The sequence below is a fragment of the Amycolatopsis sp. NPDC058986 genome (genome assembly GCF_042741125.1).
Classification (GTDB): Bacteria; Actinomycetota; Actinomycetes; order Mycobacteriales; family Pseudonocardiaceae; genus Amycolatopsis.
Genome location: NZ_JBHYJW010000021.1, coordinates 68,455 through 126,125, shown reverse-complemented (window position 1 = coordinate 126,125; position 57,671 = coordinate 68,455). Strand labels below are relative to the sequence as shown.

The window sequence follows — 57,671 nt, the reverse complement described above, 5'->3', positions numbered from 1 at the left end:
GGTTGACCAGCGCGAGCATGTCCTCGCCGTCGACCATGAGCGGCGCTTCGGCGTCGTGCGCGGTGCGAGCGGGAACGTCGGGGTGCAGCGGCCACCAGTGCCGGGTGGCGAGCCCGGCGGCGACGCCGATCAGTGCCCCGGCACCCACGTCGCTCGGCCAGTGCACGCCGGTGTGCACCCGGGAGTAGGCGACGGCGGCGGCCAGCGGGGCGATCGCGAGCCCGGCCTTCGGCGATTCCATGGCGACGGCCGTGGTGAACGCGGCGGCGGAGGCCGCGTGCCCGGACGGGAACGACGAAGAGGTCGGTCGCTTCGTGAGCCTCCGGTGCACCGGAACCTCTTCGGCGGCGGGTCGCCGGCGGGGAAACAGCAGCTTGCAGACGAGGTTCGCCGACGCGCTGGCACCCGCGATGGCGGCGACCCCGCGCAACGCGCCTCGGCGGGTCGCGCCCTTGCGCGCGGTGAGGACGGCGCCGACCGCCCACCACAGCCTGCCCTTGTTCGCGGCGACGCTGACCGCCGTGAGCACGTCGTCAGCCCGGGTGCGGGGGAGCGCGGCACTGAGCCGGACGAGTTCTCGATCGGTTTCGCCGACTTGCCGGAGCTGCCTTTTCACGTGGCCGAACACCTCTCGCAATCTAGCCGAAAGCGTGCCGCCGATGCCGGAAGGCCCGGAGCCGACCGCGTGATTTGTCTGGACAACTCCCCGGCCACGGTGCCTATGATCCCGGCAGGTTACCGATCTCGGCTCGACGAGGCGGCTTTCCGACGCGCCCGGCGGGAAAGGAAGGGCTCGTGGACACTCCGGTCAGGCCTTCGCGCCGGGATCTGTTCAAGGCCGGTGGCGCGGCCCTCGCGGCGGCCGCGCTCGGCGAGGGGAGTCCCGCCGTCGCGGCGGCGGCCGGACCGGGGACTGCCACCGGGCCGACGCTCAGCGCGACGCCCTTCGGCATGCCGACCGCGGCGGTCCCCGAACCCGGGATCACCGTCGCCGCCGTGCGCGGAGACCGTCCGGCGGGCTGGGGCGGGCAGACCCGGGCCGAGGTCGTCGCGCGCAACGGCGTCGTCGCCACCAGCCAGCCGGTCGCGGCCCAGGCCGGGCTGAAGATCCTCGCCGAGGGCGGCACCTCCGCCGACGCCGCGGTGGCCACCGCGGCCGTGCTCGGACTGGTCGAGGAGGGCAGCGCGAGCATCGGCGGGGACAGTTTCGCGCTGCACTATTCCGCCGCCGACCGCAGGGTGTACGGGCTCAACTCCAGCGGCTGGGCGCCCGCCGCGTGGACGCCGGAGTACTTCCGCGCGCGAGGCCGCACCGCCGCCAACGGCATGCCCTACACGGGGATCGACTCGGCGACCGTGCCAGGAGCGGTCGAGGGCTGGGACCAGCTGCTGAAACGCTTCGGCCGCAAGCGTTTCGACGTCGTGCTGCAGCCTGCGGTCGAACTGGCCACGCAGGGCTTCGGGCTCACCGAGCGCATCCACCACGACTGGGGTGGCGCGGTCGAACTGCTGCGTAAGGATCCCGATTCGGCGCGGACGTTCCTGGTCGACGGGAACGTGCCTCCGCTGTACGGGATCTTCCGCAACCCGGACCTCGCTCGCGCGTACCGCGCCTTGCAACGGCAGGGCCGGGACGCCTTCTATCGCGGCGAAATCGCCCGAGCCGTCGTCGCGAAGAGCCGACGCCTCGGCGGCGCGATGACCACGGACGATCTCGCCGCGTTCCACGCCGAATGGGTCGAACCCATCTCGGTGGATTACCACGGCTATCGGATGCATCAGCTGCCACCGGCCAACCAGGGCTTCGCCGCGCTGATCATGCTGAACGTCATCAAGCAGTTCGTCCCGGTGCTGGGCCACGACCTGGCCACGCTGGGGCCGCGGTCGCCGTTGTTCTGGCATCTGCTGATCGAGGCCAAGAAACTCGCCTACGACGATCTGAACCGCTACAACGGCGACCCGCGATTCGTCCCCGTACCACTGGACATGCTGCTCTCCGACGCGCACGCCGCCGACCTGTGCCGCCGGATCGACCCGGCCCGCGCCCACCCGCCCCAGGTCCCCGGCGCGGTCAACTCCGGCACGGTCTACGTGACCACCGCCGACCACTGGGGCAACATGACATCGTTCATCTACAGCAACTTCGACACGTTCGGCTCGGGAGTCACGGTTCCCGGCTACGGCTTCCCGCTGCAGAACCGCGGCGCGTTGTTCAACCTCGACCCCGCCTCGCCGAACATCGTCGCGCCCCGCAAACGGCCCTTCCACACCCTCATGCCCGCCTTCGTCACGCGTGACGGCAGGCCCGTGCTCTCCTTCGGCAACATGGGCGGCAGCGAACAGGCCCAGGCCCAGGCGCTCGAGATGGTCAACATGGTCAACCTCGGCATGAACCCGCAGGCCGCCACCGACGCCGCTCGTTTCCACCACGACCACTTCCACGATCGCCTTGTCCTCGAACGGGAACTGCACGAACTGGTCGGCGCCTCGCTCGCCGCGATGGGCCATCACCTCCTCCCGCCGTCGAGCAGCAGCATGGGCGGCTACCAGGCGATCGCGTTCACCCCGGAGCGCCCGGGCGACTGGCCGGCGTCGACCGGGGCGAACGGACCGGTCAACGGGATCTACCGGGCCGCGTCCGATCACCGCAAGGACGGCGCCGCCGTCGGCTGGTAGGTCCCGTGATCGAATGTGTCAGTGATCAGTGGCTGGGCTCAGCGGCGGCAGAAGAAGGCACGGCAGGGGACTCTCCGAGCCCGTCACCACTCGCGGCTCGTGGCGCCGCAAGCGGGCGATGAACTGGTGTCCGCGTCGGCCGGCCCGTCGGGCGAGGTCGTGGCGCTGTGGGCGGCACCGGAGGACCTGTCGGAACTCACGGTGCGGACGACGACGCCGGGAGGCGCCACCTTCCCCGAGCCCCGGACGTCCAGGCCCGTGACGGCACGCGTGACCGTGCACACGCCGGACATGGCCATCGCCGCGCGGATCAGGTCTCTTTCGGTGGCGTACCCCACCGTTCAGCCGCTGCCCGACGGCCAGGTGCTCGTGGTCGGCTCCCGGTGCAGGTGGCGGCCGGAAGGGCCGGACCGCAACGCGATCGTGTACGACTCCGACGGAGCGGTGGTGTTCGGGGAGACCGTCGGTGACGGCATCCAGCACGTGCAGACCACCCGCCGGGGCGAGACGTGGGTGGGATACTTCGACGAAGGGATCTACGGCAACTTCGGCTGGGGCGATTCGGAAGGCCGGCCTCCGCTGGGGGCGAGTGGGCTGACGCGCTTCTCCACCGCCCTGACCCAGGATTGGCGGTTTTCTCTGCCGGACGACAGCGCGTGGGGGTCGATCGAGGACTGCTACGCACTCAACGTCGACGGCGACACGGCGTGGGCCTGCTATTACGACGACTTTCCGATCGTCCGGGTCCACGACGGCGCCGTGACGGGATGGCACAACGACGTTCGCGGCGCCAAGGCCCTCGCGGTCGGTGGGTCCCGCGTCGCGTTGTACGGCGGTTACCGGCCCGACCACGATCGTCTGGTGGTCGGCGTCCTGGACGGCGACCGGTTCCAGGTGACCGGCAAGTACCGGCTGGCCGGGCCGGACGGGCGGCCCTTGCCCAGAACGGCACAGGTGGTCGGCCGGGGCCCCGACCTGAACGTTTTCGTGGACGACGTCTGGTTGCGGCTGAACATCGACGACATCCCCGTCGGCTCGGCGCGGTGACGGAACTGCGGCGCGGCTGTCTCAGCTTGACGAGCTTTCGGGGTGCCGGCGCTCAACGCGGGCTGCGCCGAAGGTCACCTCGGTCCACCAACGGGGTGTGATACGCATCCAGCATTGACGTGTCTCCTGATCCGACAACGCCTTGACCAGTAAGGAACCTTGCCATGTCCGCCGAGCCGTTCGAGGTCAGCATCACCGAAGCCGAGATCGCGGATCTGCGTGAACGATTGCGACGGACACGGTGGCCCGAGCGCGAGCCGGTGGACGACTGGTCACAGGGTTTGCCGCTGGCGTATGCGCAGGAGCTGTGCCGTAGCTGGGCCGAGGACTACGACTTCGGGTTCGCAGAGCGGCTGAACGTGTTCCCGCAGTACCGAGACACGATCGATGGGCTGGGCATCCACTTCCTGCACGTCCGCTCGCCGGAGCCGGACGCCTTCCCGCTCGTGCTCACGCACGGGTGGCCGGGTTCGGTGCTGGAGTTCCTGGAGATCCTCGGCCCGCTGACCGACCCGCGCGCACACGGCGGCGACCCGGCGGACGCCTTCCACGTGGTCGCGCCGTCGCTGCCCGGGTACGGCTGGAGCGACAAGCCGTCGACGACCGGATGGGGCATCACGCGCATCGCGCGCGCCTGGGACACGTTGATGGTCTCGCTGGGTTACGAACGGTACGGCGCGCAGGGTGGTGACTGGGGTTCGGCGGTGTCCGGCGCGCTGGGCGAGGTGGCGCCCGAGCGGGTCGCCGGCGTGCACCTGAACCTGGGATCGGTGGCGGCGGGCACGTTCGACGACCCGACGCCCGCGGAGCTGGCGAATCTTCAGGCCGAGAAGGAGATGCAGCGCACGGGCCGGGGTTACTCGGCGATCCAGGCGACCCGGCCGCAGACCCTCGGCTACGGTCTCACCGACTCCCCGGCGGGGCAGGCCGCCTGGATCGCCGAGAAGTTCTGGGCGTGGACGGACAACGACGGCCATCCCGAGGACGCGTTGTCGCGGCAGACGATCCTCGACGAGATCTCGGTCTATTGGTTCACCGCGTCGGCCACGTCGTCGGCGCGCCTGTACTGGGAGAGCTTCGCCCACTTCCGGGACAAGGTGACCGCGCCATCCGGACTGTCGGTCTACCCGCGCGACATAACCCGCCCGTCGAGACGGGAGGCCGAGCTGCGGTTCACCGACCTGCGCTGGTTCGAGGAGTTGCCGCATGGTGGCCACTTCGCCGCGCTGGAGCAGCCGGAGTCGCTGATCGAGCAGGTGCGCGGGTTCTTCCGCCTGATCCGCTGACTGTCCGTGCCACTCCTGGGAAACCCGCGCCCGGGGGATGGTCCTGCCCGTTCCCCGGGATACCGGCAAATCACGTTGTGGGCCGGTGCCACGGCGAACAAGTTCACGACAGGTGGGGAGGTGGACGAAGACGGCGACTGGCACATGGTGATGGTGGACGGCGCACAGCGGATCGGTGTGCAGCTGGCTCCTGACCACGTTCCACCGGAATGGCCGGACGGCCCGGCCCAGCAGCAGATGCACCTCGACCTCTGGGTCGAGGACTTCGCCGAAGCGCACGAGCAGGTCATGGCTCTCGGTGCCTCGGTGCTGAAAGCGGCTGCCGGCACCACGTCCGGGGACGACTTCCAGGTATACGCCGACCCAGCCGGTCATCCTTTCTGCCTGTGCTGGTTGGTCGCCGAGCAGCGTAAGTAGAAGGCATCCGCACCGTGTGGCGGAGAGCCGGTCACTGTCTCGCGACTCGGTAGTGCTCTCCTTGCTGAGGTAAGGCTAGACAGAACGGCGCACCCTAATTGATCATAAAAGCAGCCCTTGGTCGATGATTTCTCTTGCTGTGGAAGGAAGATTGATCCCAGGGTTGCGTGATCAGTGTGCATGACGCCGGTCGAGGTCTGGCGCTCGGAGACCTGAATCGGTTCCGGTAGGAGTTCCACGACCGCTTGGCGCGCGTGCGGCCTGACGGGCGACCTGTCCCTGGAGACGGGTCCAACCTCGTGGACAGCAGTGCTCGACGCGATCCGGTTGCTGCCCGGCGCCGCCGCAGTAACCACTAACAGATACCCGACCAGCCACCACAAAAAGGCGCCAGCAATGGCCCACGCCCACCATGGGTTCAACGGGCGATGGGTATGTGGAGGTTGTTTCTTCGGGGTGTGCGTAGCGGATCCACGTAGTCGGGCGGGGTGAATTCCGGCAATCCGTCTTCGGCGATGCGGACTGTCCAGTTGGCTTTGTGGAGGAGTCGGTGGTGGGCGCCGCAGAGTAGGACGAGATTCCGGAGGATGGTGTGTCCGCCGTGGGTCCACAGGGTTATGTGGTGGGCGTCGCAGTGTCGGGGCTTGCGGTGACAGCCGGGGAAGGCGCAGCCGCCGTCCCGGATTACCAGCGCTTTCCGTAGTGCTGGAGTGACTAGTCTCTTGGCTCTGCCGAGGTCGAGGGGTTCGCCTTTGGTTCCCAGGACGGCGGGGATGACCTGGCAGTCGCAGGCCAGCATGCGGGCTTCGGTCGCGGAGATCTGCGAGACCATGTCCAGGCACGCGGTGCCCAGCTTGGACTTCAGGTCGTCCAGCGTGACCGTGACCAGGAGTTGGGCGCGGTCGCCACCCGGCACGTCGGGCACGTTGGCGAGCATGGCGATGGCTTCGCCGAAGGCTTCTCCGTACCGCTGGGACGGCGACCGCAGATCCGGCCACCTGTCTTCCCCGGCGGGGCGTGGTGTGGCGAGAGGATCGAGAATCGTGCTCAGCCGGGTGCCGGTGATGGGGTCGAGTTGGCCGTCGATGTCGTACCAGCCGTCTTTCCGTTGCCGCAACCGTAACTCGGGCTTGCGCTCTGGTGGGTCTGGGTCTTTTGGTTCTTTTCCGTCCTGGTCCATGCGGGCCAGGATTTCGTCGGCGGCCTTGACCACTTCCTGTGGTGTGGCGTGGCGGGCGAGTTCGACGAGGATTTTCTCGGCGCTGCTTCTGTCCTCATTGGACACAAATCTGGGAACCTTCTTCAGGAACTGGAGGATCCGATCGCTGTGGTGCGGGCCGATCTCACCGTCGAGTGCGGCGGCACGCGTTGCTGGCGCGGTGGCGGGGAGTTCGGTACCGTCGATGTTGCGGCCGGGGTTCAGTCCGTGGGCTCGGTCGAGGTATTTTTTGGCTTCACCCCGCGACATTCGTGCCATGTGCGCGAACCATGCCGCTGTCGACCCATACCCGTACAGCTCGGACACATCACGCGACTCGATCTCCATGAGGAACTGGCCAAGCTCGGCGTCCAGACGCCACAGGGACTCCAGTCGGGTACGCACCTCGTCGGCGAGCGCACGACCGGATCGCCGCCACAGGTCCTGCGGCGGTTCCGGAGTGGACAGGTTCTCGGACACGACACCATCATACCGCAGCTGATAGAACATGTGTTCGACACGATCGGGTGAGTAACTATTCAGGCCCCTTTGCTTGCTGTGGAGGGGTTTGTGGGATGATCTTGTTGTGGGAGAGGGTGTCCAGCCGTCGTATGACGAGTTGGCCGCGCTGGTGGCGGCGCAGGCGGTGGAGCTTGCGCGTGCGCGTGGGGAGATCGCCGCTCTTCGTGATGAAGTTGCGGTGCTGAAGCGTCGTCTCGGGTCGAACTCGGGTAACTCGTCGATGCCTCCGTCGGCTGACCGCTTCAGCAAACCGGCACCGAAATCGTTGCGTGGCAAGACTGGACGCAGGCAGGGTAAGCAACCCGGTGCCCCTGGAGCGAACCTGTCGGTGGTCGAGAATCCCGACACGATCGTCAATCACGTGCCCTCGTCGTGCGCGGGGTGCGGTTGCCGGTTGCGGCAGGCCGGTGACGCTGGGATCGTCCGTCGTCAGGTGGTGGATCTGCCACCGGTGCGGCCGTCGGTGACCGAGCACCGGCTGCGCCGGTTGCGCTGCCGTGGGTGCGGTCATGTCACCACCGCGGCCGGACCGGCGGAGGCGACCGCAGCGGTGTGCTACGGGCCGAACGTGACGGCGTTGGCGGTCTATCTGCTGACGTATCAGCACATCCCGGTCGTACGGACCGCTCAGCTGCTGGCGGACGTGCTGGGACTGCCGGTCTCGACCGGCTGGGTCGGCGGCGTCCTCGCCCCGGTCGCGAGCAGACTGGACGAGTTCGCCGGATGCGTCGTCCGCCAGCTGCGGGCCGCGCCGGTGGCGCATTTCGACGAAACCGGTATCCGTGTCGAAGGCAAACGCTGGTGGCTGCACACCGCCTGCACCTCCACGTTGACCGCCTACCTGCCCCACCGGCTGCGCGGCGGCGAGGCGATGGACGAATTCGGAATCCTGCGCGGTTTCCGTGGCGTCATCGTGCACGACGGCTGGCTGTCCTATCAGGACTACGGACGCATCCACGCCCGCTGCAACGCCCACCACCTGCGCGAACTGGTCGCCGCCAGCGAAACCCATCCAGAACACACCTGGCCACTCATCGCGATCAAAACCCTGGAGGAACTCAACACCGCCGCGCACGCCGCACGCGACGCCGGACAGGCCGAGATCCCCGCCCGCATCCGTGACCCGCTGATCTCCAGGTTCCTCCGCACCATCAACCTCGGACTGCTCCTGCACCCACCGGAACGAGGTCGCAAACAGAGCAAGACCCGTAACCTCCTGGTACGCCTGCGCGACTACCAGGACCAAGTGCTGCGCTTCGCCCGCGACCTGCGAGTCCCCTTCACCAACAACCAGGCCGAACGCGATCTCCGCATGATCAAAGCCCAACTCAAAATCTCCGGCGGCTGGCGCACCCAACATGGCGCCCACACCTGGCTCCGCGTCCGCAGCTACATCTCCACCGTCCGCAAGAACCGCGTCCACGTCATCACCGCCATCCGCGACGCCATCACCGGAAACCCTTGGCTACCAACAAACACCACAATGACCTGAACAGTTACTCGGGTGAACTGATGGCCTCGACTTTCGCAGTTATGCGGCGGTGTTTTCCCAGGCTAGGTGTATGGTGTGGATTTGTTCGGGGGTTGGTGGTTGGGCTGGGTCGGCACGATATTGGGCTGCAATGAGGACGCGGCGGAGCTTGGTGACCATGTCGTGGTGGCTGGGGTGTTTTTCGTTGTGTACCAGGGTGCGCGGGCTCGGTGTGCTGCTGTGGCGCGGGGTGAGTGGCCTGCGAGGTGGTACCAGATGATCACGAGGCTTTGGGTGATCATGGCGAGTGGGACGGTGCGCTGGACGGCTTTTTCGGTGTGGTTGCGGGCTTCTCCGGCGTCGGTGGTGTGCTTGACGCCCGAAGAACACGGTCACGCGGCCGGGGTGAGCAGGACGCCGAAGGTGCGCCCGCCGAATCCTTTCCTTGCCACGCCGACGATCGCGCCCTTGTCGTTGATCCCGGTCGCGTTGACGATGCGGAATCCCGAGTTGGCCGGGATCAGCGTGTTCAGGTCGGTGGTGACCCCGTTCCGGTAGACGTACGCGCCGCCGTTGGGCAGCGCGCCGACGATCACGCCGCTGTCGTTGATCCCGGTGGCGGTGGCGTTGGCCAGCGTGCTCGTACCCGGGATGTTCAGGTCGGTCACCGTTTCGCCGGAGAACTTGACCGCGTGCAGGTCGACGCCGTCCCCACTCGGTGTCGTGTTGGAGACGCCGACGGCGACGCCTGCCGAGTTGACGGCGTCGGCCTCGGCGAAATCGCCGCCCGGCAACGCGCCCAGGCTCCTGACCTGACCGTTCTGCCACGCGGACGCGGACACCGCGGACGCCGAGCTGGCCGACGAGCCCACCACCAGACCGGTGTTGTTCACCGCGAGAGCCCTCGCCTGCCGTCCGCCGGGAAGGCTGGGCAGCCTGGTGATCGTGGACCCGCTCACCGTCCATGCGGTGACCTTGCTGGCCGGATCCACGGTCCTGCCCGCGATCAGGCCGGTGTCGTTGATTCCGGTGGCCTCGACGTCGAAGAAGGGCTGGTTCGGGTCCACTCCCAGGTCGACGCCGCCGGCGCCCGGCGTCGGCCACCTGGTGGCCCGGCGGATGTTCGCGCTGCCGGACGGAAAGACGTCCCCGGCCACCGCCCCGTGGGTGTTGATCGCGTGCGGGGTGGTGAACTGCCGCGTGTTGCCCGGGTCGGCCGCCGTCGACAGGAACGTCGGCGTGTTCGTGCCCGCCTTGAGGACGAAGCCTTCCCCGTTCTGCGCCCCGGCTTGCTGGCCGACGCCGATGATGTCGCCGTTGTCGTTGATCCCCGTGTACCGCTGGACCGCGTCCGGGCCGACGGTCAGCGTGTAACGCGGTGTGGCCGCCATCGCGCGTGGTGCGACGGCCAGGCTTCCGGTCACGGACAACGCCACCACGCTTGCCACGACGAAGCCGATTCTCCCTGACATGCGGCTGCTCCTTCTCGCTCGGCTGATACCTCCGCCGAGAAGGAGATACGGGAGGGGTTACACAGCCAGCGGCAACCGGCGCGTCACTCCACAGTGGACCGCTCGTCCGATCGGCCGAACGGCTGAGCTTTCCGGGCAAGAACGGCCGTAAGGTCGGGCAAAGTCGCTGGCAGAGGCTGGTCTTCCCGGTGGCGGCGCTGGACCCTCGGTGTGCTCGTGTGACGCAGGACACTACGTGAAGCGAGGTGTCATGAAGGCGAGTCAGCGGAGCTTTACCAAGAGAGGACACGGACGACGCCGGGCGGTCCTCACGACAGTGTGCGCGGTCCTCGGGGCCGGATTCTTCGGTGTTTCCCCGGCCACGGCAGCCGGACAGCGGCCGGTGTATGCGATCGCGCACCGCGTCGACACCCTGGACGGGGTGCGTGCCGCGCTCAAGCACGGTGCCAACGCCGTCGAGATCGACATGTGCTCCTGGTACAACCCGAACGAATGGCGTGCCTATCACGATTGTTCCTCGGCGGGCGAAACTCGCCACGGGCCCAGTGCCGACAGCGTCTTCGACCTGATCGTGTCCGAGGCACGCGCGGGACGGCGGCTGTCACTGGTGTGGCTGGACATCAAGGATCCCAACTACTGCGGGGAACAACCCAACCGCGCGTGCAGTGTCGCCGGTTTGCGGGACAAGGCACAGAAACTGACGGCGGCGGGAATCCAGGTGCTGTACGGATTCTACGAGTACCACGGCGGCGCCACGCCGGATGTGGGTGGGCGTGGCTGGCAGAGCCTGCAGGGCAGGCTCGGCAAGCTCGAGGGCATCACCACCACCGGGTCGCTCGCCACGGCGCAGGGCGTCTACGCCAAGCACGGCGCGGGACTGCCGAACGGCCGCCGGGCGATGGACTACGGCGATTCCGACATCAGGAAGGGATTCGGCAACTGCACGGAGCCCGGCTACTACACCTGCTCGGAGTTGAAGAAGGCCGCCAAGTACCGCGACGCCGGTTCCCTCGCGGCGACGTTCTCGTGGACGACTGACTACAACGATCCTTGGTACGTCGACAAACTGCTGGGCGAAGCGGGCGTCAACGGCATCATCGCCGGCTGGGCCAAGGATCAGGTGACCGAGTACAACGACGGCTGGCAGTGCTCCCAGTCCATCGCCGCCATCCGTACCTGGGTGAGCAGGCACGGCGCCACCCATCGGATGGCCACGCCTGGCGATCGGTTGTTCCGATAGGAGTGTCGGTCCGCCCCCGCCACGGCGTGAAAGTCGTGGCGGGGGCGGCCGAGGATGTCACCAGGTGACCGGGAGCGCGTGGACGCCGTAGATGTTCATGTCGGTCTTGAGTTTCACCTCGTCGGCGGGGATCGCGAGCTTCAGGCTCGGGAAACGCCGCAGCAGTCCGGCGAAACCCGCGCGCATTTCGATGCGGGCCAGTTGCTGGCCGAGGCACTGGTGGACGCCGTGGCCGAAGGACAGGTGACCGCGGGCCTTGCGATGGAGGTCGAGAGTGTCGGGGTTTTCAAAGCGCCGGGGATCGCGGTTGGCGGCCAGCAACGAGACGACGACGGTCGATCCCTCGGGGATGGTTTCCCCGCCGAGTTCGAGGTCTTCGGTGGCGTAGCGGTAGAAGATGTCCGCAATGGACAGATAGCGCAGGAGTTCCTCGACGGCGTCGGGCATCAGTTCCGGGTCGGCGCGCAGTTCTGCTTGCTGCTCGGGGTGTTCCAGCAGCGCGAAGGTGCCCAGCGCCAGCATGTTGGCGGTGGTTTCGTGGCCGGCGAGCAGCAGCAGGAAGGCCATGCCGGTCAGTTCCTCGACGCTGAGGTCCTCGTCGCGGGCCAGATCGGAGAGGATGTCGTCGACCGGGTCGGCACGCTTGCTCGTGACCAGCTCGGCGAGGTAGGTGTTCAGCGCGACGAGCGCGGTCATCTTCTCTTCGAGGGTCTGGTCCTTGACCAGGAACTGGGCGGAGTTGGCCTGGAAGGTCTCCCGGTCGGCGTAGGGGACACCGAGCAGCTCGCAGATCACCAGCGACGGCACCGGCAGCGCGAACTCCTTGACCAGGTCGATCGGCGGAGTGAGATTCGCGACGTGGTCCAGCTGCCGTTCGGCGATCTCGACGATCTGTGCTTCGAGCTGCTTCATGCGCCGGACGGTGAAGGCGCCGGTGAGCTTGCGCCGCAGCCGCGTGTGGTCCGGCGGGTCCATGGCGACGAACACGCCCGGCATCGTCGGCGACGGTTCGGTCGGAGCGGGCATACCGGGCGTCTCGAACGGCACGCGGACGACGCCGATGTCCTGACGGGAGCTGAACCGCGTGTCGGCCATCAGCCGGCGGACCTCGTCGTAGCCGGTGACGAGCCAGCCCTCGTGGCCGTCCGGGAAGATCAGCGGGCTGACCGGGCGGGCCTCGCGTAGCCGGGTGATCTCGCGGGGCGGGTCGAACGGGCCCGCGTCGCGCTCCATCGGGAGACCGTGCGGGATGTCGACTGTCTGGCTCATCGGATTTCCTTTCGTGGCGGTGTTGTGACCACAGTCGCCGAGCGGACTGACACCTGCCTGACACGCCCCTGACACCGGCCGAGCCGGGCCAGCGGCCGGAGACCCGGACGTCGCCCATGGCAAAATCGGCCGGGTGCAGATCGGGATACTGGGGCCATTCGAAGTACGCGCGGACGACGGCGGTGCGGCCGACGTGCCGGGCGCCCGGCTGCGCGGGCTGCTGGCCGCCCTCGCGCTCGACCCGGGCAGGGTGGTCCCGAAGGCGACGCTCGTCGACTGGATCTGGGGCGAACAGCCGCCCGCCGACGCGGCGAATGCCTTGCAGCGCTTGGTTTCCCGGCTAAGGAAAGCGCTACCGGACGGGGTCGTCGACGGGCAGCCGGACGGCTACCGGCTGCGGGTGGAGCCCGACGCCGTCGATGCCGTGCGGTTCGAACGGCTCATCGGCAGGGCCCGCAAGGACGAGGACCCCCGGCTGCTGCGCGAGGCCCTCGCCCTGTGGCGTGGTGCGGCCATGCAGGACGTCGGCCTGCAGGAGAGCGCGGCGTTCGACGCCGCGGTCACCCGGCTCGAAGGGCTGCGCCTGGCGGCCATGGAGGACCGGTTCGACGCGGAGATCGAGCTCGGCCGTGGTGCCGATCTGGTCACGGAACTGACCGATCTGGTGGCCGCGCATCCGGTGCGGGAACGGCTGGTCGCCGCGCTGATGCGGGCTCTCGTCGCGACGGGTCGCGACACCGATGCGCTGCGTGTTTACGAGCGACTGAGGGAAACCCTGGCCGACGAGCTGGGTGTCGACCCCGCACCGGAACTGTCCGCACTGCACGTCGCGCTGCTGCGGGGCGAGCTGGGGCGGCGGGAGGAGACTCCGAAGACCAACCTGCGTGCCGAGCTGACCAGCTTCGTCGGCAAGGACACCGACGTCGCCGCGGTCCGCGAACTCCTCGCCGGGCATCGGCTCGTCACCCTGATCGGGCCGGGCGGCTCGGGGAAGACCCGGCTGGCCACCGAAACCGCGCGCACGCTGCTCAGGGACCTGCCGGACGGCGCCTGGCTGGTCGAGCTCGCGCCCATCAGCGCCGAGGGAGACGTCGCATCGGCGGTACTGGCCGCGCTCAGGCTGCGGGACGCACTGCTCGGCGAGGCGCCGGACACGGAGCCGGTGGAGCGGGTCGCCGCCGCGGTGCGCGACCGGGACATGGTGCTGATCCTGGACAACTGCGAGCACGTGATCGAGTCCGCCGCGACGTTCGCCCATCGGGTGCTCGGGGAATGCCGCCGGCTGCGGATCCTCGCGACGAGCCGGGAGCCCCTCGGCATCACCGGTGAGGCATTGTGGCAGGTCGCGCCTCTGGCCCTGCCGGCGGAAGACGCCGATCCCGCCGAGATCGAGTCCGCTCCGGCCGTCCGGTTGCTGCGAGACCGGGCCGGTGCGGTACGCAAGGACGTCGCCACCGACGTCCGCATGCTGGCGCGTGTCTGCCGGGCACTGGACGGGATGCCGCTGGCGATCGAACTCGCCGCGGCCCGGCTGCGCACCATGTCCCTCGATCAGCTCGCCCACCGGCTCGACGACCGGTTCCGGCTGCTGACCGGGGGCAGCCGGACCGCGCTGCCGCGGCACCGGACGTTGCGCGCGGTGATCGACTGGAGCTGGGAGCTGCTCACCGACGCCGAACGCGTGATCCTGCGCAGGCTGTCGGTGTTCTCCGGCGGGGCGAGCCTGGAGGCGGCCGAGCGGGTCTGCGGGAAGAATGCCGACGTGCTCGAACTGCTGACCACGCTGACCGAGAAATCGCTGGTGGTCACCGAAGGCGAGGAAGCGCCGCGCTACCGGATGCTCGGCACGATCAAGGAGTACGCCGAGCAGCGGCTGGCGGAGGCGGGGGAAGCGGACGCGACGCGCCATGCGCATCTCGCGTACTTCACCGAACTCGCCGAAACCGCGGAGCCGCGGCTTCGCCGTGCCGATCAGCTGGAATGGCTCGCCGTGCTCGAGGCCGAGCACGACAACATCGCCGCCGCGATGCGGGGTGCGCTCGCCGCCGGGGAGGCGGACGGGGCGATGCGGCTCGCCGCCGCCGCGGGTTGGTACTGGTGGCTCGGCGGGCACAAGGCCGAGGGCAACGAGCTGATCATGGCGGCCGTCGCGTTGCCCGGCGAGGTGGCCGACGAGATCCGGGCCGTGGTGTACGCCTTCGTCTCCATGTTCGTGGTTTCCGGGCGGAGCGACCAGAACGAGGCGGCGGAGTGGATCCACAAGGTCTACGAAATCAGCAGGCGGATTCCGGGCGGGTATCACCCGGCGCTGGGAGTTGTGCCCGCGCTGGAACGCATGGTGCGGGCGCCGGAGGACTTCCTGTCCGCGTGGGAACCCGTGCTGGACGACGAGGACCCGTGGGTGCGTGCCCTCGCCCGGCTGCACCTCGGCAAGACGCGGATCACGCTCGGCCACGAGGGACCTGAGGCGGAGGCGTACCTCGAAACGGCGTTGGCCGAGTTCCGCGCGCTCGGTGATCGGTGGGGGATTTCGTTCGCACTGAGCGAACTGGCGCCCCGGGTCGCGATGCGGGGCGATTTCGCCGGTGCGTGCGAGTACTACGAACACGCGATCACGGTCGTCACCGAGGTCGGCGCCATCGAGGACGTCGTGCCGCTGCGCTCGCGGCAGGCGCAGTTGTCCTGGTTGCTGGGGGATCTGGAAGCGAGCGCGGCCGCCATGGCGGAGGCGCAGCGGTACGCGGAACGGGTCGCCTGGCCGGAGGCACTGGTCGAGCTGGCACTGGCGAAGGCCGAGCTCGCGCGGTGCGGCGGCGACGCCGAGCAGGCGAGGCGGCAACTCGACGTCGCGACGGCTTTACTGGGCGACAACGCCGAGCGGGCGCAGGTCCGCGCTGTGACCCAGGACCTGCTCGGCTACCTCGCCGAGGATCTCGGCAAGGCCAGGGAGCATCGGGTCGCGGCCTTCCAGGCAGCCTCGGAAGGCGGGCACGCACCGCTGATCGCCGGTGTCCTCGTCGGGATCGCGGACCTCGCACTGCGTCGCGAAGAGTACGAACAGGCGGCGCGGCTGCTCGCGGCGAGCACCGCGGTGCGGGGGCTGCCGGATCGTTCCCAGCCGGACGCGGCCCGGATCGAGCGGGCCGCGCGGGAACGCCTCGGGGACACGCGGTTCGCCGAGGTGACGCAGGAGGGTGCGAAAGCGGACTGGCACAAGCTGGCCGAGGCCGTGCTCGCTCGCTGAACCAGGGAGAACGCCGTGTCAGAGCCCGTGTCAGGGCAGGGACAGGGCGGTGTCAGGGCGGCTGGGCAAAGTCGCTGCCATGACAAGTTCAGCGATTACGACCTCGGGGCTCAAGAAGGCCTACAAGGACAAAGTCGTACTCGACGGCATCGATCTGGATGTGCGTGCGGGGACGATCTTCTCGTTGCTCGGCCCGAACGGAGCGGGCAAGACCACGACCGTGAACGTGCTGACCACGTTGCTCAAAATGGACAGTGGGACGGCGCGCGTCGCCGGCTACGACGTCGCGACCGAGACCAGGAAGGTCCGTTCGGCCATCGGCGTCACCGGTCAGTTCGCCTCGGTGGACGAGCTGCTGACCGGCCGCGAAAACCTGCGGTTGATGACGGATCTGCACCGCCTCAAGGGAAGTGAGGGCCAGAACGTCGTCGAGCACCTGCTGCGGCGGTTCGATCTGGAGGAGTCGGCCGACAAGCGCGCGTCGACGTATTCCGGTGGGATGCGCCGCAAGCTCGACCTGGCGATGACACTGGTCGGCAGGCCGCGGATCATCTTCCTCGACGAGCCGACCACCGGTCTGGACCCGCGCAGCCGCCGTACGATGTGGACGATCGTCCGTGAGCTGGCGGCCGACGGCATCACCATCTTCCTCACCACCCAGTACCTCGAAGAAGCCGACCAGCTCGCCGATCAGATCGCCGTGCTGGACCAGGGCAAGCTGGTCGCCGCGGGCACCCCGGGGCAGCTGAAGCGCCAGATCCCCGGCGGCCACGTGCAGCTGCGGTTCGCGAGCACCACGCACCTGGACGCCGCGGCCCGGGTGCTGACCGGCTCCACGCCCGACGCGGAGAGCCTCGTCCTGCGGGTGCCCAGCGACGGCGGCAACAAGTCGCTGCGCTCCCTGCTGGACCGGCTCGACGAGTACGCCATCGAGGTCGAGGAGTTCACCGTGCGGATGCCGGACCTCGACGACGTTTTCCTTTCCCTCACCGGTCATTCGAGCACCGAGACCCAGACGGAGGCCCTCCGATGAGCAGCGCTTCGGCGATCATGCTTCGCCGCAACTTCAAGCACACCCTGCGCAACCCGGTCGCGGTGTTCAACGCGATCCTGATGCCGATCATCATGATGCTGATGTTCGTGTACGTCTTCGGCGACGCGTTCAACGTCGGTGGCGGCGACTACATCGACTACGCCACGCCTGGCATGCTCATGATGGCCATCGCCTACGGCCTGTCCGCCACCGCGGTCGCGGTCAACTCCGACATGACCACCGGCATCATCAACCGCTTCAAGGTGATGGACGTCTCCCGCGGCGCCGTCCTGACCGGGCACGTGGTCGCCACCATGGTGCGCACCACGTTCGCGCTGGCCGCCATCCTCGGGGTGGCCTTCCTGTTCGGTTTCAGCCCGTCCGCGTCCTTCGCGCAGTGGCTCGCCGCCGTCGGCGTGCTCCTGCTGGTGGTCCTCGCGGTCAGCTGGCTCACCGTCGCCTCCGGCCTGGCAGCGAAGACGCAGGAGTCCGCGGGTTTCGCCACCGTGCCGCTGATCATGCTGCCGTTCTTCAGCAGCGCGATCGTCCCCGCCGACAAGATGGGCCCCGGCATCCGGGAATTCGCGAAGTACCAGCCCTTCACTTCGATCATCGAATCCCTGCGCGGGTTCTTCACCGGCGTCCCGAACATCGGCCAGACCCTGGCCGCGATCGCCTGGTCGCTCGGCATCGCCGTCGCCGGCTACCTCTGGGCCCGCTCGAAGTTCGGCAAGCGCGCCTGACCCGTACTGTGGGCGGTGGGAAAACGCTTGCCCGCCAACCGGTTCCCGGCACCCGGGGCGAGCACGGAGACACCGCCCGAGGCGGTCGAAAAGGAGTGAAGGCGCATGCGTGCGGTAAGGATCACGGACGGCCGGTTCGCCCTCGACGAGGTGGCCGAGCCGGTCGCCGCGGGGGACCGGGTGGTCGTCCGGATCCACGCGGCCGGGCTGAACGCGGCGGATCTGCAGCAGGCGCGGGGTACCTACCCGGCCCCGGCGGGCTGGCCCGCGGACATTCCCGGGCTGGAGATCGCCGGGGTGATCGAGGAGACCGGCCCGGAGGTCTCCGGCTGGGGCCAGGGGGACCGGGTGATGGCGGTGGTGGGCGGTGGCGGGCACGCCGAGCGGCTCGCGGTTCCCGCGGGTCTGCTGCTGCCCGTCCCGGACACCGTCGACGATGTCCACGCGGCCGGGTTCCCCGAGGCGTTCAGCACCGCATGGGACGGGCTGGTCGACCAGGCCGGGGTGCGGCTCGGCGAGCGGGTGCTGGTCACCGGTGCCGCGGGCGGGGTCGGCACCGCGATGGTGCAAGTCGCCGCGCTTGCCGGGGCCGAGGTCGTCGCGAGCGTGCGTCGCGCGGAGCTGCACGACGGGGTTCGCGAGCTGGCGCCGGGGGTGACGGCCGTGACTCCGGACCAGGAAGAGGAGAACGGCCCGTACGACATCGTCGCCGAACTGGTCGGCGGCCCGGACTGTCTGCGGCGCGTGGAGTGGCTCAAGCCGTACGGCCGGATCCTCGTCATCGGTGTCGGCGCGGGGGAGGAGGCGTCGTTGCGGTTGTTCGACCTGATGCGGCGTCGCGGCCGGGTGCTCGGCTCGACCATCCGTGCCAGGAGCACGAACGAGAAGACCACGCTCGCGAACCGGGTGCGCGAAGGGCTTTTCGGTGCCCTCACGGCGAAACGGCTCACGATCCCGATCGACGGCGTCTACCCGTTGGAGCGGTCGCTCGACGCCTACGACCGGCTGGGTTCGCCGGGCAAGCTCGGCAAGGTCGTCCTGCGGATGGTGTGACGCGTTCACGGTTGCTTCGGCGTGTTCGGCGGTGTCGCGCGAAAGTCCACAGTGGACGTTTCGCTAGGCGATGATGCCCTGCACCGCGTCCGGGCAGAAGGTCATCCCGACCTCGAGTGCGGTCGTCACCAGGAAGTTCGCCTTGCTGTTGCGGATCTTCGCGGCGATCTTGGCGCTCAGCCCGGTGTGGAGTGCGTCGCAGAGCTTGCCCGAGATGGCGCTCAGGACGGCGGATCGCTGGGGGTTCGGCGGGAGACGTGGTACGGACATCGCGTTGATGGCCCGCTGGTTGGTCGTCGTGTAGTGCACGAAGACCTGGTTCGTCCAGTCCAGCGCTTGCGGTATGGCGCCGGGGCAGGTCTGTGCCAGCACCCCGAGCAGCTGGTTCAGCGCGGGCAGGGTGGCCAGGCCGGCGCCGGGTATCCGGGCGAGCAGGAAGTCGGTGGAGCCCGCGACGTCCACCCGGCACCAGGCGGTGGTGAACGTCTGCAGATCGCTCGCGGTGACGGGCCAGCGCGGGTTCACCGCACGGAGCTGGGCGACCAGGGCGGCCGGTGAAGGGGCCCATTGCCGCAGTTGTGTGAGCATCATGTCGTACTGCGGGCGCGGGATGACCGTGATGTCGGCGTCCCTGCCCTGCTGGGCATCGGCGATCAGGGCGGACACCCAGGCGTCCTGTGCGGTGGGCACCGGTGGCCGTGGTGGTACGGGATCGGGCGAGGGGATGCAACCGGCGGCGAGCAGCACGGTCAGCACCGCGCTCACGATGACGTTCCTGCGCATCGATCACCAGCTCCTCGGGAGACGGGCCGCATGCCGCGCGGTCCGCCCCTAGGTCGAAGGTTCGCGATGGCTCGTTACCTCCCGCTATCGAATCGTGATTCCGTTAATCCGTTTCGACTGCGAGATTCGTTGTGTAGCAACGGCAAATGACGTCGTGTGGATTCCACTTCGGACAGTCGCGAACGAGGACGAGCTATGCGCCGGTGAGGTTGCCGATGATCAGGGCGAGCGTGAAGTCGAACCGGTCGTGTCCGGTACCGGAGGTCAGTTCGGCCGCGTGCCGTCGCGTGTGCGGGAAGTGGTCGGCGGGCAGCGCGGTGAACCGGTCGATCAGCTCGTCGCGGCTGAGGACCCAGCTGTCGTCGTGGTGTTGTCGCCGTTGCTGGAGGAGTGAGCGCTCCAAGGCGTAGGCACTGACGTAGAGGGTGAGCGCGTCGAGCGCCCATGCCGCCGTCTGCGGTTCGACACCTCCGGCGAGGAGGATCGCCAGGATTCCTTCGCCGACCCGCAGTGTTTCGAGATGGGTGGGGACCATCGCCAGCGCGGCGCGGGGGATGCCCGGGTATTTCAGGTACAGGTCGCGCAGCTGGGCGTAGACGTCGAGGAGCTGCTGCCGCCACGAATCGGGATCGGGTTCGGGTAGTTCGATCTCGGCGCAGAGCCGGGCGACGAGCAGTTCGTCGAGATCCTCCTTGTTGACGATGTGCGCGTACAACGAGGACGGCCCGGTGCCGAGCACGGCGGCGACCCGGCGGATCGTCAGCGCGTCGTAACCCTCGGTGGCGATGACCCGCAGCGCGGCGTCGGTGATCCGGTCGGCCGTGATGGGCGCCTTCCGCGGGGCTTGCGGTGTGGAACCCGCGGCGGGCTGGGCGTGGCGGGCCGCGCGCCGGGCGCGGCGCTGTCCGGGGTCGGCGGGCATGACGGTCACTCTAGCTCGACACGAACTTAGTTCGCCAGCTCATCTCGCCGAACCGATCACACCCTCGGTGTGCCGGGGGCGTGATCGGCTCGGCGGTCGCGTGTGTTCGAGACGGGATCAGTCCTTGCTCAGCAACAGGAACACGCTGGGGCCGAAGAAGGTCCTGGCGAGCATCTGCTGGCTGGCGACCTCGGCCGCCACGTGAACCCGGTGCGACAGCACCTTTTTCAGGGCAGTACTGCGCAGGTTGGACACCGAGAGCACGCGTTCGGTCCGCAGGCCCGCCCTGGTCAGCTGCTCGATGACCGTGTGTGGATTGTGGTTGACGAAGGCGATCTCGTCGGCGTGCCGGTTCTCCGGTGACCGGATGTCCACGGGCAGATGCGGGATCCGTCGCCCCTTCAGCAGATAACGCACCCGGTTGCGGGCGTGCGCCAGGTTGGCCACTTCGATCACGGCGGTGCCGCCGGGCCGCAGCACCCTGGCGATTTCGGCGAACTCGGTGCTGGGCTCGGGAAGGTGGTGCATCACCCGGATCATCGTGAGCAGGTCGAGTGAATCGTCGTCGAACGCCAGCGCGTCGGCCTGCGTCTGACGGTGCTCGATGCGGGGATGGTCTGCCAGGAAGCTCGCGGCGATGTCGAGTTGCCTGCTGCTGGGCTCGGCCAGGGTCACGCGGTCGGCGAACTCCTGCAACAGCACGCACAACCTGCCGTAGCCACCGCCGACGTCGGCGGCGTGCGCGAAACGCCTGCCGTGCAACAGCCGGCGGATCGCGGCCTGTTCGGCCGCGTTCTCGTAGTCACGGCCATCCCAGTAACGCAGATAGTCGTGCGCCGGAGCGTCGTAGAAATCGGCTCGCTTGCTCACGTTTTTCCCCCTTTTTCTTGATTTCTCTTCTCGTGGTGAGACCGTTATTTGGCGGAATGGACCGGGCCGACATAGGTCCCGGGGTGGGTCGCGCCGTCCTGCTTGGCGAGGCCCACGCTGTCGACCCAGGCCAGGGTCTGGGTGTTGGTGCTGTTGGGCGGGGTCACGGTCATGGTGGTGGCGTGCCAGCCGGAATCGGTGCTCCCTGAACCGCCGCCGGTGATGGGGGCCGCGGTGGAGTAGGTGAGGTCGGCGGTGGCGTGCTCGCCGTGGCCGAGCAGCACCGGGGTGACAGGCGCGTTGGTGCGGGCCAGGTCCCAGGTGGTGCCGTCCGCGCCGTCGAGCCGGACGCCGGGGAAGCCCCGCACGACGCAGGGTGCGCTGCCCTGGTTGGTCAGCAGGAGCTGGAACCGCATCTGCGTGGTGGTGCCGGGGACCAGGTCCGGCGTCTTGTCCGTCACCTTCAGGTTCGCGCAGTTGGGGTGACTCCCGCCGCTGCCGTCGGCGGCCGGGGTGCTCTTCGCGGCCGAGCCCTGGCCGGTCCCGGCGTTCGGCGCCGCGCCGACGCCACCGCCGTTGCCGCTCTGTGGAGCCGGAGCCGGAGCCGGAGCGGAGTTGCCCGGCTGTCCGGTCGAGCACGCCCCCAGCGCACCCACCGCCGCCACCGTGGCGACAGTCATCGTGCCGCGCCGGAGCGCCTTCGTGGTGATCCCCATTTCAGTCCCCTTGATGAGTGCTCGGGTATTCGCGGTGTCGTTGGCGAACTCGCCAGCAAAGATGTCCGAGGAGGCCATGAGGTGCTGTCGCTGTGATCTGGATCACCTCAGGGCAACGTCGTATTGTTGTTCGTCGGTCGTGGTTGATTTTTCGCACGGTGACGGCTCGTCCGCGCAGCGACTGCCCTTTCGGGTAGATCGGCCGAGCGTGGAAAGGCAGCCCGCGATCGGCGCCGGCCGAACGGTCGAGGTGGCCCCGGACGATCGAGCAAACAGTTCTGGCCGAAAGGGCCTGTCTCCGGTCCACTGCGGACGGTCCCGCACCGGCTCCGGGTAATGGTGGAACCGGCACAGTGCCCGGACCGGCGAGAAAGAGGCATAAACCATGCGCGGCAGGGAATCGGACACCGGCCATCGTCCGTCCATTGTGGATCGGCGTCGGCTGCTCTTCGGCATCCTCCCCGCCGCCGCCCTGCTGGCCGCCGGCTGTGCCCGGTCGGAGGCAGGGGAACGGGACGACGAGCCGCCACTCGCGCTGGTCTACGGTGGACCGCAGGGCTGCCCCGCCTGCGCGCCGGCGATCGCCACCCTGCTGCGCCAGGCGGCGCGGCCGTTCCGGGTCGAGTACGTGGGACCCGGCACCGAGAACCCGCTGACCGGTGCCGCTCTGGCCGAAGCGCAGCTGTACGTCCAGCCCGGCGGCGGCGCCGACCTCGACGGAACCTGGCGGCATCTGCGCGATTCCGCCGGGCTGATCCGCGACTGGGTGCGCGACGGCGGCAACTACCTGGGTCTGTGCTTCGGTGCCTATCTGGCCGGGCGCGAGCCGGGCTTCGACCTGCTGCCCGGGGACACCCGCGGGTACACCGACACTCCTGGCGCCTCGGTGCCCGACGGTCGCGACACCGTGGTCAGGGTGGACTGGCAGGGCAAGCCGCGGCACATGTACTTCCAGGACGGTCCCGCCGTCCTGCTGGACAAGGGTGCCGACGCCACCGTCCTCGCGACCTACCCCAACGGAACGGCCGCTGTCGTCGTCGCGCCGTACGGCAAGGGCCGGGTCGGGGTCAGCGGCCCCCATCCGGAAGCCGACGCATCCTGGTACGCGGAAAAGGGGCTCGGCAATCCCGACGGCGTCCAGTTCGACCTGGCCTACGAATTGATCGAGGCGACCGCCGGACGACGGTGAGCCCCGGCGAAGGCTTTCCGGCCGGATGGCGCCTGGTTGCGGAATGTCCGCTGCCCGGCCCTGTTGGTCAGTAACCATCTCGTATTGTGCGGTATCAGGTTTTCAGCGGTCGACCCCGGTTGACAGGTTCACGATCGGCGCATCGGCCACGGGTGACAAATTTGCCGGTTCGCCCTGAGCGGGCCGGGATTTTCCTTGCACAGCAAGCTCTTCGAATGTGTTAATTCCCTGTGGCATACCGGTAACGCACACGCGCCCCGCCGAGGTGAATCGGTGGAAGGGTAGCAATTCTCGTGTGGTTTTTCCCAGGTGCGTGCGATCTGTTGGAGAGTGACCTGTGAAACACAGAAAACGTAGTCGAAGACTGGCCACTGGGGGCATTGCCGTACTGAGCACGGCGGCCATGGTGGTCCTGGGCCTCGCGGTCGGTTCGGGCACCAGTAGCGCCGCCCAGGGCGAGCTCACGCAGAACTACTCCTGTCCGTTCCCCTTGATCGGCAACCAGAACGTCTCGGTGGCCGTCAAGACCACTCAGCCTTCGACGATCGAGACGGGGAAACTGACTCCCGCCATCGAGATCACCGCGGTGTCCAACGCGGGCAAGACCGCGACCGACGGCCTTCGTCTCGTCGGTGCCGAGACCATCAAGGGCACCGCGAGGGCGACCTCGACCGTGACGATGCCCGGGACCCAGGGCGCGATGACGGTGAAGGTCGACGCCGACGTGCCCAACCAGCCGATTCCGGCGAAGGGCAACGATCTCGTCGTCAACGCCACCGGCAGCGCGCCGGCGCTCCGGTTCGACCAGCCGGGCACCGCGACGCTCGCGGTGAACGGTCTCCAGCTGGAGATGACCCCGCTCAAGGCCGACGGCACCCCGACCAACCTCGGCACCTTCACCGCGGACTGCACCCCGGCGCCGGGGCAGGACACCGTCCTGCAGACCTACACGGTGACCGGGCCCGCCGTCACTCCCGAAACCGTTGTGGGCACCGGTAACCATCCACCGCTGCACCAGGTCTACAGCTGCCCGTTCCCGTTGATCGGCAACCAGGACGTCTCGATCGACATCAACGCCAAGCTGCCGGACACGATCCCGGTGGGCCAGTTCACGCCCAAGATCGACATCACGGCCGTGTCCAACGCGGGCAAGACGGCGACCGAGGGCCTGCGGCTCGTCGGCGCCGAATCCATCAAGGGCTCGGCACTGGCCACGTCGCTGGTCTCCAGCCCGCAGGGTCATCTCGCGGTCGGCGTGCCGACGGCGATCCCGCAGCAGCCCATTCCGGCCACCGGCAACGACCTCGTCGTCAACGCGAGCGGTGCCGCGCCGGCGTTGCGGTTCGACCAGCCGGGGACCGCGACGCTGTCGGTGCACGACCTGGTGCTCACCATGACTCCGTTGACCGCCTCCGGCGCGGAGACCGGCCTCGGCACGTTCGTCGCGGACTGCACGCCCGCGAACGGGCAGAACACCGTGCTGCAGACCTTCACGATCACGCCCGCGGCCGACACCACCCCGCCTTCGGCCCCGGGCGCCGTGACCGTCGGTGAAACCACCCAGAACAGCGTCGCGCTGTCCTGGGGCGCCGCCACCGACAACGTCGGCGTGACCGGCTACGACGTCTACCAGGGCGCCACTCTCGTCAAGTCCGTGACCGGAACCTCGGCCACGATCGACGGTCTCACGGCGGACACGGACTACAGCTTCACCGTCAAGGCCAAGGACGCGGCGGGGAACCTCTCGCCGGCCACCGCCCCGGTGACGGCCCACACCGCGAAAGCCCCGGACACGCAGGCGCCGACGACGCCCGCGAACGTGCACTCGACCGAGACCACCCAAACCAGCGTCGCGCTGGCCTGGGACGCCTCGAGCGACAACGTCGGTGTCACCGGGTACGACGTCTACCAAGGCGCCAATGTGGTCAAGTCGGTCACGGGAACGACCGCGACCATCGATGGGCTGACGGCGGACACGGAGTATTCGTTCACCGTGGTCGCGAAGGACGCTGCGGGGAACAAGTCCGCTGCCAGTGCCGCCGTGACCGCGCGGACCCAAGCGGCGCCCGACACGCAGGCTCCCAGCGTTCCGGGCAACCTGCACTCGACCGGGACCTCGGCGACCAGTGCCGGGCTGGCCTGGGACGCCTCGACCGACAATGTCGGTGTCACCGGGTACGACGTCTTCCAGGGCACCAACCTGGTCAAGTCGGTGACGGGAACTTCGGTCACCATCGACGGTCTGACCGCCGACACGGAGTATTCGTTCACCGTGGTGGCCAAGGACGCCGCCGGGAACAAATCGGCGTCCAGCGCGCCGGTGACCGTGCGCACGGCGACCGCGCCCGACACCGAAGCGCCCACCGTTCCGGCCGGTCTTGCCACGACGGACGTCACGCAGTCCAGCGTCACGCTGTCCTGGACCGCGTCGAGCGACAACGTCGGTGTCACCGGGTACGACGTCTTTCAGGGCGCCAACCTGGTGAAGACGGTGACGGGGACGACCGCGACTGTCGACGGTCTCGCGGCGGACACGGAGTATTCGTTCACCGTGGTGGCCAAGGACGCCGCGGGCAACAAGTCGGCCGCCAGTACCGCCGTGACGGCGCGGACCCAGGCCGCGCCGGACACGCAGGCGCCCAGCATCCCGGGCAACCTGCACGCCACCGGAACCACGCAGACCGGCGTGAGCCTCGCGTGGACCGCGTCCACCGACAACGTGGGCGTCGCCGGATACGACGTCTATCAGGGCACCAACCTGGTCAAGTCGGTCACGGAAACCTCGGCCACCGTCGACGGTCTGGCCGCCGACACCGAGTACTCGTTCACCGTGGTGGCCAAGGACGCCGCGGGCAACAAGTCCGCTGCCAGTGCCGCCGTGACGGCGCGGACCCAGGCGGCGCCCGACTCGCAGGCGCCCAGCACCCCGGGCAATCTGCACTCCACCGACACGACCGAAACCGCTGTCGTGCTGGCCTGGGACGCCTCGACCGACAACGTCGGTGTCACCGGGTACGACGTCTACAACGGCACCACGCTGGCCAAGTCGGTCACCGGGACCACCGCGACGGTCGACGGTCTGACCGCCGACACCGAGTACACCTTCACCGTGGTCGCCAAGGACGCCGCGGGCAACAAGTCGGTGGCCAGCGCCGCGGTCACGGCGAAGACCAAGCCGAAGACGACTCCGCCGGTCGTGAAGTACAGCTACAACCTGACCGGCAAGTCGCAGCTCAAGAAGCTCGCCGGTCCGATCGACCTGCGCGGGGGCATCAACGCCGCGATCACCCTGTCGAACGGGACCTTCGACGCGGACCTCACGCTGAACCCGACGAGCGCGCACTTCACGCTCTGGGGCTTCGTCCCGGTCAACGCGAGGATCGAGTTCGCGCCGGCGGGCAAGACCACCGGCACGCTCAAGGACGGGGTGCTCAAGTCGACCTCGTCGGTGACGGTCAAGCTGCCGCGCATCACGGTCTTCGGCTTCCCGGTCTCGGCGAACCCGTCCTGTCAGACGAAGACGCCCGCGCGGATCCCGCTCGAGTCGAAGCCCGGCTTCGACCCGCTGGCGGGCGGCAAGCTCACCGGGTCCTACACCCTGCCGCCGTTGCAGGGCTGCGGTTCCCTGAACGACCTCGTCTCCGGGGTTGCCTCCGGGCCAGGCAACACTGTGGAGGTGAACCTCACCCCGCGTCCGGTCGGCTGACCCGCCGGACGCCGTGAACCGGCCCCGCCGCAGCCCGCGGCGGGGCCGGTTTCCCGGTTCGTGCGCTAGAGGGGGATGTTCCCGTGCTTCCTGGCGGGCAACGTCTTCCGCTTGTTCCGCAGGGCGCGGAAGGCTTGTGCCACCTGAAGGCGGGTTTCGGCCGGGGTGATCACGGCGTCCACATATCCGCGCTCCGCCGCGGAATACACACTGGCGTGGTGTTCGCGGTACTGCTCGGCCAGGCGGCGTTCCACTTGCTCGCGGCCGGCTTCGTCCAGCCCGGCGAGTTCGCGCCGGTGCAGGATCCGGATCGCGCCTTCGGCGCCCATGACGGCGATTTCCGCGGTGGGCCAGGCCAGATTGACGTCGGCGCCGAGGTGTTTGGAGCCCATCACGGCGTACCCGCCGCCATAGGCCTTCCTGGTCACGACGGTGACCTGCGGGACGGTCGCTTCCGCGTACGCGTAGGCGAGTTTCGCGCCCCGGCGGATGATCCCGGCGCGTTCCTGCGCGACGCCGGGCAGGTAGCCCGGCACGTCGGCGAGGGTGAGCAGCGGGATGCCGAAGGCGTCGCAGAACCGCACGAACCGCGCGGCCTTCTCGGAGGCGTCGATGTCGATCACACCGGCCTGGTGCCGGGGCTGGTTGGCGACGACGCCGATCGAGCGGCCCTGTATCCGGCCGAACGCGCAGATCATGTTGGGCGCGAACGCGCCGTGGATTTCGGTGAACTCGCCGTCGTCGACGATCCGGGCGATCAGCTCGGTCATGTCGTAGGCCTGCTGCGGCGAGTCGGGGATCAGGGTGTCGAGCGCGAGGTCGTCGCCGGTCGGTTCGGGGCTGCTCGGATCTTCGAATTCCGGTGCGGTGTCGAGGTTGTTCGACGGCAGGTAGCCCAGCAGCGTCTGGACCCAGTCGATCGCGTCGGCCTCGTCCGCCGCGCTGTGGTGGGCGTTGCCGGACACCGCGGTGTTGACCGTCGGCCCGCCGAGGTCCTGCGGCGTCACCCGCTCCCCGGTCGTCGCCTGCACCACCTGCGGTCCGGTCACGAACATGTGCGAGGTCTCCTCGACCATCACGGTGAAGTCGGTGATCGCCGGGGTGTACACGGCACCGCCCGCGCACGGGCCCATGATCATCGAGATCTGCGGGATGACGCCGGAGGCGTGGGCGTTGCGGCGGGCCAGCTCGGCGTAGTAGGCGAGGGAGACGACGCCTTCCTGGATGCGCGCGCCGCCGGAGTCGTTGATGCCCACGATCGGGCAGCCGATCGACATCGCCAGGTCCATCACCTTGAGGACCTTGGCCCCGAACACCTCGCCCATGCTGCCGCCGAACACACTGAAATCCTGGGAGAACAGGCAGATCTGGCGGCCGTCGACCCGCGCGTGCCCGGTGACGACGCCGTCGCCGTAGGGGCGGTCGGCGTCCAGCCCGAACTCCGCGCAGCGGTGCCGGGCGAGCTGGTCGAGCTCCACAAAGGACCCGGGGTCCACCAGCAGGTCGATGCGTTCGCGCGCGGTGAGCTTGCCTTTGGTGTGCTGCCGGTCGGCGGCGTGCTTCTCGGCGATCGCCACCGCTTCGCGCCGCCGCGCGGCCAGGCCGGCGATCCGGTCCGCGGTGCCGGGTCTGATCGGCTGGTCGTCTGCGAGCATGCCGGTCCTCCTTCCCGGCCGGGTGCACGCCGGCGGCGCGGCCGGGACTCGTCGGCTTTCCCCAAGATCGCGATTGTCGGCGTCCGTTCGCGGGAAAGTCAAGGGTCGTCCGGCTGCTCTCTCGACATTTTCCGCGCCCGCTGACAAATCCGATCCGGCGCATCCGCAGACCGGTGACAAGGTTCCCCGCCGCCCGCGTCGAGGACGGCGGTTGCCGCCTGGCCCAAGAGATTCATGGCCACACCGAGGTCACCTGTCCGGTGGTCCAGACCGTCCTCGGGTGATTAAGTCCCGGTGTCGCGTCCGTCGGCAGGTGACAAATTCGCTATTTCCGGTGGCGTGCAGGGTGCCGCCGGGTAAATGTGCGTTGACAGTGCTATTTCGCTGCTTCATCCTGCTTTCGGGGTTCTTCCGGGAAGTGAGTGTGATCATGTTCGGACGTGGTCGTGCTGTCCGGAGCGCGGCATGGCGGTGACGCCGGGTTCCGGCCGCGCCGGGTGGCGATACGTGCGCCGGGTGCTCGGTTCCGGGGTGGTCACCGCGCTGGCCGAGCCGCACGGCGTGGACCGGTACCTCGGCCTTGTCAGTCCACTGTGGTCGGTCGGGGAGGTGCGGGCGGTGGTGGCCGGCGTCGTGCATCAAACCGCCCAGAGTGTCACACTTCGCTTGCGCCCCAACGGGAACTGGGAAGGCGCGCGGCCGGGGCAGTACGTGCGGCTGGCCGTGGAGATCGACGGTGTCCGGCGGACGAGGTGTTTCTCGGTGGCCGGTGCCGGACACGGGGACGGGACGATCGAGATCACCGCGCAGGTGAACCCGGGCGGTACGGTGTCGCGGTATCTCAAGGAGCACGCACGTCGCGGGCTCGTTGTCGTGCTGTCGCAGGCGGAAGGCGAGTTCGTGCTCCCGCCCGCGTTGCCCGGTCACGTCCTGCTGATCAGCGGCGGCAGCGGGATCACCCCGGTGATGGCGTTGCTGCGCGGCCTCCTCGCGCAGGGGTACCAGGGGCGGGTCACCTTCCTGCACTACGCCTTCACGCCGTGGGACGTGATCTACCGCGAGGAACTCGCCGCGCTGGACGAGGCGAATCCCCGGCTCACCCTGGCGTACTCGTACACCGGGCTGCCCGGCGCCGGACGGCTGGACGGGCGATTCCGCCGCGAGCACCTGGACGTCGCGCCGGGATACGCCGACGCGCTGACCTACGTCTGCGGCCCCGCCTCGCTGATGGACGCGGTCGGCGCGCTGTGGGCCACCGACGGCATCGCGGACCGGTTGCGGATCGAGCGGTTCACCCTCGCCCCGCCGACGTCCGGCTCCGGACCGGCGACCGGCGAGGTGCGGTTCGCCCGCAGCGGCCGCACGGTCCGCAACGACGGGCGGACCCTGCTGGAGCAGGCCGAGGCGGCTGGCCTGCGCCCGGACCACGGCTGCCGGATGGGGATCTGCCATTCCTGTACGGCCGTCCAGTCCGCCGGCGCGGTACGGAACGTCCTGAACGGAGTGGTCAGCGCGGAGCCCGGTCAGCGGGTGCAGTTGTGTGTCACGGCGCCGTGCGGCGACGTCGAGCTGGACCTGTAGAGCGAACCGGAAAGGAGAGGGTCAATGGCGACCCCGGCCCGAGTCCCCCGACTCACCCCGGCGCAGCTGGACGCGCTGGGCGCCGAACTCGACGCGCTGCGCCGGGAGCTGGTCGAGGACCTCGGCGAGCGGGACGCGGCCTACCTCCGCCGCGTCGTGCGGCTGCAGCAACGGTTCGAGGTCGCGGGCCGGGCGCTGCTGTGGGCCGGGTGGTTCCCGCCCGCGTGGCTCGCGGGGACGGCGGCGCTGTCGATCTCGAAGATCCTCGACAACATGGAGATCGGCCACAACGTCCTGCACGGCCAGTACGACTGGATGGGCGATCCCGCGCTGAACTCGAAGATGTTCGAGTGGGACACCGTCTGCCCCGCCGAACAGTGGCGGCACACGCACAACTACGTCCACCACACCTTCACGAACATCCTCGGCAAGGACCGGGACATCGGGTACGGGCTGCTGCGGATGGTCGACGCGCAACGCTGGCGCCCGTACTACCTCGGCAATCCGGTGTACGCGCTCATCCTGATGCTGGGCTTCGAATGGGGCGTGATGCTGCACGACCTCGAGTTCGACCGCATCCTGTCCGGGCGCCGGAGCTGGGCGGAGACCCGGGGCCTGCGCCGCCGGATGTGGGAAAAGGGCGTCAAGCAGACCTTGAAGGACTACGTGCTGTTCCCGATGCTGAGCGGGCCCGGGGCGCTGGCCACGCTGACCGGGAACGCCACGGCGAACCTGGTGCGCAACCTGTGGGCGTTCAGCATTATCTTCTGCGGCCATTTTCCGGACGGCGTCGCGGATTTCACCGAGGAGGAGTGCGCGGACGAGAGCCGGGGTCACTGGTACTACCGGCAGATGCTCGGCTCGGCGAACATCGAGGGCGGGAAGCTGTTCCACCTGCTGACCGGGAATCTGAGTTTTCAGATCGAACACCATCTCTTCCCGGACATCCCGGCCCGGCGGTATCAGGAGATCGCCCCGCGGATCAGGGACCTGTGCGAGCGTTACGGCCTGAACTACACGACAGGGCCGCTCGGGAAGCAGGTCGGGCAGGTGTGGAAGAAGATCTTCCGTCTCGCGCTGCCTCCCCGGACCGGCACCCCGTCGCGGAACCGCGGCCAGGACAAGCCGGAGCTGCGGCTCGTGCCCGGCGCGGCCGAGGCGGCGGCGGGCTGATGAGCACCCTCCGCGTCGCCGTGGCCCGGGAATCCGGCACCACGGCCGTCCTGACGATCGTCGCGCTCGTGGCGTTCGTGGCGACACTGGACAACACGATCGTGGCCGCGGCCGCGCCGTCGATGGGCCGGGAACTGGGCCTCGGCGTGACAGCGCTCGAATGGGCGGGGATCGCCTACATGCTGCCGTACGCGGCGCTGATGCTGCCCGCGGGCGTGGTGATCGACCGGCTGGGCAGGCGCCGGGTCTTGCTGGCGGGATGCGGGTTGTTCGTCGCGGGCGCGCTGCTCGGCGGGGCGGCGTGGTCGGCGGAGGTGCTCTTCGTGGCACGCGGGGCCCAGGGCGCCGCGGCGGCGTTCGTGGTGCCGGGCACGCTCAGCCTGATCCGGACGTCGTTGCCCGCGGACCGGCGAGGGCTCGCGGTCGCGGTCTGGACGGCGGCACTGGCCGCGGCGCTCGCGCTCGGGCCGTGGCTCGGCGGTGCCCTCGCCGAATACCTGCACTGGAGCTGGATCTTCCTCGGTACCGTACCGCTCCTCGTAGCGGTGACGGTGCTGGTCGCTCGCGCGGTGCGGACCGAGCCGATCCGGCGCGGCACTCGGGGACGTCGTGGCGTCGCGAAGGCGTTGCTGACCAACCGGGTCTTCGCCGGGTCGAATGTCCTGGTGGTGTTGTGGGGACTCGGAATCAGCGGGATCGCGTTCTTCACTCCGTTGCTGCATCAGGAATTCCTCGGGCTCGGCCCGGCGGCCGCCGGACTGCCCCTGGTCCTCGTGGCCGCCGCGGTGATCTGCGCGACGCCGTGCGTCGCGCCGGTTTCCCGGACGCTGGGGGCGTCGCGCGCGGTGTGCCTCGGCCTGCTCGTGGTGGCGCTCGGCCTGGTGGCGCTCGCGGTGGCCGGCGACCGGCACGCGCTCGCACCCCGGCTGGCCGGGCTGCTGCTGATCGGCGCGGGTTCGGCGTTCACCGCCCCGATCACCGCGCACGGCCTGGACGCGGTCGCCGAGGAGGACTCCGGGACCGCGTCGGGCGTGCTGATGTCGTCGCGGGAACTCGCCAGCGCACTGGGTGTCGCGGTGATCGGGTCCGTGCTTTCCACCGTCCGGGCCGATGAGCTCGCCGCCGGGGCGGAGCGCGGGCCCGCGCTCGCGGCCGGATACACGGCCGGTCTTCTCCTCGCGGCCGTGCTTCAGGCGGTTGCGGCCGGTCTTGCGCTCGTGGTGCTCCGAGAGGGGCGGGAAAACGTGGCGACAACGTTGTCGAAGGAAGGCGAGGGCGCATGATCGGCGTTTCGGGAGGATCCGGCAGAGGCGCGCCCGTGGACGAGCCGCAGTGGCGGAGCTGGCTCGCCGGGCGGCTGGGCGGCTTGCTGGACCGGCCTGTCGCCGAGCACGAATTCGACCGCCCGCTGCACGAGTTCGGGGTGTCCTCCCGGGACGCGACGATGCTGGCGGCGGAGGCGGGCGAACTGCTCGGCCGCGCACTGCCGAGCACCCTGGTGTGGACGGCCCCGACCATCGCGGAACTCGCTCGCGTACTCGCGGCGGGGCCCGGGGCCGTCGGTGGCGTGGAGGGAGACGTCCAGCCGGACGAGCCGGTCGCGGTCGTCGGGGTCGCCTGCCGGTTCCCCGGGGCGTCCGGCCCCGGCGAGTTCTGGTCGCTGCTGACCGAGGGCAGGGAAGCCATCGGTGACGTCCCGGCCGGACGGTGGGAGCAGTTCGCGCCCGACGTCGCCGCGCACGAACTGCCGCGGCGCGGGGGTTTCCTCGACGACGTCGCCGGCTTCGACGCCGAGTTCTTCGGCATCAGCCCGCACGAGGCCGAGGTGATGGACCCGCAGCAGCGGCTGCTGCTGGAACTCACCTGGGAAGCGCTCTCCGACGCCGGTATCCCCGCGGAATCGTTGCGGGGGACCGGATGCGGGGTGTTCGCCGGGCTGTCGGCCACGGAGTACGGCCAGCTGACGATGACCGATCTCGACCGCGTCGACGCCTGGTCCGGTACCGGGGCCGCGGCCTCGATCGCCGCCAACCGGGTGTCCTACGCGCTGGGCGTGCACGGGCCCAGCATCACCGTCGACACCGCGTGCTCGTCCTCGCTGGTCGCGGTGCACCTGGCCGTGCGCGCGCTGGCCGAAGGCGAAGCGTCCGCCGCCATCGTCGGCGGCGTCAACCTCCTGCTTTCGCCGGGGATCACGGCGAATTTCGGCCGGGCGGGCGCGCTGGCGGCGGACGGGCGGTGCAAGCCGTTCGACGCCGCCGCGGACGGGATCGTGCGCGGCGAGGGCTGCGGTGTCGTGGTGCTCAAGCGGCTCGGTGACGCGCAGCGCGCCGGCGACCGGATCCTGGCCGTGATCCGGGGCGGCGCGGTCAACTCCGACGGCCGGTCCAACGGGATCACCGCGCCGAATCCCCTTGCGCAGCAACGGCTTCTGGTCAGGGCGTACGCGAAGGCCGGGGTGTCCGCGCGCACGGTGGACTACGTCGAGGCGCACGGGACCGGCACGCTGCTCGGCGATCCGATCGAGGCCGGGGCGCTGGCGGCGGTGCTGGGCGCGGCGTCGGGGAGGCCGCCGGAACGGCCGTTGTTGCTGGGGTCGGTGAAGAGCAACTTCGGGCATCTGGAGGGCGCGGCGGGGATCGCCGGGCTCATCAAGGTCGTACTGGGCCTGCGGCATGCGCTGATCCCGGGGAGCCTGAACTTCACCACGCCCAACCCGCACATCGACTTCGCGGCCGGAGGGCTGGACGTCGTCACGGGGAACACCGAATGGCCACGCTATCCCGGTGTCGCGCGGGCGGGGGTGTCGTCGTTCGGCTTCGGCGGCACCAACGCCCACATCGTGCTGGAGGAGTGGCCGGAGACCCGGTACGGCGAACGCTCCCCGGTCACGCGCCCGGAGATCGTCACCCTGTCGGCGCGCTCGGAGACTCGCTTGCGTGCCCGCGCGCACGCGCTGGCCGAAGGACTCGACGAACGTCTCGGTGTCGCCGAGGTCGCGGCGGCGCTGGCGCATGGCCAGGATCCGGCGCCGGTGCGGGCGGCGATCACCGCCCGCGACTCCCACGAGCTGAGGGACCGGTTGCGCGGTCTCGCCTCCGGGCGGTTTTCGGTAGCCGGCGGTGATGCGGGAGCCAGGCCGGTGTTCGTGTTCTCCGGCCACGGCTCCCAGTGGCCGGAAATGGGCAAACGCCTGCTGGCCGAGGAACCCTCGTTCGCCGCCGCGGTGTCCGATTTGGACACTGTCTTCACCGAGATCGCGGGGGTCGCGTTGTCCGCGATCCTCGAAGGGACGGCGGACGCGCTGTCGACCCGGCAGCTGGCGTTGTTCGGGATGCAGGTCGCGCTCGCGGAACTGTGGCGTTCCTATGGCGTACAGCCCGCGGCGGTCGTCGGGCATTCGATGGGGGAGGTCGCGGCGGCGGTCGCCGTCGGCGCGCTGGACCCGCGAGACGGACTTCGGGTGATGATCAGCCGTGCCGTGCTGCTCGACGAACTCGACGCCTCCGGCACCGGGGCGATGGCGGTAGTGGACCTCGCGCCGGAGGACCTGCGAGACCTCGGCGGGCGGTTCCCCGACGTGACCGTCGCGGTGTACGCGTCGCCGGGGCAGTGCACGGTCAGCGGACCGCCGGACCAGGTGACGGCGCTGGCGGCGTACGTCGGGGAGCGCGGCGGCCTTGCCCGCGTCCTGCCTGTCGGCGGGGCGGGACATTCGGCCGCCGTCGACCCGTTGCTCGGCCGCTTCCGGGAGGCGCTGGGCACGCTGGACTCCGGCGCCGCCACCACCGTCTGGTACTCCAGCGTGCTGGACGATCCCCGGGAGACGCCGTCGTTCGACGCCGAGTACTGGGCCGCGAACCTGCGCCGTCCGGTGCGGTTCACGCAGGCGCTCGCTGCGGCCATGGCCGACGGGCACCGCGTGTTCGCCGAGATCTCGCCGCATCCGATCACCGGCGTCGCGGTGGAGCAGACCGCGGTGTCCGACCGCGTCACCGTGATCCCCAGCCTGCGCCGTGATCCGGAGGGCACGTCCGACGGCTTCGCCGCGGCGCTCGCCACGCTGCACGTCCACGGTCATCCCGAGGTGCTGCGGCACCGGTATCCGGACCGGGTCGTGGTCGATCTGCCGCCTCCGGTGTGGGAACACCGGCCGTACTGGGTGGCTCCTACCACTCCTACCGTCCACTCCGGACATCCGTTCCTCGGCGAGCGGTCCGAGGTTCCGGGCAGTACGCGCTGGCTGTGGCACGGCGATGTCGGTACCGCCGCGCATCCGTGGCTCGCGGACCACACCGCGCACGGTGTCCCGATCCTGTCCGCCGCCGGGTTCCTGGAACTGCTGCTCACCGCGGCCAGGGAAGTATTACCGCGCAAGGAAAACCCGGAACTGCGGGGCGTGGTTCTGCGCCGGATCCTTCCACTGGCCGAACGCACCGCGGTGTGTGTTTCGGCCGAGCGCGCGGCGGGGGACGGGGTACGGTTGTCCGTGCTGGCCCGGTGTGGTGGGGAATGGGTGGTGTACGCGGAAGCCACGGCGGTGGCCACGCGCGTCTCATCGTCCGAAGTGGACGAAGCCGCGGTGTTCGCGGACGTCACGCAGCCCAGCGGTGCCGGGCATACGCGCTTCGCCCTGCACCCGGCGCTCGGTGACGCCTGTCTGCGGCTGCTGGCTTCCGAGGCGGGTGATCCGGGCGAAGGGACGTGGCTGCCGGTGCGGTTCGGCCGGGTTCGCCTGACGGGCGTTGCCCGGCACGCCACCCGCGCGGCGGCGTCGGCGGACGGCGTGTGGCTGCTCGGTCCGGACGGCGGAGTGCTGGCCGAATTCGAGGACGTCACCGGGGAGTGCGTTGGTCCCGCGGATCTGCCGTTCACCCCGGAAAGGCTGGCGTACCAAGCGGAATGGCGTCCCGGCGAGCTGACCGCCACAGCCGGCCGCTGTCGCGCCTGGGTCCTGCTGTACGACGACAAGGCACAGGCCGCCGCGATCGCCGCCCTGCTCGCCGGCCAGGGACACGAACCGGTGTCGATCCCGCTGAGCCGTCGCGGTGAGCTCGCGAAGCTCATCGCGCCTCGTGCGGACGTCGGCGGCGTCGTGATCCTCCCCGGAGAGTCTCCGGCCGAACCCCGCGAGGCCAGGGAGCTGGTGCTGGCCTCGGCCGACGTCGTGCGCGAGCTGACCGGACTCGACGGTGCGCCGCCCCGGCTGTGGCTGGCGACGCGGCAGGCCGCTGTGGTGACCGAAGGGGAGCCGGGGCGGCCCGGCGACGCCGCGGTGCGTGGGTTGGTCCGGGTGCTGGCCTACGAACATCCCGAACTGCGGGCGAGCTGGGTCGACGTCGATGCCGACGAAGCGCTCGTACGCGAACTCTCGGCGGACGCGCCCGACGACGAATGTGCGTGGCGGGACGGCCGCCGCTACGTCCGCGCGTTGACCCGCGCGGCACTCACGGCGTCCGAAGAGCCGATCCCGGTCGTCCGGGACGGCGCCTACGTGATCACCGGCGGCCTCGGCGGTCTGGGCCTTCTCTCGGCCCGTTGGCTCGCCGGACGCGGCGCCACCAGGATTGTCCTTTTAGGACGCAAGCGGCCGGCGTCCGCGACGGAGGAGGCGATCGGTGAGATTCGCGACTCCGGCGCCGAAGTCGAGGTGCTCTCGGGGGACATCGCCGATCCCGGGGTCGCGGAAAGGCTGGTGGAGCAGGCCGTCGCGGATGGCGTCCCGCTGCGGGGCGTCCTGCACGCCGCCGGTGTGCTGGCCGACGGCGCGGTGCTCGCGCTGGAACCGGCGGATCTGGCCGCCGTGTGGCGGGCGAAAACCGAGGGAGCGGTGCGACTGCACGAGGCGTGCGCGGGCCGGGAACTCGACTGGTGGCTGGCGTACTCCTCGGCCGCGGCCCTGTTCGGGTCACCCGGCCAGGTCGCCTACGTGACCGCGAACGCGTGGCTTGACGCGTTCGTCGCCTGGCGGCGCGCGCAGGGCCTGCCAGGGGCCACGATCCAGTGGGGCGCGTGGGGCGAGGTCGGCGGCGCCGCCGGACGGGACAATCCGATCCTCGCCCCGATGCCGCCCAGCGAAGGACTCGCGGCGCTGTCGGCCGTGCTCGCGTCCGGACGCGGCGAAACCGCGATCACGCGGATGGACGCGGGGACGGTCCTCGAATTGTTCCCCCGGCTTGCCGAACGGCCGATCTTCGCGGCGCTGGCCGGGCGGAATCCCACCGCCGAGTCCGGAATGGACACTGGTGCCCTGCGGGCGCTCGCCGTCGAGGACCCGGAGCGCGCGCGGACCGTCGTCCGCGAGCATCTGCTGTCGGTGGTGGCCGAGATGATGTGGCGGGACGCCGAACTACTGGACCCGCACGCCTCGCTGACGTCGCTCGGGCTCGACTCGCTGCTGGCGATGCGGGCCCGTGCCGCGGTCGAACGCGCCTTCGGCACTTCGCTGCCGCTGCCGCTTCTGCTGCGGGGCGCCAGCCTGGCCGAACTGGCCGATCACCTCGTCGACCGTCTGGTGCCGAGCAGCACCGAGCCCCGTGCCGAGGTGAGGGGGCCAGGAACGCGTGACCTCGCCGAGCGGTGGGTCGCCCTGCTGTGGCGCCGGGTGCTGGGCGACCGCGCCGACGGTGTCGCCGTGGACGTACCGTTCGCGGAGATCGGGAAAGAGGAAGGGGCGGCCGATCGGCTACGTGACAACGTTTCCACGGAACTGGGCCGCGAGGTCACCGCCGAGGAGTTGTTCGCCGAGCCCACCATCGCCGGAATGGCGAACGTGGTACGGGCGGAGCTGGAGGGACACGGCGAGGGGCCGGTGCGGCTCCTCGGCGGTGACGGGAGCGGACCGGCACTGTTCCTGTTCCATGCCGCGGGCAGCCCGACGGCGGCGTACCGGCCGCTGGTCCGGCTGTTGCGCGGCGACGTGACCGTCTACGGCATGGAACGGATCGACGAGCTGGATTCCGTGGAGGCCAAGGCCGCCCGGTACGCCGAGCTGATCCGCCGGCGGCAGCCCGAGGGGCCCTACCGGCTCGGCGGATGGTCCTTCGGCGGGTTGCTCGCCTTCGAGACCGCCCGGCAGCTCACCACCGAGGGCGACGAGGTGGACCTGCTCTTCCTGATCGACACGATCATCCCGCTGCCCGCGGCGGAGCAGTCCCAGGACGAGGTGCTGCGGACCCGGCTGCGCCGGTTCATCGACTACATCGAGCAGACCTACCAGGTCGGTCTCGGCCTTCCGGAGGAGGAGCTGGCAGGGATGGCCGAGGCCGAGCGCAACGACCTGGTGCTGCGGCGGCTGCGCGAGCGGGTCGCGGCCATGGGCGCGGCGGTGCTCGAACACCAGCAGACGTCCTATGTGGACGCTCGAATCGCCGAAAGCTACACCCCCGCCGAGTACCGCGGGCCGGTTCTGCTGTTCCGTGCCAAGGACCCGCATCCGCTGACCACCACGCTCGACCCCCGTTACCTGCGTGCCGACGACGCGCTCGGCTGGGACGAGTTCTGCCCCCGTCTGGAGATCGTGCGGGTGCACGGCGACCACATCACGGTCATCGACCCGCCGCACGTCGCGGTGATCGCGGACCGCGTGTCCGCGTCGCTGCCGATCCGAGGAGAAGAGAAATGAACAGCCGGTTCCGACAGCGTCGTCGCATACCGATCAGGGCACTCGTCATGGCGTTGCTGGCCGGCGCGCTGATACCGGTCGCCGGGGCGAGCGCCGCGCCCGCGGCGATGGCCGACGACGGCGCGAAGGTGGTCAAGGAGACCCAGATCGACGCGCGCACGCTGGACATCGAGATCTCCTCGCCCGCGCTCGGGACCACCGGGCTGGTGCGGCTCCTCACGCCGCAGGGCTGGTCGAAGGGCGACGGCAGGGCCTGGCCGACGCTTTACCTGCTGCACGGCTGCTGTGAGACCGCGGACTACCAGTCCTGGACGAAGTTCACCGACGTCGAGCAGTTCACGGCGGACAAGCCGGCGCTGGTCGTGCTGCCGAGCGCCGGGAAGATCGGGATGTACAGCGACTGGTGGAACTACGGCCTGTTCGGTAGCCCGCGCTGGGAGAAGTTCCACATGACCGAGGTCAGGCAGATCGTGGAACGCGGTTACGGCGCCGGTGACCGGCGTGCGATCGCGGGGCTTTCGATGGGTGCCTACGGTGCCATGGAATACGCGACGCGCTATCCGGGGACGTTCGGCGCCGCGGCCGCCTACAGCGGCGCGATCGACGTTCTGGCACCGGGAATTCCCGAGGTGACGCAGCTGAACATGATCGCGCAGGGATTCCCGATCTGGGGCGTGCTGTGGGGCGATCCGTGGTCGCAGCGGGCACGGTGGGAGGACCACGACCCGGCGTTCAAAGTGGACAAACTGCGCGGGGTCAAGCTCTACATCTCGTGTGGCAACGGGCAGACCGGGCCGCTGGACGGGCCGTCGTCGCCGCCGCAGGTGGGCGCGTTGCTGGAGAGCAATGCGCTGTCGAACACACAGGGATTCGTCGACAAGCTCAAGCAGCAGAACGTCCCCGCGACCGTCGACTTCTACGGCGCGGGCACGCATTCGTGGCCGTACTGGCAGTTCGCCTTCCACCGGTCGTGGCCGGTGCTGGCGAGTGGCATGGGTATCTAGTGTCCTGCGCCAGAAATCAGGGACATATCTCGGAGGCCCGGCTTCCCGCTGGCGGCGTTGCCGGTCCACCCGAGTACAACCCGGTACGAGGGAGGACCGGCGCCTTGCCAGCAGAAACCTGGATCCACCGATATACACACCGCATTTCCGGCGCAGGACACTAGGAGAACCTGATGACAACGACCTCCGAATCCTCGCGCGGGGTGACGGGACTGACGGATCCCGGCCATCCCACGCTTTCCGCGGCGCTCGACCACTGGGCGGAAACCCGGGGCAACGAGTGCGCGGTGACCTTTGTGGACTATCGCGACGAGCCGGACGGCGTGCCGACGTCGCTGACCTGGCGTGAGCTGAATTCCCGGGTGGACGGTGTGGCGGCGTGGTGCCAGCGGCGCGCGGGACTCGGCGACCGCGTCGCGGTGCTGATCGACCAGTCGGTCGACTACGTCGTCGCCTTTCTCGGCGCGCTGCGTGCCGGGCTGGTCGCCGTGCCGCTGTTCGAGCCGTCCCCGTTGCCGGGGCACGAGGAACGGCTCGCCGGGGTACTCGCGGACTGCGCGCCGTCGCTGGTGCTGACCACCCGGCGGCACACCGACGCGGTCGATGCCTTCCTCGTCGAACGCGGGCTTTCCGGGCCACAGATCATCGCGGTCGACGTCCTGCCGCCGAGGGCCGCCGAGGACTACGAACACGTCCTGCTGCGCCCGGACGACCTCGCGTACCTTCAGTACACTTCCGGCTCGACCCGGGCACCGGCCGGGGTGATGATCACCCACGCGAACGTGGTCGCGAACGCCAGCCAAGGGGTGAGCTCCTACGAATGCGAGCAGGGGCGGACGACGTCGGTGTGCTGGCTGCCGCTGTTCCACGACATGGGGCTCGTCGTCGGGCTGGCCACCCCGGTCTACGGCGGCTTCCCCGCCACGCTGATGGACCCGATCGCGTTTCTCGCCCGGCCGCAGCGCTGGCTCGAACAGCTGGCGGCGACGCCGGGGCCCGCGGTCACCGCCGCGCCCAACTTCGCCTACGGCTACACCGCTTCCCGGACCACGGAGGAGGAGAAAGCGCGGCTGTGGCTGAGCCACGTCGTCTCGCTCGGCGACGGCAGCGAACCGGTCCTTCCGTCCACATTGGACGTCTTCTACACGAAGTTCGCCGAATGCGGTCTCGAACCGTCGATGCACCGGCACACCTACGGCCTGGCCGAAGCCGTCGTGATGGTCTCCGTCTCCCCGGCGGGGTCGCCGCCCCGGCGGGTGAGCTTCGAACGGGTCGCGCTCGCCGCCGGCAAGGCCGTCGTCGTGGAGCCGGGCAGTGGTTCGTCGACGACACTGGTCTCCGCCGGGCGGCCCGTCGAGCAGGAGATCCGGATCGCCGATCCACGGACCGGAACGGCGCTGGCCGACGGGCAGGTCGGCGAGATCTGGGCGAGCGGGCCGAATGTGGGACAGGGTTACTGGGGCAGGGAGGACTCCGCGGCGGTGTTCGACGCCGAACTGCTCGACGAGGACGGCCGCGTCGTCACGCCGTGGCCGGGGCGCGCCGGCTGGCTGCGCACCGGTGATCTCGGCGTGGTGGTCGACGGGGAGCTGTACATCACCGGCAGGCTCAAGGACCTGATCATCGTGGACGGCCGGAACCACTATCCGCAGGACGTCGAGCACAGCGTCGAACAGGCTCATCCGGCGGTCCGGCGGCACGCCGTCGCGGCGTTTTCGGTGCCAGGGGACTCTGGCGAGCAGGCCGTCGTCGTCGCGGAACGGGCCAAGCAGGTGAGCGCCGAAGAACTCGACCACGACGAGGCGGCGGCCGCGATCCGGGCGGTCGTTTCGCAGCGGCACGGGCTTTCCCTGCGGGACGTGCTGATCATCGGGCCAGGGGAGCTGCCCCGCACCTCCAGCGGCAAGATCCAGCGTTCGGCCTGCCGGACCCGGTACACCGAGCAGAGTTTCTGACGTGGACGTCCCGGCGGTGTCCGAAGCCCCCGTGGCACCCGCCGCGGGGGTGCCGCCGTTCGCGCGCCTGCCCGTGCTCGGCGTCGCGGCGGCCGTCGGCGCGGTTCTGCTCGCGGTGAGCGGGAAGTTCGGCTACTTCGGCGACGAGCTGTACTTCCTGGCGTCGGCTCGGCACCACCTCGCCTGGGGCTACGCCGACAATCCGTGGCTGCTGCCGGTGCTGGCCCGGCTGCCGGACACCGTCCTGCCCGGGTCGGTCGTGGGGCTGCGCGTCCTGCCGATGCTGCTCACCGCGGCCGGTGTGGTGCTCGCGGCGCTGATCGCCAGGGAGTTCGGCGGCGGCACCCGGGCACAGGTCATGACCGCCGCGGCGTACGCGCTTTCCTTCCAGCTACTGGCTTCCGGCCACGTCCTCGCGACGTCCACAGTGGACCCGTTCTGCTGGGTGCTGGTCAGCTGGCTGGTGGCCCGCTGGGTGCGGACCCGGTCGGACCGGCTGCTGCTGTACGCCGGGCTGGTCACCGCGATCGCGATGCAGGGCAAGTTCCTGATCGTCTTCCTGTGGCTCGGGCTGGTCGCCGGGGCGCTCATCGCCGGGCCGCGGACGCTGCCCCGGCGTCCCGCGCTGTGGGCGGGCGGTGTGGTGACCGTGCTGCTCACCGTCCCCACGCTGGTCTGGCAGGCGCGGCACGGCTGGCCCTACCTGCTGATGAACGCCGTGGTCGCCGAGCAGAACGACCGGCTGCTCGGTGGTACGGTCTCGATGGTCCCGCTGGCCGTGCTGATGGCAGGCCTGCTCGTCGGCGCGTTCCTGTGCTGCCACGGATTCACGCAGTTGCTGCGGGCGCCGGAACTGCGGGACTTCCGGTTGTTCGGCTGGGCCGCCGCGCTGGTCACGGTGCTCTTCCTGGCCACGGCGAGCCGCTACTACTACGTCGCCGGGCTGTATGCGGTCCTGTTCGCCGCCTCCGCCGTCCGGCTCGAACGACGTCGTGCGGCACGCTGGTGGCGCTGGGTGCCGACCTGGCCGGTATACGTGCTTTCCGTGCCGCTGGCGGTCTATCTCGCCCTGCCGGTGCGCCCGGCCACCGGGTTCACCGGCGTCCAGCTGGTCGATTTCGTCGGCAGCGGCAGCTACGGCTGGCCGCGGCTGGCGGACACCGCGGCCGAGTCCTTCCGGCGGCTGCCCCCGGACGATCGTGCGCACACGGTGGTGATGGGGGACAGCTACTGGCAGGCGAGCGCGCTGGCCGTCTACGGGCCCGACCGCGGACTGCCCGCGGCGTACGGACCGGAACGCGGGTACTGGTACGCGGGCGCGCCACCGGACGACACCCGTCAGGTGCTGTACGTCGGCGGTGACCGCGAATCGCTGGGCCACTTCTTCGGGCAGGTGCGGCAGGTGAACACCGTGCGGCTCGACATCGACGCGCAGGTCGCCAACCAGGGCGTCGCGGTGTGGTTGTGCGGCGCCCCCAGGGATCCGTGGCCGCGGCTGTGGGACCGCATGCACCGGCCGTGACCACCAGCTCCGACAACGAAAGGCACACCGTGTACGAATACCGCCCCGGCGGCAAGGGTTTCCGCGCCGCGGTCATCCGCTTCCTCTGCCGTGTCTTCGTGCGGACCACCTTGGCGTGGTGGCCGCTGCGCGGACCGCTGGCCCGGCTGATGCCGCTGGTGAATCTCGCGCTCCTCCCGGTGCCCCGGCTCCGTTCGACGGAGTGCGAACGGGTGGACGGTGGAACCTGGCGTGGCGAGTTCGTCAAACCCCGTGGCAGCGCGGAAACCACCGGGGCGCTGCTCTACCTGCACGGCGGGGCGTTCGTCTTCTGCGGCCTGGCAACACATCGGCGCATCGTCGAGCGGCTGGCCCTGCGCACCGGGCTGCCCGTGCTTTCGGTGCGATACCGGCAACTTCCGCACGGCCGCCTCGACGCCTCGATCGCCGACGCCGTCGACGCGTTCGGCTGGCTCGTGCGCCGGGGCTTCGCGGGGGAGACGATCGTGTGCGCCGGTGACTCCGCCGGCGGGCACCTCGCGTTCGCCGTGGCACTGCACACCATCGGCACCGGCCTCGCGAAGCCCGCGGCCGTCGTCGGGCTTTCGCCGTGGCTCGACTTCGACAGCGAGGCCAAACGAACACACGGCAACGCGCGCAAGGACGTGTTCATCCCGGCGAACCGGCTCGCCAGGGTGGCGCTGCTGTGCGCGGGCGGCGACGGCGTCGTGGATCCGCTCCGGTCACCGGTCAACGGTGACCTCGCGGCCCTGCCACCGGTGCTGATCCAGTGCGCGGAGGACGAGGTCCTGCGTTGTGACGCGGAACTGATGGCCCAGCGGCTCGCCGAGGCCGGTGTCCGGCACAAGCTCCAGGTGTGGCAGGGGCAGGTCCACGCGTTCCCGGTCCTCGGCGACGCCCTGCCGGAAAGCCGCGCCGCCCTCGACGAGATCGCGGACTTCGTCGCCGACGCGCTCGTGCGCGCCCGTACTTTTCGCACGCCGTAAGGGGGGCCTTACCGGCGTTGAGTGCCGGTAAGGACCCCTTCACGGCATGACAATCCACAAAGGACGGACGGTGACGACGTCCGCGCGGCGGTGTCAGGATTTGCGGTGCTTCTTCGTGCTGTCGTCCTGGATGTCGAACTGTTCCTTGCGCACCTCGCCGGTGACGGTCTGGTCCTCGGTGACCGTCTCGGTGTTCGCGCGGAGCCGTTCGACGGGGCGAGTTTCCTTGCGCACCACCGGTTTCTCGGCGTGCAGCGCGATGTCTTCCTCCTGCTCGCCGAGCTGGGCGCCGGGACGGGCGGAGGCGTCGGTGATCGGTTCGCGTTCGATGCGGACCTCTTCGTGGCTCACCGGGACCGTGACCTGCTGTTCTTCGGTGACGACATACTTGCGCAGGCGGACGTGCCCGGTCTCGACCTGCTCGGTGCCGACCTTGAGCTGCTCTTCCGAGCGGATCATCTCGCTGTCGCGGTCGCTGTCGCCTCGGCCGGCGCGGCCCCGCGTGCCGCGTGGGCGCCCGGTACCCGGAGCCGGGCCGGAGGTGCGGCCGGTGTCCGCGTCGGGGGCCATCCGGGGTGTCGGCAAGCCGTAGTGCCGGTAGAGTTCGGCGCTTTCGGCGGTCGAAAGCCTGCCGTCGGCTTCGATGCGCGGGGCCTCGGACACCTGGTCCTTCGCGACGTTCACGTGGACGCCGTCGCGGTCCACGTTGGCGCCCGAGAGCGGCACGAAGCTTTCCTTGGTGCCGAACAGGCCGGTCCGCACCGTGATCCACTCGGGTTGCCGTGTCGTGTCGGCGAGGTAGACGTTCCCGACCTTGCCGATCTTGTTGCCTTCGGGATCGACCACGGTACTGTCCAACAGTTGCTGGGGTGACAAGGTGCCGGCCATCTCGCGTCCTTTCTCCAGTGGTGGCGTAAACATCGTTCGGCACCACCCACCCTCGGACGCGCTGGTGCGCGCGGCAACCGTCCGGTGTGCCGGAGGGTGACACCGGAAAGTGGATGTTTGGGTGTGCCCGTCCGGGTAACGCGCGCGTCGTTTCACCGCGCAGGTCGGGGAACCGGCGGAGGGCTCCGAGCCGGATCGGAACGTGACCTGATCGGGTGAGGGTGAGGACCGCGGTCGACTTCGGTGAGCTGGATTCGGCTGGTCCTCAGTGGACGGGCGGGTGGTAGGCGAGGGTGGGGGCGAGCAGGGTGAGCAGGCCGAGCACGAGCGGCAGCAGGATGACCAGGTAGGTGAAGGTGAATCCGACGATGTCGCGGGCTTTGAGCGAGAGCACGCCCAGGAGCGGAAGCATCCAGAAGGGATTGATCAGGTTCGGCAGCGCTTCGGCGGCGTTGTAGATCTGCACGGTCCAGCCGAGGCTGACGTGGGCGTCGTTGGCGGCCTGCATGACATACGGCGCTTCGATGACCCATTTCCCGCCGCCGGAGGGGATCAGGAAGCCCAGCACGATGGAGTAGCCGCCGATGAGCAGCGGGAACAGCCCGGCGGAGGTGGCTCCGGTGAACACGGCCCCGAGATGGTGGGAGACGCTGTGCCCGGTGCTGTCGGTGGCTTTGGTCAGGATCGCCGCGATACCGGCGTAGAAGGGGAACTGGATGAGCACGCCGCCGGTGGCGGGGACGGCTTTGGCGACCGCGGCGAGGAACCGCCGCGGGCGCCAGTGCAGCAGCAGGCCGAGGGTGAGGAACAGCAGGTTGTAGGTGTTGAGCCCGGAAATCGCGACGATCGGGTCCTTGGCGCCGAATTCCCGCACCGCCCAGCCCCCGACGAGCGCGACCACGACGATGGTGAGCAGCGGGCTGTACTCCAGCCATTCCCCGGGCCGGGTGCGGGGCGGGTCCTGCTCGACCGGATCACGCGGGTCTACGCCGAGATCGTCCGCGGTGCGGATGAGAGCACCGCGTGGGGCGGAGAAGAACGCCACCGCGACGCAGACGGCCACGACGACGGCGGCCAGCAGCAGCGACTGCCAGGTGAAGATGGTCTCGCGGAACGGGAGCACCCCGGTGACCGGCAGCAGCGACGAGGGGATGCTGGCGCGGTTGGCCTGCAACTGCGCGGCCGAGGAGCTGAGCCCGAGTGCCCAGCTGCCGCCGAGGCCGAGGTAGGCGGCGGCCCCGGCGGCCCGGTAGTCCATCCGCAGTCCCGGGCGTTCGGCGAGGCGACGGACCAGCAGCGCGCTGAAGATGAGGCTGAAACCCCAGTTGAACAGCGCGGAGACGAGGCTGAGCGCGGCGACCATCGCGATCGCGCCGCGTCCGGTGCGGGGCAGCCGGGCGAGCCGGTCGATCACCCGCCGGATCGGCCCGGCGGTCGCGACGACGTAGCCACCGATGGCCACCATGGCCATCTGCATGGTGAACGGGATGAGGTCCCAGAACCCGCCGCCGAAGGCCGAGGCGACGCTCATCGGGGACGCGCCGATCGCGACCGCGGCCACGGCGACCAGCGCCACGACGAGCAGGGCGAACACCAGTGTGTTCGGGAACCAGCGTTCGGACCAGTTCGCGGCGCGGATCGCCGTTCTGGCAAGGAAACCGGCCTTCGGCGCGGAGGTGGCGGGCTGGGACATGGCAGCTCCTTTGCTGCTCGGTGCGTTACGCGGCGGGGCGGGTACGCAGGACGTGTTCGGCGGCGGCGAGGTCGGCCAGGCCGCTGCCGACGGCCTTGAAGACGGTGATCTGGTCCGGATCGCGGCGTCCGGCGACCTCTTCGCGGCAGAGCTGGCTCAGCGTGCCCGCGATCGTCGCGGGGTCGAACGCCCCGGCGGAGACGGGCTGGACGAGGTCGCCGGATTCGGCCAGCGCGGTCGGGGTGTCGATGTACACAGTGGACAGTCGGAGGCAGTCGTCGTCGGCTTCGCGCATATGCGGCCGGAAGCTGCCGATGAGGTCGAGGTGGGTGCCGGGGCGCAGCCATTCGCCGCGAATGATCGGCGTGGTCGCCAGAGTGGCGCAGCTGACGATGTCGGCGCGTCCGGTCGCGGCGGCGAGGTCCGTGACGACCTCGGCGTCGAGGCCGTCGGCGCGCAGGGCGTCCGCCAGCCGGTGCGCGGCGGCGGGGGCGGCGTCGTGCACCAGGACGGTGCGCAGGTCGAACTGGCTGCGGTAGGCGGCGGGGAGCATACCGCCGATGTGCCCGGCGCCGACGACGAGCAGGACGCGGCTGTCGGGGCGGGCGAGGTAGGAGGCGGCCAGCGCCGAGGTGGCCGTGGTGCGGCGGCGGGTCAGCTCGTCGCCGTCGATCACGGCGAGGTGTTCGCCGGTGGTGGCACTGCTGAGGATGTAGGCCGAGGAGAGGGCAGGCCGGCCGAGCGCGTTGTTGCCGGGGAAGATGGTGACGAGCTTGACCCCGAGGTATGCGTCGTCGCTCCAGGACGGCATGAGCAGCAGGGAGGCCCCGGAGTTTTCGTCGAGGCTGTGGGTGTGCCGGTCGGGTGTGTGCGCGCCCCGGCGGAAACCCTCGCGCAGCGCGGGGACCAGCGCCTCGAAGGTGAGTGCGTGCGCCGCGTCGTCGGCGGTGATGGTGAGCATGGTTCTCCTCAGGCGTCGAGGGTCAGGTCGGTGAGTGGTACGGCCTGGCAGGTCAGGCAGGTGTTGTCGGGCAGGTCCTCGGCCGGGGCGACCAGGTGCGCGACCTGTCCGGCCAGCAGCGGCACGGCGCAGCTTTCGCACTGGCCTACCCGGCAGCCGCTGGGCAGGGTGATCCCGGCGCGTCCGGCCAGGTCCAGCAGCGTGCCGTCGGCGCGGCGCCAGCGCAGCGTCCGCCCCGATCGTCCGAAGTGGACATCGGCTTCGGCGTCGGCGGGAAGGTCGACGGGCTGGGGCGCGGCATGGAACTTCTCGGCGAAGATGTCGAAGCGGGGGACGCCGCGCGCGACGAGCCCCGCGGTGAGGTCGGCGAGCATGGTCTCGGGGCCGCACAGGTAGAACCGGGCCCGGTCGCGGATCAGCTCGTCGTCGACGTGCTCGGCGCGGATCCGGCCGGGTACGACGTGTTCCCGGTCGGCGGCGGACGGCCTGCTGTAGTGGTCGACGACGGTCAGCCGGTCGATCCGCTTCGCCAGTTCCCGGATCCGGTCGGCGAACGCGTGCGTTGTCGCGTCGCGGTTGCCATGGTGCAGAACGACTTTCGGCACGGAACCGCCGCGGGCGGCCAGTTTCTCCAGGTAGCCGAGGAAGGGGGTGATCCCGATCCCGGCGGCCAGCAGCACCACCGGGAACTCGATGTCGGCGGGGATCACGAAGGGGCCGTCCGGGGCGGTGACCGTGACCCGGTCGCCCACGCGTAGTCCATTGTGGACAAAAGTGGAGAACTGGCCGTCGTCGACGCGGCGTACCGCGACGCGGTACTCGGCGTCGTCGCCGGGCTCGGCGGGCCCGGTCAGCGAGTAGCTGCGGGTGATCCCGCGGTCGTCGGTGAGCGTGATGTGCTGTCCCGGCCGGAATTCCGGTAGCGGCCCGTCGCCGGCAGGGGACAGGCGCAGCGCGCGGACGTCGGCGGTTTCCGCGGTGCTCTCGGTGAGGACGAACTCACGGCGTCCGCTCCAGCGCGCGTCCGGCACGGGCCGCACGTCGCACGCGGTGGAACGCAACGGGACGGCACCGCTGAGCGGATCGTGGTCGGTGTCGTCGACGAGCAGGTTGTAGTTGGCGCCATCGGTCCGCCGCGGGTCGGAGCCGGGGAGCCCGAGATCGGGGGCGGCCTGCCACCAGCCGTACTCGGCGACGACGACTCGCGAGTCCAGCGCGGGGTCGATCCTCGCGCGCATCCGCGCCGAGCCGGCGTGCGTGGAGATCGTCACCCATTGCCCGTCTTCGATACCGCGATCGGTCGCGAGGTCCTCGGCGATCTCCACGGCCGGTTCCGGAAAGCGCTTCCTGAGCGAGGTGATCCCGTGGTGCTGGCTGTGGCAGAAGTAGCCGTTCTTCGCACACGTCAGCAGGAGCGGGAAACGCGGGCCCTCGGGTCGGGGGGTGTGTTCCGGGACCGGTGGGTAGCCGTGCTCGGCCAGCCGCTGCGAATACAGTTCGACGCGGCGGGTCGGCGTGGCGAACCCGCTCACCGTCCCGTCCTCCGCGATCTCGGCGTACTTGCGATGTCTGGTTTCGAGGGGGATACGGATCCCGCCGGGTTTCGCGCGCAGGTCCGCCGTGGTCAGTCCGAGCGGGGCGAGCACGTGGTCACGGGCTGCCGTGAGGTCTCCGCCGAAGAAGTCGCCGGCCATGCCGAGGCGGCGGGCGAGGTCGAACACGATCTCGGTGTCCGAACGGGACAGTCCGGCCGGGGCGACCATGCGTGGCCGGAACTGGACGTGTTCCTGCGCGCGTCCGGTGATCTCGAAGCCCGCCTTGACCGCGTCGTGCTCCCAGGGACTGGTGACGGGCAGGACGATGTCGGCGAAGTCCGCGGTGGGATTGGCGAACAGGTCGAGGTGCACGAAGAACTCGAGTTCGCGCAGCGCGGCCGCGGTCCGCCGCGGATCCGGCTGGGACAGCAGCATGTTGCCGCCGAAGCCGACCATGGCCCTGGTCCGGTACGGCTCGCCGGACAGGATGGACCGGCACAGCGCCCGGGCGCTGACCCAGCCGTTGGCGGGTGGTCCCAGTGGATGCTCGTCGAGCCCGAGTGCCTTCGCGCGCTGGGCGGGCGCGAGCTGATCGGGCGCGCTGGCGGCGTTGACCGGCAGCCGGGGGAGGACGACGTTGCCGCCGGGCGCGTCGAAACTTCCGGTCAGCGCGTACAGGGTGGCGATGGCCCGTTCGGTCTGAGTGGCGTTGGCGTGCTGGCCGATGCCGGTCCAGCCGTGGTAGGAAACCGCCTTCGCCGACGTCAGCGCCTCGGCGAAGGCCACCAGCGCCGCCGGGCCGACTCCGGTGACGGCACTGGTTCGTTCCAGCGGCCACGCGGCACAGGCGTCGGCGTACCGCTCGAACGCGGGAACGCACTCGACGGCTCCGGACACCGTGCGGACGCGACGTTTCCCGCGCAGCGCGAACCTGGCCGGATCCGCCGCCGGGTAGTCCGTGTCGTAGGGCTGCGGAGCGCCTGTTCGCTCGTCCCACACCACGAAGCCGCGCAGTCCCGGTTCGAGTTCGTCCGCGCGCAGGAACCGGCCGGTGTCGGCGCGGACCAGCAGCGGACCGTTCGACCAGGCCCGCGCGAACTCCGCGTCATACCGTCCACTGTGGAGTATCAGATCGGCGGTTCCCAGCGCCAGCGCGGCATCGGTGCCGGGCAGCACGCGCAGCCAGTGTTCGGCCTCGCGTGCCGCGGCCGAACGCCGGGGATCGACGACCGCCAGCGCCGCGCCGTTCGCCCTGGCCTCGGCGAGTGCCGCGGACTGCGCGAGCCACGACTTCGCCGGGTTGTGCCCCCACAGCACGGCCAGGTCCGTACCCGCGAAGTCCGGTACCGGCATCCCGCAGCCGAACGTGAACGCGTGGGCGAAGTCCTTGTGCCAGTTGCAGTTCTCGGTCGAATAGCAGATGTTGGGGCTGCCGAAGTGGCGGACGAACCGCTCGATCCAGGCGATCGAGTCCGACAGCGGCGTCCCGCTCGGCGAAGTCACCGCGAAGGCGACGGCTTCCGGTCCGCTCTCGGCGGCGATACGGCTGAGCCGCGCGGCGATCTCGTCCATGGCCTCGTCCCAGCCGATGACCTCCCATTTCGGGTCCGGATCGGACTTCGGCGTGGTGCGCCGCAGCGGGCTGGTCAACCGGCGAGGGCTGTGCACGATTTCCGGCGCCGCCCGGCCCTTCGGGCACATCGCCGCCCCGGTCGGATGGCCGGGATCCGGCCGGACGCCGGTCATGACGCCGTTCTCGACGGTGTAGATCGCGCCGCATCGTGAGCGGCAGAGCGTGCAGTAGCCGCGTACCTCGGTCTCCATTGTTACTCCCGGGTAATCGGTCACCGGTAACCGCATACCGGTGATGTGTAAGATGCATCGCGAAAGGCGGGAAGTCAAGAACGAATGAAGGGGGACCGGGTGGCTGAGCCCACTGCCGGCCTGCTGCGGCACACCAGCCTGCGGGATCAGGTACTGGAACTCGTCCGGCACGCGCTGGTGTCCGGCGAGATCCGGCCCGGCGAGATCTACTCCGCCTCGGCACTGGCCGCGCGGCTGCAGGTGTCCAGCAGTCCCGTGCGGGAAGCGATGCTCACCCTGGTCAACCAGGGCCTGCTCGAACCGGTGCGCAACCGCGGGTTCCGCGCGGTCCCGATGAGCGAGCAGGACCTCGACGAGGTCTACGAAATGCGAGTGCTGCTGGAGTTGCCCGGCACGCTCAAGGCCGCGGCCCGGATCACCGATGCCGACCTCGACCGCCTGCGCGCGCTCGCCGCGGACATCGAGGACGCCGCGGCGGCGGGTGACGTCGTCCGTTTTCTCGACGCCGACCGGCACTTCCACCTCGACCTGCTCGGCTGCGGCGGCAACAGGCGCCTGGTCGACGCCGTCGCCACCCTGCGCGACCAGACCCGCCTCTACGGCCTGGAAAACCTCGCCGAGCGCGGGGCACTGGCCGATTCCGCGCGGGAGCACCGCGAAATCCTCGTCGCGATCGCCGAGCGCGACACCGCGCGCCTGGAGGAACTGGTCCACGCCCATCTGCGGCACATCCGGGCCGACTGGGCGAGGACAGGGGACTGAGCCGAGGTTTGCCCTGACCTCCCGGGTCGGCCGCGGAGTAATTGATTTGCCGCCTGCCGGAACCGGCGGCGAGGATCACGCCATGACTGCGATCGTCCCGGTGACTCCGCTGCCCGTCCGCGCCGCCCTTCCGGTGGCGGGCGAGCAGCAGACGGCGTGGCCAGGGAGGCTCGGCACGTCGCAGCCGTGACGGCCGCGGTCGTCGCGGGGCTGCTGGCCGGGTACGGCATCGCGATCCCGGTCGGTGCGGTCGGAGCGTATCTCGTGGCGTTGACCGCCCGGACGTCGCTGCGGGTCGGTATGGCCGCGGCACTGGGCGTCGCGACCGTGGACGGCGGGTACGCGCTGGTGGCCGTGCTCGGCGGTGGCGCGCTGGCCCGGGTGATCGTGCCGGTCGCGGATGTGCTGCGGTGGAGCGCCGCGGCGGTGTTGATCGCGGTGGCCGCGTGGACCGCCGTCACCGCGATCCGGCGACACCGGAGACAGCCCGCCGAGACGCCTCAGCCGCTTGGGCCCGTACTGGGCTCGTTCCGCGCGTATGCGGCGTTCGTGGCGATGACGCTGCTCAATCCCGCCACCGTCGTCTACTTCGTCGCGGTGGTGCTGGGCGGTCAGGCCGGTGTCGCGAATGCCTGGGCGGAGCGGGCGGTGTTCGTGGCCGCCGCGTTCGCCGCGTCGGCGAGCTGGCAGCTGCTGCTCGCCGGGTGCGGCGCCGTGCTGGGCCGGGCACTGGCCGGGCCGCGGGGCAGGCTGGCCACCGCGCTCGTCTCGGGTGCGGTGATCGTCGTCCTCGCCGTGCGGACGGTGTGGACGTGAGCACGCGAGCGCGGGCCGGGCGGCCTAACGCCAGTACCATCGCAGGCCGTCGTCACCGGTCATCGGCTCGCTGGGGGTGGCCGGTGGCTCGAAGGCGGCCCAGGTGAAGGCGGGGATCCAGGGGGCGGGGTCGGAACTCCACTCCAGGGCCCGGATCTGGCCGGCGCTGCGGCGGCCGGTGAACGAGCGCAGGATGTCGTAGTCGGCGCCGGTCACCACCGCCGCGGGCGCGCCGTCGCCCAGCGACCATCGCTGCCCCGCGGCTCGCACCTCGAACGCGGGAGCGTCGTGGTTGGCGAGATGCTCGCCCATCCCGCGGACGACGACGTCGAGCGAGCTCAGGAACGCCGGATGCCCGCGTTCGGGTGTGGTGCCGAGGACCCGGTGCAGGTCGAGTTCGTGACTCAGCGCGTCCATGATCATCAGCTGGCCGCCGCCTCCGGCGATGAGGGAGGCCACGTGCTCACCGAGGACCGACCACGCGTCGAGCACGACGCGGACCGGACCGTCCTTGGCGGCCGCTTCCGCGTCGGCGTCCGGTTCCTCTCCCAGCCGGCGGGTGACGAGCGCGGCGATCTCCACCAGGTGGGCGAGGAGGTCGCGGACGGTCCATTCCGGGCAGGCCGGGACCACGCGGTCACCGATGTCCTCGGCCGACGACGTGACCAACGTGCTTATCGTCGTGCGCAGGGAGCGGTACACAGCGTCGGCGGGCGCGTTCTCGGGCAGTGCGGTCATCGGCGCTTCCGTTCCTGCTCGGACCCGTGGGGGCGAGCGGCGCGAGGCGTCGTCCTCATGCCGCTCGCCGGGCGACCCGGGGGTCGGTTCCGGGTTCTCCGGGTGTCGTGTCGCGAATCCTGCCCGGACTGCCGGGAGGATGCTTCTCCTTCGGTGCGGGGCCTGTCGTTCGAGGACCCGGCCGGCTGCGCGATCCCACATCCACGGCACGCTGGAAATTGGCTACGCCCGACTCCGTCGGGAACAGCAGCGCGATTCCGGAACCTGAATCAATTCGTTCGTCGAGTGCCGCGTTTCCGACGTCACCGGGGCCGGTCGGTTCGAATAGGAAAAAGGTCTCGATCGAAGATCTATCCGGCGGCTAAACATCGATGTCCACAGGAAGTCATCGCCAAGCTACGTTATACGCCCGCGACGGTGGCCGCCGGATACATTTCGCTCACGATTCCCGTCGCCGCCGAACGGCCGAAGCCGCTGCCCCGAACGTGTGTGGTTCTTGCGTGCTTCTGCATTCCCCTGCTGACGCCTGGTATCAAGGTCTCGGGAGGGCAAGGGGGGCGACAAGGAATGATCGAAATCGGTGTGCTCGGAGATTTTCATGTTCTCGTGAACGGGGCCGAGGTGGACGTCGGGCCCGCGCGGCAACGGGGCGTGCTGGCCGCACTGGTCGTGGACCTCAACCGGGTCGTACCGGTCGAGCAGCTGGCCGACCGGGTTTGGGGAGACCGGACACCACCACGCGCACGCGCCGCGCTGCACAGCTACGTTTCGCGGCTGCGGAAGGCGCTTTCCCCCGCGCCCGAGGTGAAAATCGTGCGACGGTCGGCCGGGTACTCGCTGATGGCCGACGAGTCCGTCGCCGACATCCATCGCTTCCGGGACCTGTGTGACCGCGCACTCGGCTCGGGCGGAGGCGACGGCCTGAAGCTGCTCGGTACAGCGCTGCGGCTCTGGCGTGGCGCGGCGCTCGCGGATCTGAACACCGGCTGGGCCGACAGTGAGCGCAGGCGTCTCGACCACGAGCGGCACGCGGCCGAGACGGCGTACACCGAACTCCGGCTGCGCGGAGGACATCACGCCGAGCTTGTCGCCGAGCTGTCGGTGCGCTGGGAGGAACACCCGACCGACGAGCGCGTCGCCGGCCAGCTCATGACAGCGCTGTACCGCTGTGGCCGCCAGGCGGACGCCCTCGACGTGTATGAGCGGGTGCGTACCCAGTTGCGCGAGGAACTCGGCGCCGACACCAGTCCCGTGCTCGGCAGGCTCCACCAGCAGATCCTCGACGGCAAGCTGGACCAGCCCGGCGAACGGCTCCCCGTGCACGACCGATTCCCGGTACCCCACCAGCTCGCCGCGCAGCCACGCGGCTTCGTGGGCAGGGCGGAGGAGCTCGCTCACCTCACGGACATGTCGGCCGACACCGGCGATTCGGGTGAGCCGATGGTGATTTCGGTGATCACCGGCCCCGGCGGGATCGGGAAGACCTGGCTCGCACTGCGCTGGGCGCACGAACGCATCGATCGTTTCCCCGACGGTCAGGTGCAGGCTTGCCTGCGCGGTTTCGACGCGGTGCAGCAGCCGCTGCGGCCTGCCACGGCACTGCGCGGCATTCTCACCGCTCTCGGCGTCGCCCCCGAGGCGATCCCCGACGATGTCGACACCCGATCGGCGTTGTACCGGAGTCTGTTGGCGGGCAAGCGAATGCTCGTCTTCCTCGACGACGCTCGCGACGTTTCCCAGGTGCGCCCGCTGCTGCCGGGGTCGGGGTCCTGCACCGTCCTGATCACCAGCAGGCACCGCCTCACGGACCTGGTGAGTTCGGACGGCGCGCGGGTGCTGAGCCTCGACGTGTTCTCGGAACAGGAAGGGCGGGAACTGCTCGCCCGCCGTCTCGGGGCGAACCGGCTGACCTCCGAGCCGCGCGCGGTGTCCGAACTGCTCGGTCACTGCCACGGCGTCCCCCTGACTCTCGGCATCGTCGCGGCCAGGGCGACCGCTCAGGCGCAGTTGCCTCTCGACGTCCTGGTGTCCGAACTGCGGGACGCCGCGACATTCCGCCCCGAGTCACGCACCGACGTCCTCACGGCGAGCCTGCGTTCGGTCGTCTCCTCATCCTGCGTCACGCTGACTCCTTGCGCCGCAACACTTTTCGCCTTGCTGGGCCTCGCACCAGGGCCGAGCGTCAGCACACACGCCGCGGCTTCGCTCGCCGCACTGCCCTTGGCCGAGGCACGGGCGTGCCTGCGCGAGCTGCAGGAGGCCAACCTCGCTCTGCAGCCGGTCCCGGACCGCTACCGGATGCACGATCTGATCAACGCCGTCGCCGCGGAACGGGCGAGCCGGGAAATACCCGAAACGCTGCGCACCGCCGCGGAACGGCGGGTCGCGGATTTCTACCTGCACACGGCCGCCGCGGGCCAGCGGCTCCTCAACCCCCATCGCCCCGGCGTGACCTTCGGCGCCCCTGCCGACGGATGCCTGCCCAGACCCGCCCTCGACCCGGCCGGGGCGGTGGCATGGTTCGAAGCGGAGTCCGACTGCCTGCTTGCGACGCAGGAACTCGCGGTGCGCCGGCGCTGGCACACGACCGTCTGGCAGCTCGCGTGGACGCTGACCCCGTTCCAGCGCTGGTGTGGCAACCACTACGACAACGTCGCCGTCTGGCGCCACGGCCTCGCCGCCACCGAGGAACTCGGCGACCTCGCTCTCCGGGCAAGGGCCCATCGGTGGCTGGGGCACGCGTATGCCCGGGCGGGGGAAAGCGCACGAGGTCTGTCCCATCTCCGGCGGGCCTGTGCCCTCGCGGAACGGACCGCCGACCCGGTCGACCGGGCCTATGGACAGCACACGCTGTCCCTCGTCTGGGGTTGGCAGGGGGAGGACGACCGGGCGGTGGAGTGCGCTCGCCGCGCGGAGAGACTCTTCGCGGTGCTCGGGAACCCGATCTGGCAGGCCGAGGCGCTCAACACCCTCGGCTGGTACGAAGGACGGCTCGGCCGGTACGACGACGCCCGCGCACACTGCGCGCGAGCCCTCGCCCTGAACGAGCAGCACGGTTACGCCGACGGCCAGGCACACGCCCTCGACAGCCTGGGCTACATCGCCTACCGCGGCGGCCGGTTCACCGAAGCACTCGACTACTACCACCGTGCGCTGACCGTGCGGCGCGATCTTGGGGACCGCTACGGCGAAGCCACCACACTGGCCAGCCTCGGGGACGTCTACGCCGCGCTCGGACAGCGCCCGGAGGCACACGCGGCCTGGCACAAGGCGCTCGACCTGCATCTGTCGAGACAGTGTCTCGCCGAGGCCAGGGAAATCCAGCGGTCATTGAGCCTCGGTGATCCGGTGCACGCGGGCCCGTGAGGCTCGCGACGTGCGCGGCAACCGAAACGCAAGTTTTGTGCACGGCGCCGGTGCCACAGTTCCCCTGCTGGTGATCACCCGATCACGAGAAAGGGGATGAACAAGTGCGAAAACTGTTTACCGGGCTTCTCCTGCTGCTCACCGCGGCCGGGGGTAGCGTGGTGGCCGCCGGAACGGCGAGTGCCACGGACGGCGCCGGGTGCCCGAGCGCCGAAACCACGTGTTACGGCTGGAGCAAGAACTGGAACCGGCCGGACAAGGGCCAGTACGGCGCCATCAGCTACTTCGCGGACGGGAACAACGAGGCCTGCGACCTCAAGCTCGACCCGTACCTCGGTGGTGGTGCCGGAAGCGGAACCCCGATCGGCAACAACGACGGTTCCCTGATGGTCAACAAACTGGACCATTCCGTGACCTTCTACTATCGGCCCTCCGCCAGCGGGTGCCGCAGGCCGGGAAGCTACTCCACGACCTACGGTTTCGGTGTGCGGACGTGTTTGTCGAATCCCGACACCGACTGGGGCGTACTGCCCTGGTACCTCTGCAACAACACGCGATCGCATTTCGTGAACTGATCCACTGGGAAATCCGGGGGAAACGGCGGTTGTCACGCCGCGCGTGACAACCCCGCCGCCCGGCCGCAAAAACCCCCATAGGGGGGGGCCCTGTAAGAACGAGGGGAAACACCGCACGTCAGGGTCATAGGCGGAATCCACGCGCTCGGCGGCGCG

General features: G+C 69.9%; 38 protein-coding genes (1 of these 38 running past the window's edge). 24 read left to right on the top strand and 14 right to left on the bottom strand.

The features are described from left to right. Positions 1–616, bottom strand: partial view of a bifunctional phosphatase PAP2/diacylglycerol kinase family protein gene (locus ACFW0G_RS20195; protein ID WP_378326869.1) — the beginning only. Its footprint begins 860 nt before the window's first position; 616 of the gene's 1,476 nt are visible here — the first part of the coding sequence; the start codon lies at positions 614–616; its stop codon lies beyond the left edge, outside the window. A 179-nt stretch (positions 617–795) separates the two neighbouring features. On the opposite strand from ACFW0G_RS20195, the gene ACFW0G_RS20190 reads away from it, so the two are divergent. The 4 genes from ACFW0G_RS20190 to ACFW0G_RS20175 all read left to right on the top strand — a co-directional run bounded on the left by ACFW0G_RS20190 (position 796) and on the right by ACFW0G_RS20175 (position 5,426). Beyond that, positions 796–2,676, top strand: coding sequence for a gamma-glutamyltransferase family protein (locus tag ACFW0G_RS20190; RefSeq protein ID WP_378326868.1), 1,881 nt, complete (start codon positions 796–798; stop codon positions 2,674–2,676). A 15-nt stretch (positions 2,677–2,691) separates the two neighbouring features. Further along, positions 2,692–3,723 (top strand): hypothetical protein, encoded by a 1,032-nt coding sequence (locus ACFW0G_RS20185; protein ID WP_378326867.1) that lies wholly within the window; start codon positions 2,692–2,694, stop codon positions 3,721–3,723. Between the two features lie 164 nt (positions 3,724–3,887). Next, positions 3,888–5,009, top strand: coding sequence for an epoxide hydrolase family protein (locus ACFW0G_RS20180; RefSeq protein ID WP_378326866.1), 1,122 nt, complete (start codon positions 3,888–3,890; stop codon positions 5,007–5,009). 6 nt (positions 5,010–5,015) lie between these two features. Further along, entirely contained in the window at positions 5,016–5,426 is a 411-nt protein-coding gene (locus ACFW0G_RS20175) for a VOC family protein (RefSeq protein ID WP_378326865.1), read from the top strand. 418 nt (positions 5,427–5,844) lie between these two features. Here ACFW0G_RS20175 and ACFW0G_RS20170 read toward each other — a convergent pair whose 3' ends face one another. Continuing rightward, positions 5,845–7,104 (bottom strand): DUF222 domain-containing protein, encoded by a 1,260-nt coding sequence (locus tag ACFW0G_RS20170; RefSeq protein WP_378326864.1) that lies wholly within the window; start codon positions 7,102–7,104, stop codon positions 5,845–5,847. Between the two features lie 139 nt (positions 7,105–7,243). Here ACFW0G_RS20170 and tnpC point away from each other — a divergent pair, with 139 nt between their 5' ends. Then, on the top strand, positions 7,244–8,638 hold the full coding sequence (tnpC, locus tag ACFW0G_RS20165) for an IS66 family transposase (protein WP_378326863.1): 1,395 nt from the start codon (positions 7,244–7,246) through the stop codon (positions 8,636–8,638). A gap of 371 nt (positions 8,639–9,009) precedes the next feature. Here the strand turns inward: tnpC and ACFW0G_RS20160 are convergent, their stop codons facing one another. Further along, complete coding sequence (locus tag ACFW0G_RS20160) at positions 9,010–10,089, bottom strand: hypothetical protein (protein ID WP_378326862.1); 1,080 nt, start codon at positions 10,087–10,089, stop codon at positions 9,010–9,012. A gap of 250 nt (positions 10,090–10,339) precedes the next feature. Here ACFW0G_RS20160 and ACFW0G_RS20155 point away from each other — a divergent pair, with 250 nt between their 5' ends. Next, positions 10,340–11,329: a hypothetical protein gene (locus ACFW0G_RS20155; protein WP_378326861.1), complete on the top strand. Its 990-nt coding sequence runs from the start codon at positions 10,340–10,342 to the stop codon at positions 11,327–11,329. 57 nt (positions 11,330–11,386) lie between these two features. On the opposite strand, the gene ACFW0G_RS20150 is transcribed toward ACFW0G_RS20155, so the two are convergent. Beyond that, positions 11,387–12,598, bottom strand: coding sequence for a cytochrome P450 (locus ACFW0G_RS20150; RefSeq protein ID WP_378326860.1), 1,212 nt, complete (start codon positions 12,596–12,598; stop codon positions 11,387–11,389). A 133-nt stretch (positions 12,599–12,731) separates the two neighbouring features. On the opposite strand from ACFW0G_RS20150, the gene ACFW0G_RS20145 reads away from it, so the two are divergent. From ACFW0G_RS20145 to ACFW0G_RS20130, 4 genes are all read left to right on the top strand, one after another. Then, entirely contained in the window at positions 12,732–15,842 is a 3,111-nt protein-coding gene (locus tag ACFW0G_RS20145; RefSeq protein WP_378326859.1) for a BTAD domain-containing putative transcriptional regulator, read from the top strand. Between the two features lie 79 nt (positions 15,843–15,921). Beyond that, on the top strand, positions 15,922–16,875 hold the full coding sequence (locus tag ACFW0G_RS20140; RefSeq protein WP_378326858.1) for an ATP-binding cassette domain-containing protein: 954 nt from the start codon (positions 15,922–15,924) through the stop codon (positions 16,873–16,875). Beyond that, complete coding sequence (locus tag ACFW0G_RS20135; RefSeq protein WP_378326857.1) at positions 16,872–17,618, top strand: ABC transporter permease; 747 nt, start codon at positions 16,872–16,874, stop codon at positions 17,616–17,618. Before ACFW0G_RS20140 ends, ACFW0G_RS20135 begins: the two co-directional genes overlap by 4 nt. Positions 17,619–17,723: 105 nt before the next feature. After that, complete coding sequence (locus ACFW0G_RS20130; RefSeq protein ID WP_378326856.1) at positions 17,724–18,671, top strand: alcohol dehydrogenase catalytic domain-containing protein; 948 nt, start codon at positions 17,724–17,726, stop codon at positions 18,669–18,671. 63 nt (positions 18,672–18,734) lie between these two features. Here the strand turns inward: ACFW0G_RS20130 and ACFW0G_RS20125 are convergent, their stop codons facing one another. The 4 genes from ACFW0G_RS20125 to ACFW0G_RS20110 form a co-directional block, all read right to left on the bottom strand. Then, complete coding sequence (locus ACFW0G_RS20125; protein ID WP_378326855.1) at positions 18,735–19,454, bottom strand: hypothetical protein; 720 nt, start codon at positions 19,452–19,454, stop codon at positions 18,735–18,737. Positions 19,455–19,647: 193 nt separating this feature from the next. Then, on the bottom strand, positions 19,648–20,376 hold the full coding sequence (locus ACFW0G_RS20120; protein WP_378326854.1) for a TetR/AcrR family transcriptional regulator: 729 nt from the start codon (positions 20,374–20,376) through the stop codon (positions 19,648–19,650). A 117-nt stretch (positions 20,377–20,493) separates the two neighbouring features. Beyond that, positions 20,494–21,246, bottom strand: a complete 753-nt coding sequence (locus ACFW0G_RS20115; protein ID WP_378326853.1) for a class I SAM-dependent methyltransferase — start codon at positions 21,244–21,246, stop codon at positions 20,494–20,496. A gap of 44 nt (positions 21,247–21,290) precedes the next feature. Beyond that, a complete protein-coding gene (locus tag ACFW0G_RS20110) occupies positions 21,291–21,962 on the bottom strand; it encodes a DUF4232 domain-containing protein (RefSeq protein ID WP_378326852.1) in 672 nt (223 codons plus the stop codon). A gap of 385 nt (positions 21,963–22,347) precedes the next feature. Between ACFW0G_RS20110 and ACFW0G_RS20105 the strand changes: the two genes are divergently transcribed. Both ACFW0G_RS20105 and ACFW0G_RS20100 read left to right on the top strand, forming a co-directional pair. Then, positions 22,348–23,151, top strand: coding sequence for a BPL-N domain-containing protein (locus ACFW0G_RS20105; RefSeq protein ID WP_378326851.1), 804 nt, complete (start codon positions 22,348–22,350; stop codon positions 23,149–23,151). A 403-nt stretch (positions 23,152–23,554) separates the two neighbouring features. Next, positions 23,555–26,857 carry a fibronectin type III domain-containing protein gene (locus ACFW0G_RS20100; protein ID WP_378326850.1) on the top strand — a complete coding sequence of 1,101 codons (3,303 nt, stop codon included), beginning with the start codon at positions 23,555–23,557 and terminating at the stop codon, positions 26,855–26,857. 65 nt (positions 26,858–26,922) lie between these two features. Here ACFW0G_RS20100 and ACFW0G_RS20095 read toward each other — a convergent pair whose 3' ends face one another. Beyond that, a complete protein-coding gene (locus ACFW0G_RS20095) occupies positions 26,923–28,512 on the bottom strand; it encodes an acyl-CoA carboxylase subunit beta (protein ID WP_378326849.1) in 1,590 nt (529 codons plus the stop codon). Between the two features lie 465 nt (positions 28,513–28,977). Here ACFW0G_RS20095 and ACFW0G_RS20090 point away from each other — a divergent pair, with 465 nt between their 5' ends. From ACFW0G_RS20090 to ACFW0G_RS20055, 8 genes are all read left to right on the top strand, one after another. Further along, entirely contained in the window at positions 28,978–30,093 is a 1,116-nt protein-coding gene (locus ACFW0G_RS20090) for a ferredoxin reductase (protein ID WP_378326848.1), read from the top strand. 24 nt (positions 30,094–30,117) lie between these two features. Beyond that, positions 30,118–31,266: a fatty acid desaturase family protein gene (locus ACFW0G_RS20085; protein ID WP_378326847.1), complete on the top strand. Its 1,149-nt coding sequence runs from the start codon at positions 30,118–30,120 to the stop codon at positions 31,264–31,266. After that, complete coding sequence (locus ACFW0G_RS20080) at positions 31,266–32,549, top strand: MFS transporter (RefSeq protein ID WP_378326846.1); 1,284 nt, start codon at positions 31,266–31,268, stop codon at positions 32,547–32,549. The genes ACFW0G_RS20085 and ACFW0G_RS20080 overlap by 1 nt, the downstream gene beginning before the upstream one ends. A 35-nt stretch (positions 32,550–32,584) precedes the next feature. Continuing rightward, positions 32,585–38,890 (top strand): SDR family NAD(P)-dependent oxidoreductase, encoded by a 6,306-nt coding sequence (locus tag ACFW0G_RS20075; RefSeq protein ID WP_378326845.1) that lies wholly within the window; start codon positions 32,585–32,587, stop codon positions 38,888–38,890. Beyond that, on the top strand, positions 38,887–39,894 hold the full coding sequence (locus ACFW0G_RS20070; protein ID WP_378326844.1) for an alpha/beta hydrolase: 1,008 nt from the start codon (positions 38,887–38,889) through the stop codon (positions 39,892–39,894). Before ACFW0G_RS20075 ends, ACFW0G_RS20070 begins: the two co-directional genes overlap by 4 nt. 173 nt (positions 39,895–40,067) lie before the next feature. Further along, positions 40,068–41,849, top strand: coding sequence for a fatty acyl-AMP ligase (locus ACFW0G_RS20065; protein WP_378326843.1), 1,782 nt, complete (start codon positions 40,068–40,070; stop codon positions 41,847–41,849). 1 nt (position 41,850) lies between these two features. Continuing rightward, the gene (locus ACFW0G_RS20060) at positions 41,851–43,371 is read left to right on the top strand and encodes an ArnT family glycosyltransferase (RefSeq protein ID WP_378326842.1); all 1,521 of its coding nucleotides are present in this window, start codon (positions 41,851–41,853) and stop codon (positions 43,369–43,371) included. Continuing rightward, positions 43,368–44,357, top strand: a complete 990-nt coding sequence (locus ACFW0G_RS20055) for an alpha/beta hydrolase (protein WP_378326841.1) — start codon at positions 43,368–43,370, stop codon at positions 44,355–44,357. Before ACFW0G_RS20060 ends, ACFW0G_RS20055 begins: the two co-directional genes overlap by 4 nt. A gap of 93 nt (positions 44,358–44,450) precedes the next feature. Here the strand turns inward: ACFW0G_RS20055 and ACFW0G_RS20050 are convergent, their stop codons facing one another. The 4 genes from ACFW0G_RS20050 to ACFW0G_RS20035 all read right to left on the bottom strand — a co-directional run bounded on the left by ACFW0G_RS20050 (position 44,451) and on the right by ACFW0G_RS20035 (position 51,258). Then, a complete protein-coding gene (locus ACFW0G_RS20050; RefSeq protein WP_378326840.1) occupies positions 44,451–45,245 on the bottom strand; it encodes a DUF2382 domain-containing protein in 795 nt (264 codons plus the stop codon). 265 nt (positions 45,246–45,510) lie between these two features. Then, a complete protein-coding gene (locus tag ACFW0G_RS20045) occupies positions 45,511–46,938 on the bottom strand; it encodes a TIGR00366 family protein (protein ID WP_378326839.1) in 1,428 nt (475 codons plus the stop codon). Between the two features lie 25 nt (positions 46,939–46,963). Then, positions 46,964–47,899 carry an ornithine cyclodeaminase family protein gene (locus tag ACFW0G_RS20040; RefSeq protein WP_378326838.1) on the bottom strand — a complete coding sequence of 312 codons (936 nt, stop codon included), beginning with the start codon at positions 47,897–47,899 and terminating at the stop codon, positions 46,964–46,966. Between the two features lie 8 nt (positions 47,900–47,907). Next, positions 47,908–51,258, bottom strand: a complete 3,351-nt coding sequence (locus ACFW0G_RS20035; RefSeq protein WP_378326837.1) for a molybdopterin-dependent oxidoreductase — start codon at positions 51,256–51,258, stop codon at positions 47,908–47,910. A 99-nt stretch (positions 51,259–51,357) separates the two neighbouring features. Between ACFW0G_RS20035 and ACFW0G_RS20030 the strand changes: the two genes are divergently transcribed. Further along, positions 51,358–52,020, top strand: coding sequence for a GntR family transcriptional regulator (locus tag ACFW0G_RS20030; RefSeq protein ID WP_378326836.1), 663 nt, complete (start codon positions 51,358–51,360; stop codon positions 52,018–52,020). A gap of 186 nt (positions 52,021–52,206) precedes the next feature. Then, entirely contained in the window at positions 52,207–52,836 is a 630-nt protein-coding gene (locus ACFW0G_RS20025; RefSeq protein WP_378326835.1) for a LysE family transporter, read from the top strand. A 24-nt stretch (positions 52,837–52,860) separates the two neighbouring features. Here ACFW0G_RS20025 and ACFW0G_RS20020 read toward each other — a convergent pair whose 3' ends face one another. Further along, the gene (locus tag ACFW0G_RS20020; RefSeq protein WP_378326834.1) at positions 52,861–53,574 is read right to left on the bottom strand and encodes a maleylpyruvate isomerase N-terminal domain-containing protein; all 714 of its coding nucleotides are present in this window, start codon (positions 53,572–53,574) and stop codon (positions 52,861–52,863) included. A 606-nt stretch (positions 53,575–54,180) separates the two neighbouring features. On the opposite strand from ACFW0G_RS20020, the gene ACFW0G_RS20015 reads away from it, so the two are divergent. Then, positions 54,181–56,940, top strand: coding sequence for a BTAD domain-containing putative transcriptional regulator (locus ACFW0G_RS20015; protein ID WP_378326833.1), 2,760 nt, complete (start codon positions 54,181–54,183; stop codon positions 56,938–56,940). A 104-nt stretch (positions 56,941–57,044) separates the two neighbouring features. Further along, positions 57,045–57,515, top strand: a complete 471-nt coding sequence (locus tag ACFW0G_RS20010) for a hypothetical protein (RefSeq protein ID WP_378326832.1) — start codon at positions 57,045–57,047, stop codon at positions 57,513–57,515. The last annotated feature ends 156 nt before the right edge of the window (positions 57,516–57,671 follow it).

Bases quoted from the DNA above. Each gene is read 5' to 3' on its own strand.
- ACFW0G_RS20140 (WP_378326858.1), top strand. From the start codon at position 15,922: ATGACAAGTTCAGCGATTACGACCTCGGGGCTCAAGAAGGCCTACAAG.
- ACFW0G_RS20020 (WP_378326834.1), bottom strand. From the start codon at position 53,574: ATGACCGCACTGCCCGAGAACGCGCCCGCCGACGCTGTGTACCGCTCC.
- ACFW0G_RS20120 (WP_378326854.1), bottom strand. From the start codon at position 20,376: ATGCCCGCCGACCCCGGACAGCGCCGCGCCCGGCGCGCGGCCCGCCAC.
- ACFW0G_RS20035 (WP_378326837.1), bottom strand. From the start codon at position 51,258: ATGGAGACCGAGGTACGCGGCTACTGCACGCTCTGCCGCTCACGATGC.
- ACFW0G_RS20070 (WP_378326844.1), top strand. From the start codon at position 38,887: ATGAACAGCCGGTTCCGACAGCGTCGTCGCATACCGATCAGGGCACTC.
- ACFW0G_RS20135 (WP_378326857.1), top strand. From the start codon at position 16,872: ATGAGCAGCGCTTCGGCGATCATGCTTCGCCGCAACTTCAAGCACACC.
- ACFW0G_RS20095 (WP_378326849.1), bottom strand. From the start codon at position 28,512: ATGCTCGCAGACGACCAGCCGATCAGACCCGGCACCGCGGACCGGATC.
- ACFW0G_RS20040 (WP_378326838.1), bottom strand. From the start codon at position 47,899: ATGCTCACCATCACCGCCGACGACGCGGCGCACGCACTCACCTTCGAG.
- ACFW0G_RS20080 (WP_378326846.1), top strand. From the start codon at position 31,266: ATGAGCACCCTCCGCGTCGCCGTGGCCCGGGAATCCGGCACCACGGCC.
- ACFW0G_RS20050 (WP_378326840.1), bottom strand. From the start codon at position 45,245: ATGGCCGGCACCTTGTCACCCCAGCAACTGTTGGACAGTACCGTGGTC.
- ACFW0G_RS20155 (WP_378326861.1), top strand. From the start codon at position 10,340: ATGAAGGCGAGTCAGCGGAGCTTTACCAAGAGAGGACACGGACGACGC.
- ACFW0G_RS20045 (WP_378326839.1), bottom strand. From the start codon at position 46,938: ATGTCCCAGCCCGCCACCTCCGCGCCGAAGGCCGGTTTCCTTGCCAGA.
- ACFW0G_RS20085 (WP_378326847.1), top strand. From the start codon at position 30,118: ATGGCGACCCCGGCCCGAGTCCCCCGACTCACCCCGGCGCAGCTGGAC.
- ACFW0G_RS20090 (WP_378326848.1), top strand. From the start codon at position 28,978: ATGGCGGTGACGCCGGGTTCCGGCCGCGCCGGGTGGCGATACGTGCGC.
- ACFW0G_RS20180 (WP_378326866.1), top strand. From the start codon at position 3,888: ATGTCCGCCGAGCCGTTCGAGGTCAGCATCACCGAAGCCGAGATCGCG.
- ACFW0G_RS20105 (WP_378326851.1), top strand. From the start codon at position 22,348: ATGCGCGGCAGGGAATCGGACACCGGCCATCGTCCGTCCATTGTGGAT.
- ACFW0G_RS20150 (WP_378326860.1), bottom strand. From the start codon at position 12,598: ATGAGCCAGACAGTCGACATCCCGCACGGTCTCCCGATGGAGCGCGAC.
- ACFW0G_RS20110 (WP_378326852.1), bottom strand. From the start codon at position 21,962: ATGGGGATCACCACGAAGGCGCTCCGGCGCGGCACGATGACTGTCGCC.
- ACFW0G_RS20160 (WP_378326862.1), bottom strand. From the start codon at position 10,089: ATGTCAGGGAGAATCGGCTTCGTCGTGGCAAGCGTGGTGGCGTTGTCC.
- ACFW0G_RS20125 (WP_378326855.1), bottom strand. From the start codon at position 19,454: ATGCGCAGGAACGTCATCGTGAGCGCGGTGCTGACCGTGCTGCTCGCC.
- ACFW0G_RS20130 (WP_378326856.1), top strand. From the start codon at position 17,724: ATGCGTGCGGTAAGGATCACGGACGGCCGGTTCGCCCTCGACGAGGTG.
- ACFW0G_RS20065 (WP_378326843.1), top strand. From the start codon at position 40,068: ATGACAACGACCTCCGAATCCTCGCGCGGGGTGACGGGACTGACGGAT.
- ACFW0G_RS20100 (WP_378326850.1), top strand. From the start codon at position 23,555: ATGGTGGTCCTGGGCCTCGCGGTCGGTTCGGGCACCAGTAGCGCCGCC.